Consider the following 54,686-nt stretch of genomic DNA (forward strand, 5'->3'; position numbering starts at 1 on the left):
TTCGCCGAGGCTGCGCGCCAGCTCAACCTGGCGCCGCCTACCATCAGCCTGCACGTGGCCGAGCTCGAGGCGAGGGTCGGTGCGCCGCTGTTGACCCGCAACCGCAACCAGGTGCGCCCCACCGCCATCGGCGAAACCCTGCTGGTACGTGCCCGCCGGCTGTTGGCCGATGCCGACCTTGCCTTGGATGAAGTGCGGCGCCAGGTCGAAGGCCTGACCGGTCGGGTGCGCCTGGGCGCCTCGACCGGCGCCATCGCCCACCTGTTGCCCCAGGCATTGGAGCACTTGCGGGTGGCACATCCAGGCATCGATGTGCAGGTGCAGGTGCTGACCTCCCAGGCTTCCCTGCTGCGGCTGCGCGAAGGCGCCCTGGATATCGGCCTGGTGGCTTTGCCGCAGGTGGCGGGCAAGGGCATCAAGGTCACCGCCTGGCGGCGCGACCCGATCCTGGCCTACGTGCCGGCCGACTGGCAGCCGCCGGCCAGGGTTACACCGGCCTGGCTGGGGCAGCGAGCGCTGATTCTCAATGACAGCAGCACCCAACTGTCGCGGGTGACCGCAGAGTGGTTCGCTGCCGCCGGGTTGTATCCTGAGCCGCGGATCGAGTTGAACTACAACGATGCGATCAAGAGCCTGGTGGGTGCCGGTTATGGCGCAACCTTGCTGCCCCAGGAAGGCGAGATGGCCGAACTGGACCGGCGCATAGCGCGCCGGCCGCTGCGCCCTGGCTTGTGGCGGCAACTGGGGATTGCCTGCCGGGAAGGCGAGATCGAACGGGCGACGAGGTTCGTACTGCAGGCGCTGGAGCGGTTGCGGCAGTAAATGGCGCGGGCGAGCCCGCCGCTCAGGAACCTCGTTCTGGGGCTTATGGAGCCGGCTCGCCGGCGATCAGGCCGGTACTGGCAACCCGTTGCCTGGCCGGACAAGCCTCAGAACCAGCGGTCGTTCTTCTTGCGACCGCGGGTCAGTGCCGGCAGGATCAGCCCCGCCAGCAGGCCCGCGCCGGCAATGCTGCCGCCGTAGACCATGTAACGCATCATTACTTGTTTGTTCTCATCGCCCAGGCGCGCCTGAGCGTCGCGCAGGTTCGACTGGGTCTGATCAAGCTGTTCGTTCAATGCCTGGTTGCGTGCTTGCAGTTCGTCGACCAGCTTTTTGCGCGAGTCGAGGGTTTCCTGCATGCCCTGCACGCGGTTCTTCCAGCTGTCGTCGATGGTTTTCAGCTGCCCGGACAACTGCGCTACCTGTGCGTCAAGTTCAGGCAAGCGCTCACCCTGGCCCGGGACCGATTGCAGGTCGCTGGAGAGGATCCACACCAGGTCACCGTTCTGCCCGCGCACCTGGCTGTAGTTGCCCTGACTGCCGATGAGGGTCAGCTTCTGTCCGGATTTGAGTGTGCCGACGATGCGATGGCCGTCGGTAGGGCCGCTGCGTACATAGGTGCTCAGGCTGTCACTGACCCAGCGCGCATCGCTGGCCGGCTCTTGGGCATGCACGGGGGCGGCGAGAGCCACCAGAGCGGCGATCAGGGTGCCGCGCAGGGCAGGGAGGGCGAGGGAGGCTGGGCGGGATTCAGGCATGTTGGGTCTTCGCTGCATCAGGAAAAATAGGCCCGGTGACGCTGGAACGTTGGCTGGGCCGGCGAACCGGTCGGTGGATTGACCGTCAGCGAAAGACCGCATTTTTGCAAGCAGGTTCACTGCTGGGGGTAGGAATTGTCTGCAGGATGTTGCAAAGGGCGGGCTAGAGCGCCTCGGCGAACAGGCTGCTTCGCCTGTCGGAAGCGGCCTGTTCGCGGGATCGTCAAGGGCCTGGAAAAAACTCTGAAGTGACTGCCGTTATGCGCCACGACAGGGAAGCTGCTCGATGTACTCGGCAATCCTGCGCCGCAGGCCGTGATCCGCCTGTCGCAGGAGTACATCGAACAGCACACGGCTGTAGTGGCTGAGCACTGCGTTGCTGGCGTAGCTGCACGGGCTGAACTGCCACTGCTCCCTCACGGCCCGTTCAGCCGCCGCCAGCATGTTGGCGGGAATGGTGCTGCTGGCATGAAGCGGCGTGACATGGCTGCGTGCCCTGTAGGCAAGCGCGCCGTGCACCGCGCCGTCGACAAGTGACCAGGCAGACGCTACTGGCAGCATACCGAGCAGTTGCGCGACAACCCGCTCGGCCTTTGCGCTAGCTTCGAACGGCAGGCCATGCGCAGCGCAGCGCGAAGCAATGCAGGCAAACACCTCTTCAATCGCCAAGGTTGTGATTGCCTCGCTGAGCTCTTCGCGCCACTCGGGCCGGGGGCCTGCGCCCAGCAGCTCAAGCAGCGCGCGATGCAGCGGCGCCAGGCGCGTACGTTGGTGCCCGTGCAGGCTTACATTGACCACCCAGTACACTTTGTCACGCCATGCCTTGGGCGTTGGGTCATTGCTGAAACATACCGGCGGCGAATCAGGGTCGACCAGCAGGATCAGGTCTTCTTGCAAAGCCTGCAGCAGGTTTGCATCCATGGTCTTGGACGGGCTGAGACATTCATCGCCAGTGGGATGCTCTGCCGGGAGCAGGCGGTCAAGCTGTTTGTCCATTCGCACCTCGAGCAGGGCCAACAGTTGCAGCTTGCGGGTTATCGAAAGGCTGCGCAGAGGTATCGGCCGGCGTCTGGCCAGTGACCAGTGCTCCCTTATGCGTTGGCGCTGTTGTGCTTGCAGCTCCAGCCTGGCCTGTTGGCGCGCCGCCAGGCACGGTTGGCACGCGCAATCGCGGCGCCACTGGGTACGCCCGGGGAAGTAATGGCGATGCTCGCAGGTTTTGCAGAAGGCCATGTTTTCGTGGCTGCTCGAAGCTGTGCGGCTTTTACGCCGTTCATACAGGCTGGTTTTGCAGTAGGGGCAACGCAGGGCGGCGCAGGGCAGGGGCGGGAACGCCTTGATCAGGCTGCTGGGTGCCACGTCAATGGCGTAGCGCTCGAGCAGGTGTGCAATCTTTTCACCGCTGATGTATTCGTTGTACAGCGCCTCGACCTGTTCAGCGGTAAGGTGCTGCAGCTTTGCTTGGAAGTCCGACAAACCTGAATCTCCCTGAAAAAAGTCGGTTATAGGCCGCTTTGGAGATGATCGTGCTTGCCGGATGGATAAGTGAAGCGTGCAAAGACTCGATAATTCTCCGCTGCGTGTAGGGATTTTCTGATTTGGCCAGGCATCGGCAATCACTGCGCTTGACGCACTCCGATCAAGCGTGCGCCCCGCCCATCGTCGTGCCGTGCCCAGGGGCTAGACTGAAAGGTCCCGGCCTATCCCTGGAGCCTTGCCATGACTGCCAAGAACACGATTTGCCTGTGGTTCGATCACGACGCGCAAGACGCTGCGAACTTCTACGCCAGCACTTTCCCCGACAGCAAGGTAATCGCGGTGCATCAGGCACCGAGTGATTACCCCTCAGGCAAGGCGGGTGATGTGATCACGGTCGAATTCACCGTCATGGGCATCCCTTGCGTGGGGCTCAATGGCGGCAAGGCGTTCAGCCACTGCGAGGCATTTTCGTTTCAGGTCAGCACTGAGGACCAGGCCGAGACCGACCGACTGTGGCACGCCATCGTCAGCAATGGCGGACAAGAAAGCGTCTGCGGCTGGTGCAAGGACAAGTGGGGAATATCCTGGCAGATCTGCCCAAGGATCCTGATCGAAGCCATCGGCAACCCGGACCGGGCGGCGGCAAAGCGGGCGTTCGAGGCGATGCTGGACATGGGCAAGATCGATGTGGCCGCAATCGAGGCGGCGTTGCGCGGCTGACCGTCAGCGCAAGGCGCGATCAGGTCATGCCTGTGTCATTCGAATGATCTGCCGAGCACAGAAGGCCCCGGTAAGAATCACGCCAAACAAGCGCAAGGTCTGCATCGCCAGCACCAACCCGACGTCGGCATGCGTCTCGACCGCGATGATCGCCATGGCATCCAGCCCCCCGGGGCTGGTGGCCAGGTACATCGACAGAAAGTCGGTATCCATGGCCATTGCCAGTACCCAGGCACAGGCGGCACACAGGATGATCAAGGCCATGGCGCCGGCAATCATCGTCGGCAAGCGCTTCCACACATAGCGCACGGTCTGCCGGTCAAAGCGCAGGCCTATGTAGCAACCGATGGCGCCATAGGCGAAGGCCAGCAGCGGTGCGGGCAGTGTGATCGTCAGCACGCCGCCCAGTTGCAGCGCACCGCCGAGCAACAGCGGCATCAGCAGGGCGCCGGCCGGCATGCGGCTACCCACCAGCATACCGAACAGCACCACGCCAACGCTGAGTGCCGTGTCGAACAGGGTCGGGCTTTGCATCACCGCCGGTGAACTGGCCACGGCGCCGTTGCCCGGCGTAGCGCCCAGCAGGTGGCTGACCAGCGCACCGATCATCACCACGCACACCACCCGCACATATTGCATGGTCGCCACCACCCGGGCGTCGGCGCCGTTTTCTTCGGCCATCGATACCATGGCCGAGGCCGCACCGGGCGCGGTTCCCCACGCAGCCGTGCTGCCAGGTATGCCACCGAAACGCACGGTACCGAGCCCGACCAGAGCGCTCAGGGCAACGGTGATGAAGGTGGCCACCAGCATCATGTGCCAGGAGTGCGCCATGCAGACCAGCACAGCCCAGGTCACCGAGTGTGCGACCAGCAGGCCAACACAGCCTTGGCCGAAGCGGAACACCTGGCGGTGCATGCTCAAGCGTGCTCCGGATACGCCAAACGCAATGGCTACCAGCATGGGGCCGAGGAACAAGCCGGCCGGTACGGCCATGGCATGCAGCAGCTGGCCGCAGGCACCGGCGCAGGTCAGCAGGGCTAACCACAGGGTGGGGGTTCTGGAAGAGCCTGGGAGGGCAGTCTGCAACGGGGATACTCCTTGCGTAGCGACAACGCGGGCTGGCAACGCCAGCGCAGAAAATTATCGACTGCGTAATCGATCAAGTCTATTTTCTACTTTTGATGAATCCATAACTGAAATTCATGAATCATGGACCTGCGCGATCTCACCTACTTCGAAACCATCGCCGAACTCGGCCATCTGGGCCGAGCCGCAGAAAAGCTCAACCGCAGCCAGCCGGCACTGACCAAGAGCATTCAACGGCTTGAAGAGTCGCTGGGCACCCGGTTGTTTCAGCGCGACGGCCGCCGCATCAAACTCACCGATGTCGGCAAGCTGTTGCTGGCACGGGGCAGGCAACTGCAGCTGAACATCGCCGAAACCGAGCGTGAGGTGCGCGATTTTGCCAATGGGCTGGTGGGTAACATTCGCCTGGGCTGCGCGGCGAGCATGGCCGACCACTTGCTGCCCCACCTGACCGCCGCCTTGCTCGAGCGGGCGCCTGAGGTAACCCTGAAGCTGTCTATCGCGCAGGACGATGTACTCAAGGAGTCGCTACGGGCGGGGCGCCTGGATGTGATCATTTCGCCGCAGCTTGCCGATGACCCGCAGTTCACCACGCATGCCATCCTTGAAGATGAGGCGATCGTGGTGGCCAGCGCCGAGCATCCGGTGTTCTGCGGGCCCATCGAGCTAAAGGACCTCTGCCAGTACCGCTGGGTGCTGGCAGGGCCGACCGTTACAGCGCGGCGCTGGATCGACAATGTATTCATCAGCCACCAGTTGCCGGCGCCGCAAGTGCAGGTGGAAACCAACGCTATTTCACTGTTGCCACGGCTGATCGCCCGAACGCGACTGCTCAGCTTTGTCGCACGGGAAACGCTGGAACACGGGTTGGGGATGACGTGGTTGCGCGAGGTGCCTCTGCAGCAAACCACCATGCGCCGGACCGTGGCGGTGTCCGTGCGCACCGACGGCTACCTGTCGCCGGCAGCCGGGGCGCTGGTAGCGCTGCTGAAGGAAAAGGGCCCAAGCTTCTTCGAGCGGGATTGAACTGCTTGCGCGGCGCAGGTGTTGCCGCGCTGCCAAGCGTGGGCCATGGATGCTGGGTCAGGCCACTGGTATGGTCGGGTCCGCCGCCGCCAATGCTGCCTGACGGTCCGTGGCCGCCGGCGGATAAATCCAGATCGAGTTGATCTGCGACTTCAGCACCTTCGCTTCGGCCTTGTCCGTGGGCGGGGAAACCGTGCGTTCCCAGCCTTCGGTGTATACCGCGCCCCAGGCACCCAGGTCGAGGCAGGTCACATACTTGGGCTGGCTGTAGGGCATGGGCGCCACGCCAATGAGTTCGGCCACAGCGTTGTTGCCCGCGTAACGCCCGAGCGGGATGGCATGCTGGCAGGACATCACCGCGTAGTTGCCCGCCTCATCGCAGGCCGCGTAGGCCACGTCACCGGCGGCATACACCGCCTCATTGCCCTTGACCTTGAGGTTGCCATCCACGTGCAGGCGGCCTTGGCGGTCGCGTTCGCCGCTGATCTGCTCGGTCAACGGGTTGGCCTTGAAGCCCACGGTCCAGATCACTGTACCGGCCTCGATGCGCTGGCCGTTGTCCAGCAGTACGCCTTCGGGGTCGACCGAGGCCACGCTGGCCGCGCAGATCCATTCGATACCCAGTGACTCGCAGGCCTGCTCGATAGAGGGGCGAATGCCGTCGCCCAAAGCTGCACCGATTTTCACGCCGCGGTCGACCACCACCACGCGCAGCCGTGCCTGCTCGCCAAGGATATTGCGCAAGCGCGATGGCAGCTCGGTCGCGGTCTCGATGCCGGTGAAGCCGCCGCCCGCCACTACCACGGTATTGCGTGCAGGGGTGTCGGGCAGGTTGGCCAAGGACTTGAGGTGGGCCTCAAGGCGTGCGGCACTGTCGATCTTGTCGACATCGAAGACATGTTCGATGCCGACCATGTCCGGGCGGTTGAGAACGCTGCCGCAGGCCATGATCAGGCGGTCGTAGGGCAGGCTGCATTCGGTGCCGCTCTGGGTGCGGTAGCTCACACGCTTGCCGGCTTCGTCGATGTGGAACGCCGTGCCCTGCACGAAACGCACACTCACCGCCTCGAACAACGCCTGCAACGGCGCAGCCATGGTGTGCACGTCGGGCTCGTAGAACCGTGGGCGCACATGCAATTCGGGCTGAGGCGCGAGCAGCGTCACCTCGATATCCGTACGGCCATGCAGGTCCAGTTGGCGGACAGCGCTCAGGGCGCTCCACAGGCCGGCGAAACCTGCGCCAATGATCAGGATGTTTTTCATCGTTGTGCTCCTGGAAGGTCCGGATAGAACAAGGTAGCCCTTGTTTGCGATCAACGATGCTACGGGCGACGAAGCGCGGGCCCTAGGCCAAAGAACCCTGAATTTCGGCCAGCGGCACGCTGCGGGCGAAGCGCGCACGGTAGTCGCGCGGGGTGACGGCCAGGTGGCGCTGGAAGGCAAGGCGCATGCGTTCTTCGCTACCGAAGCCGCACAGGCGGGCGACCTGCTCGATGTGGCTGTCGGTGTTTTCCAGCTGGCGCCGGGCCGCCTCCAGGCGGAACACCTCGATCGCCTTGGCCGGTGTGCGGCCGGTCTTCAGTTTGTACACCCGGGTGAAATTGCGCAGGCTCATGTGCGCCTGTTCGGCCAGGCACTCCACGCTCAAGCGTGGGTCGCCCAGGTTCTCATTGAGCCACAGGTGCAGGGCTTCGAACTCCGCGCAGTCCTGGCCTTGCAGCTTGAGCAGTTCGCTGAACTGCGCCTGGCCGCCCGGGCGCTTGAGAAACACCACCAGTTCGCGAGCCACCTGCATCGCGACGTCGCGGCCGCAGTCCAGCTCGACCAGCGCCAGTGCCAGGTCGATCCCTGCACTCACACCCGCCGAGGTCCACAGGGTACCTTGCTGAACGAAGATCGATTCGTGGTCGACCTGCACGGCCGGGAAGTCGCGCCGCAACACCTCGCACATGGCCCAGTGGGTGGCAGCACGACGGCCGTCGAGCAGGCCGGCACTGGCCAGCAGGAACGTGCCGCTGCAGACCGATGCCGTGCGCCTGGCGTGCTGGCTGGCGCGGCGCAGCCAGGCCACCAGCGGACCGTGCTCGGGAAGGCTGCGGATGATGTCCGGCGCGCCGGGTACGATCAACGTGTCGACGGCCTGGGCCATGGCATCATCCAGGCGCTCGGTGGCCACCACCAGGCCTTCGGCGGTTGGCTGCAGGCCACCGTCGAGGCTGGCAGTATGCAGGCGGTAGCCGGGCAGGCCGCGCTCGGCCATGGCCTTGGTGGCTGCCCAGAACACGGTCTGCGCGCCGCTGAGGTCGAGCAGGCCCATGGCGGGGTAGGCAACGAAGACCACCACCCGAGGCTGGTCGACGGGTAACAGGGGAGGGTCGAGTTGCCCTGCGATATCGGTCATGGTGTGGCCTGATTGAAACGAAAAGTGGCGCTTGACTATTGGGTCACCGGGCGCCCCAAGGTATGAGTTGGTCGCGCTGTGCAACGTTACAGGGAGGTTGAGTCAGGGTGAACGCCCGAGCCCGTTCCAGAATATCTGTACTGTTGCGCAAGGCCGAAGCCTAACTGTGCCGGTCCAGCATGTGCAAATGGCTTTATGCTGTAACGAAATATGTCTAGAACGCCTGAAGAAGGAAGCTGCAATGCCGCTCAAGGACCTGCTGATTGCCCTGGTAGTGATCGTCGCCTGGGGAGTCAATTTCGTGGTCATCAAAGTGGGCCTCGATGGCCTGCCGCTGATGCTGTTGGGGGCGTTGCGCTTCTTGCTGGTTGCGTTCCCGGCGATCTTGCTGGTCAAGCGGCCGAAACTGCCGTGGCGCTGGCTGATCGCCTATGGCGCCACGATTTCCCTGGGGCAGTTCGCCTTCCTGTTCCAGGCCATGTATAGCGGCATGCCGCCAGGCCTGGCGTCACTGGTGTTGCAATCCCAGGCTTTCTTCACCCTCGGGTTCGCTGCGCTGTTTCTGGGTGAGCGCTTGCGCTTGGCGAGCCTGCTGGGTTTGCTGGTTGCAGCCAGCGGGCTGGCGCTGATCGGCAGCGAGGACAGTGGCCACGTGCCGATGGTGGCGCTACTGCTGACCTTGTGCGCAGGCGCAATGTGGGGCATGGGCAATATCATCACACGGCGGTTTGGCTCGGTCGACCTGGTGGCGCTGGTGATCTGGGGCGGGCTGATCCCGCCGCTGCCGTTTTTGGCCCTGTCGTGGTGGCTGGAAGGGCCCGAGCGTATCGGCCATGCGCTGGCCAATATCGGCTGGAGCTCGGTGCTGGCGCTGATCTACCTGGCGTTCGTAGCCACCATGCTCGGCTACAGCTTGTGGAGCACGCTGCTGTCGCGGCACCCGGCGGGTAAGGTCGCGCCGTTTTCGTTGCTGGTGCCGGTGATTGGCTTGAGCTCTTCCGCCTGGTTGCTGGGTGAGCGGCTGACGGCAGTGCAGGGGTGGGGGGCGCTGTTGGTGATGCTCGGGCTGCTGGTCAATGTGTTCGGACCCAAGCTTGGCCAGCGGTTACGGGCTGCGAGCGCTCAATAATGGTTGTGTAGAGCCGTTCGGCCCTCTCCCGGGTAAACCCGAAGGGCCGATGCTTTGTTAGACTCGGGCTCTTTTGTCACGCCACCGGAGCCTGCGATGATCATATCCACCACCAGCCAGCTCGAAGGCCGGCCGATTGCTGAATACCTTGGCGTAGTCAGCTCCGAATCGGTGCAAGGCATCAACTTTGTGCGCGATTTCTTTGCACGCTTTCGCGACTTCTTCGGCGGCCGCTCACAGACGCTGGAGGGCGCACTACGCCTCGCCCGCGAGCAGGCAACCGAGGAACTGAAAGCACGGGCACGGCAGTTGCAAGCCGATGCAGTGGTGGGTGTGGATTTCGAAATCAGCATGCCCTCAGTGCAAGGCGGCATGGTTGTAGTGTTCGCCACGGGCACCGCTGTGCGCCTGAAATAACGGCATTGTGCCACTTGTCGGCTCCGGGTGGTTTGCCCGAGCAGTCCGTAAATGACCGGCTAGTCTCACTTTCACAGGCTGCGTTTTTCCAGGCAAAACCCTTCACTTGCCGGCGCGGTCGCCACTGAAATGGAGACAGGGCATGAGTGAGTCCTTTTTCGAAGACATGAATGATGCGTTCCCCATCAACAGCCAGGTGCGCTGCGGTCAGGCAGCGTTTCGCCTGGGCTTTGCCCACATGACGCTGGATGATTCGCAGCAGCTGCAACCGGCACATCTGCAACGCAGCAAAAAGGGCCGCTTCACGCCGAGGGTTGCCCCGAGAAAGTGACCCCGTTCACATAACCCCGCACCCTTCGCGGGGTTTTTTTGTTCCTTGTTTGATCTTGCTCATGGTAACGCTGGGTTGTGCTCGCCGAATCGATGCAGCTGTGGTCTTCTGCCTGGGGATCTCAGTAAAGGAGCACTGTTTGCATGCGGGTCAGGGAAGAAGCTTACTGGCAGTGGGCCGATGCGCAATTGCACTGCCGCAGCCACGATGAAGCACTGAGCGATGGCACCACCATCGATGTACAGGTGCGCCTGTCACGGCTGGGCGCCACGCAACTGTTCCTAGGGCTATACGGCCAGGACGGCAAAGCGTTGCTGGAAGAGTATTACCCGGCACGCCCGGGTGAGACCATGACACGTGCTTTGGTATGGGGCGTCGAGCGGGCCAGGGCGCTGGCGATTGGCGCATTGGCATTGCCGCAGCGACAGCGTCGCCAGGCATGAAAAAGCCCGGCCTATGCGGGCCGGGCTCAGGAAGTGGTGTGGCAGCTCAATGAAGGGTCAGTTGAGCGGCTCGATCACCTTGACTGCCTGCCGCTCACGGGCGGCGGGCCATTCTTGTTGCAGGGTCTGCAGCACGCGGCCAACGAACTCGGTGTCGGCGGCGGCCTTCTTGCCGACGTAGCCCTGGCCACGGCGGTAGACCTTGAAGCGGGCACGCATGCTGGGCAGGTGCTCTTCGAATTCATCTTCGATGGTGTTCGGCGGCAGGCGGTCGAGGCGCACTTCGCCGGTTTGGCTGACCCACAGCAGGTGGTCGTCGAGGCTGTCCTTGCGCATGGCAAACAGCTGGGCCAGTTGGTCAATTGTGGGATTGTTGTTCAAGTTCATCATAAAGCCCCCATTACCCATTTTTGTTGGTGATTTTCACAGTTGGCGCTACAGCATGTAGCGCACTACCAAGGCTGCTACAGCAGCATCGCAACAGGGGCTTTCTCACGCTGCCTTTTGGACAGTTCCCTCTCCACGGACGGCCTGCGTTACCGCGCAGGCCATCTGGAACACCCTTGCCACCGCTCCCGATCAGGGAGACGGCTTCATCATGCCCAAGCGCGATGAATGGCGTCAACCGTTTTGTAGTGAATATTTTTTTCCACTACATCTTGTCGGACAATCCTGCTCGGGGTGCCTTTCAGCGGTCAATGCCGGAGAGGATCCGGTAGGCCGCACGCACGCGTTCTTCGTTGGGATAATTGCGGTTTGCCAGAAGAACGATGGCCTTGCCTTCGGCCGGAATGAACGCGGCATAGGCGCCAAAGCCGCCCGTGGCGCCGGTCTTGTTGTACCAGGCCTGGGGCAGGGCGGGGCGTGTCGGGTTCAGACGCTGGGTGGCCTGAGGCTCCCGAACCATCCGTGAACCGTTGCCATCGACCAGCGTATCGAGCGCTGCGGGGTAGGGGTAGCGTTCCCATCCCAGGCCTTGGGTCATTGCACCGACCTGGAAATAGCCCGCCTGGGTAATGGCGGCCGCATTTCTCAACGCAGGCGACAACTCGGCTGGCTGCATGTGCAGGCGCACGTAGCGCAGCAGGTCGCTGGCGCTGGTCTTGATTGCGTAGGCCTCATCGGCATATGGGCCCGGGCTGACGTGCACCGGCCGGTTTTGTGCGTCATACCCTTGGGCATAGAGGCCCTGCGCGCTGGCAGGTACCTGCAGGTAGGTGTGTTTCAGGCCCATTTGTGGCAACAGGCTTTTGGTCATCAGTTCTGCGAATGGCTGCTGCTGCGCGCGTGCTGCCAAGTCGCCGAACAGCCCCAGGCTTGGGTTCGAATAGCAGCGCTGGGTACCATGTTCAGCACGGGGCTTCCAGGTTCGGAAGAACTCCAGCGCTTGCTCGTCAGTCTGGACAGCGTCAGGGAACTGCAGGGGCAGGCAGTCGGCGCTGTACGCCCCCAGTTCGAGCACACTGGCTTTACCCAGCGACGTGCCGGCAAGGGCTGGCTGGTAGCGTTGGGCCGGTGCGTCGAGATCAAGCTTGCCTTCGGCGCTGGCCAGCGCGGCAAGGGTAGCGGTGTAGGTTTTGCTCAATGAACCGATCTCGAACAGCGTATCGGCGGTGACGGGTTTGTTGTCGGCCTTGCTGGCCACGCCGTAGCTGAAGTAGTGCGCCTGGCCGTTTACGTACAGGCCTACGGCCATGCCGGCGATGTCCTGGTCATGCATCAGTGGACGGATGATCTCGTCCACCTGGGCCTGCAGGGGATCGGCTGCGTTTGCCGTGGCGGCGATCAACGCCAGCGCGGTAGCTGCAATGAGGGGAGCGAAGTGCATGCAAAGATCCTTTTCAGTCTGTGTCCGTTGAGCGACACCGGTGGGGGTTCCAGCGTTAGCGGGAAAAAGCCCAAGACCTTATCGTCTGTCATTGCACAACGACAAGACGGAAACTGTTATGAAGTATTTGCGCATGTTGTTCGACAACTTCACCCTGGCCTTGCTCGGGGTAGTGCTGATCGCCACCGTGTTGCCCTGCTCTGGTAATGGCGCGGTGTATTTCGGCTGGTTGACCAACCTGGCCATCGGTCTGCTGTTCTTCCTGCACGGTGCCAAGCTGTCGCGCGAGGCGATTATCGCCGGTGCCGGGCACTGGCGCCTGCACTTGCTGGTGTTCTCCTGCACCTTCGTGCTGTTCCCGTTGCTCGGCCTTGCCTTCAAGCCACTGTTCGTGCCGCTGGTGGGCAACGAGTTGTATCTGGGCGTGCTCTACCTGTGCGCCTTGCCCGCCACTGTGCAGTCGGCCATCGCCTTCACATCGTTGGCCCGCGGCAACGTGCCAGCTGCCATTTGCAGTGCAGCGGCGTCCAGCCTGATCGGGATCTTCCTGACGCCGCTGCTGGTGATGCTGCTGTTGGGGGCTGGGGGCGATACCGGGTCGGGCCTGGATGCAGTGCTGAAAATCACCCTGCAGCTGTTGGTGCCCTTCATCGCCGGGCAGATTGCGCGGCGCTGGATTGGCGCATGGGTCAAACGCAATGCGCGCTGGCTCAAAGTGGTGGATCAGGGCTCGATCCTGCTGGTGGTCTACACCGCGTTCAGCGAGGCGGTAGTGACGGGCTTGTGGCACACGGTATCGCCGCAGCACCTGGCGGGCTTGTTCGCCGTATGCGGGATTCTGCTGGCGGTAGTGCTGTACGGTACCCGCTTGCTGGGCAAGGTGTTGGGCTTCAGCCTGGAAGACCGCATCACCATCCTGTTTGCCGGCTCCAAGAAGAGCCTGGCCACAGGTGTGCCAATGGCGCAAGTGTTGTTCGTGGGCAGTGGCATCGGCGCCATGATCTTGCCGCTCATGCTGTTCCATCAAATCCAGTTGATGGTGTGTGCGGTGCTGGCGCAGCGGTATGCCAGCAGGGTGGAAGAGGGTGAGGGGGCTACTGCTTCCTCCTGATGAGACCGGTGAAGGCTAACGAGCCTGCCCCGAACTGCGCTGGCGCAAGGCCTTGCCGACCTCGGCCTCGATCTTGTAGGCCGGCTCTTCGAGCGCCTCGTAATTGCGCGTATAGCGACGGGCGAATTCCTCTACCCCCAGTTCCTGATACTGCTGCACATGCTTGAGCTCATGCGCCCACAGTGCCACGTTGTCCTCTGCATCACTGGCATGGCGGAAGATGATCGTGTCGATCAGCGTCACCGCATTCACATCCGGGTTCTGCAGCAGGGCATTGGCGGCGCTGATCTGCTGCTCGTCCCCAACCCGATAGCGCGCTGCATCGAGCACGGCAAAGTCATACCAGCCCTCAAGCTGGGCTCGGATGTGCAAGGGGATCGGTTCACTGCCGTTGGCGGTAGCTTCATCGCGGGCCTGGCGCAAGGCGAAGGCCAGGCTGCTGGAGGCCATGACCTCGACGTCCTTGAGCACCTGGCCGGCCTGGCCAAGGTCGATCGGCGCGCAGAAGCAACCCATCAGGCAGACCTGATACTGCCCTGGTGGGCAGGCCTGCTCGGCCGAGGCCGTAGTGCTCAGCAACATTGCACACAGCAGGCTAGCAGCTCTCATTCAGAGCCCTTTCGACGCAACTTCGATTGGCTTGCAGAAGCTGGGTCTGGACCGACTCGCTGGCCAGCATGCGCCCGACCACCAGCGCCCCGACACACTGGCTGATCAGCACCCAGGCCAGGGCTTCATCCTCCAGCGTCTGGCTCCACGCACTGTGCAGGCTCACCAGCCAGTGCTCGGCTTCTTCACGCACCGGCCGTTCGGCGCGGGCAATCTCCACGCCCAGTGGCGGCAGCGGGCAACCGCCTTCGGGATTGTGCAGGTGCGCCAGGCTCAGGTACTGCTGCAGGCAGCGCACCAGGCGTTCGCGGCTGGCGCCCTGATTGGCCAGGCGTGCCAGCGGGCTGTTGCAAAGCTCTTGGCGGACCACTTCGGTAAACAGGTCGTCCTTGGACGGGAAGTGGTTGTAGAAGGCGCCGCCGGTCAGGCCGATGGCTTTCATCAGCCCGGCCACGCCGGTGCTGGCAAAACCGCCGCGCTTGGCCAGCGCACCGCTGCTGGCTAGCAGCTTGTCACGGGTTTGTTGCTTGTGTTCAGTTGAGTAGCGCACCTGAAAAACCTCGCGGGCGGGCTTGACGATGCCGGTGATCGTAACATAGCGTTCGTTTACTAAACGATCGTTCATCAATTGAGGTGCGCATGACAGAACAACAAAAAGTGGTGCTGGTGATCGGTGCGGGAGATGCCACTGGCGGCGAAATCGCCAAGCGCTTTGCCCGTGAGGGGTACATCGCCTGCGTCACACGGCGTCAGGTCGACAAACTGCAACCCTTGGTGGAAGAGATCCGTGCTGCCGGCGGGCAGGCACACGGTTTCGCCTCCGATGCACGCAAGGAAGATGAAGTCGCCGAGCTTGTCGAAACCATCGAGCGCGATATCGGGCCGATCGAAGCCTTCGTTTTCAATATTGGCGCCAATGTCCCCTGTAGCATCCTTGAGGAAACCCCGCGCAAGTACTTCAAGATCTGGGAAATGGCCTGCTTCGCAGGCTTTCTCACCGCCCAGGCGGTGGCACGGCGCATGGTCGTGCGTGAGCGCGGCACAATCCTGTTTACCGGTGCCACCGCGGGCACCCGTGGCGCAGCCGGGTTTGCGGCCTTCGCCGGAGCCAAGCATGGCCTGCGGGCTTTGGCGCAAAGCATGGCGCGTGAGTTGGGGCCGCGCAATATCCACGTTGCCCATGTGGTGGTGGATGGCGCCATCGACACCGCATTCATCCGTGACAGTTTCCCCGAACGCTACGCCCTCAAGGATCAGGACGGCATTCTGGATCCGGCGCACATCGCCGACAGCTACTGGTTCCTGCACGCACAGCCACGCGACGCCTGGACCTTCGAACTCTACCTGCGCCCGTGGATGGAGCGCTGGTAAGCCCTACCCTTAAAGGAGTGCGTTGCATGAGCAAGACCGTGGAGTTCTTCTTCGACCTGGGTAGCCCCGCCAGCTATCTGGCCTGGACCCAGCTACCGGCGCTGTGCGCCCGCCATGGCGCAGCGTTGCGTTACCGGCCGATGTTGCTTGGCGGCGTGTTTCAGGCCACAGGCAACGCGTCGCCAGTGATGATCCCCGCCAAGGGGCGCTACATGCTCACCGACCTGGCGCGGTTTGCCGCGCGCTATGGCGTGCCGTTCGGGCTGCCGCCTGGCTTTCCCATCAACACCTTGGCCTTGATGCGTGGCCTGGTGGGCACGCAGTTGCGCGCGCCGGAACGCTTCGACGCTTTGCTCGCGGCGCTGTTCAACGGGTTATGGGTACAACGGCGCAACCTTGGTGATGTCACCGTATTGGAGCAGGTGCTCGCTGAAGCCGGTTTTACCGCCGCTGAATTTCAGGTGCTGACTGGCGACGAAGAGGTGAAGGCGGCATTGAAACAGGCGACAGAAGAGGCTGTGGAGCGCGGGGTGTTTGGTGCGCCGACCTGTTTTGTCGATGGCCAGATGTACTTTGGCCAGGATCGTCTGGACTTCGTGGCCGATGCACTGAAGCTTTGAGCGCTGCGGGCTGTTCGCGGTGCTGGCCGCGATCAGCCCGGCCCATTGGGCCTTGAATCAGAAATTGGCCGGCGTGTTGGCGCTGATGATCTCCGCCTCGTCCTGACCAATGTTCTTGAAGCTGTGCGGCAGGGTAGTGGGGATGTAGTAACCATCGCCGGAGTTCAGAACGCTGACCTGGCCATCGACCCACAGTTCCACGGTGCCCCGTGTGACCAGTCCGCATTCTTCGCCTTCGGCATGCACGATCGGCTCACCCGAATCGGCACCCGGTGCATACAGTTCACGCAGCATGCGCATCTGCCGTGCCTCGACGCTGGCACCGACCAGCAGCATGCGCAGGCCATTGCGGCCCAGGTCGGGCTGCTCGCTGGCGCGGAACACGAAGCGCTCTTCCCGTACCGGCTCGTCGAAGCTGAAGAACTCTGCCAAGGTCATCGGGATGCCTTCGAGCAGTTTTTTCAGGGAGCTTACCGATGGGCTGACGCGGTTCTGCTCGATTTGCGAAATGGTCGAGTTGGTGAGCCCGCTGCGGCGGGCCAGTTCGCGTTGGGAAAGGTTGTTGCGTTCACGCACCAGTTTGAGTCGTGTCCCCGTGTCCATAGCCGCCTTGTAATCAGAGGTGTTAAAAATAATGGGCGCATTAAAACACACTCTGCACGCTCGCGCGCTGTGCTTGTCAGGCGCGTGAGCGCGGCATAGGCCACAGCCCGACCAGCAGCAACAGCACAGCCACCACCAGGAATGGCAGGCGTGGGTCGAGGGCGTAGATCAGTGTCCCGGCCAGCGGGCCGATCACCGCGCCCATACCTTGAGCTGCGCCGATGGAGCCGGCGGTGGCGCCCTGTTCTGAAGCGTGCATGGCATTGGCGGCGAGTGCCGAGAACGCCGGGAAGACAAAGCCCATGCCGGCGGCAGCGACAAAATAGCACCCCCACAGCCACGGCGCGCTGGTAGCCAGCGAACCGGCGGCAAAGCCCAGTGCCGAAACGCTGGCGCCAACGCGGATCATCTTCAGCGGTGGCCATTCCAGCTGGCGCAGGATGACTTGTGACAGGATCAGTGCCACCCCGACGGTGGTCAGGGCGATGCCGGCAGCCTGGGCGGCCTCTGCCGGCCCCAGCTGCAGGCGGTCAAGGGCGAAGAAGCCGACGATGATCTGCGACACCGTCACGCTGAGCATCGCGCTGAATGCCACCAGCAGCGGCCGGCGCAGGCGCGGGTCGCTCAAGTGCACCGGGCTGGGCGCATGGCGATGGGCCAGGGGTTGTGGCTTGAGTTTGAACAGCAGGACCAGAAACGCGCTGGCAGGCAGCAGCGACATCACATGGAAGGGCAGGCTCAAGCTGTACCGTGCCAGCAATGCCGCCAGCGCCGGCCCGAGTACCAGGCCCACGGCATTCGCTGCACCCAGCGATGCCATGGCACGGGCGCGCTGTTGTGGCCCGACATGATCGGCGATCAGCGCATTGCAGCCCACCGGGATGGCCGCGTAGAAGGCACCGATGCAGCCGCGCGCGAGCATCAGGCCGACGAACGCCAAGGTAGCCCCGGGCAGCCAGCGCAATGCGCCTTCGACGAACAGGCACAGCAGCCAATACGCCACCGTGAAGCCGGCACTGCCCAGCAACAGGATGCGTCGGCGGCCCAGGCGGTCGGCTGCGCGGCCCCAGGGGCGGGCCAGCAGCACCCAGACCACACCTGACACAGTCACCGCAGCGCCAGCTTGCCAGGTGGCCATGCCGAGCAGTCGGGCGATGGGCCCGATCAAGGCGACGAATGCCATCATCGCCATGGTGCAGGCCATGTTGGCCAGCAGCAACGGGCGCGTGTCCAGTGTACTGGCGGTGGTCAAGGGGGCAGGGTCCTTTGCGACATTCATTGGGCAGTCCAGGGCAGTTGAACAGACGGCGTGCAGATCGATGAGACATTCAGCGTTGCGGGCCAGCCCATGCACCGCATGCCGTCAGTCACTGCGGCGCAGCGGCCCTGGCCACATGCTACGCAATACCCCGTCCCGGCGCACCAGTGCATGCATCAGCGCCGCGCCCAGGTGCACCAGTACCGTAGCGAACAACAGGTAGCCGGCCCAGCCATGCGCCTGGCGCAACATTGCGTACAGTTGCAGGTCGTGCGGGGCGATCGCGGGCAGTTGCAGCGGGCGCGGATACCCGCCTGCCGACAGCATGGCCCAGCCCAATAGCGGCATTGCCAGCATCAACGCGTAGAGCAACAGGTGCGATGCGCCTGCGGCGAGCCGCTGCAGCGGGGGCAGGTCTTGTGGCAGAGGGGGGTGAGGAAGGCTCAGGCGCAGACCGATACGCACGATCACCAGAAGCAGCAGCGCCAGGCCCGTGGCCTTGTGCAACTCTACCAGCACCGGGTGGCGCAGCGACAGGTCGCCAACCATGCTCACGCCAATGAACAGCATGGCGATGATCAGAATCGCCATCAGCCAATGCACCAAGCGGGCAAGGGGGTGGAAGGCTTCGGGTTTCATGGGCGGGCTCCTGCGCCGAGGGATTCGCGGCTGCGGCGGTTGAAGGACTCCGAGTAGGCCGCCGAACGGGCAGCGAGAATCGGGTCATTGGAAGGCTGGATGCCGCTGGGCAGGATCAACGGGTCGAAATTCAGGTCACGGCAAGCGCCTTGCTCCGGTGCATCCACCTGTTCGATGACCAGGGTGCCGGCATCTACGCTGCGCCGTTCGGCGGGCCAGGGCTGGGCCGGGTTGTCCTGTGCATCGCCGGGGTTGGCCAGTACAAGCCGCAAGGTCCAGCGCAACGGCCCCTGGGTCAGGCGTTGCTGCAGGTCATGCTGCAGGAACTGTTTGTCGTCGACCTTGCCGGGCAGGGCAGCGAAAGGCGTTTGTGGCTCGAGCTGCCAACGCACCGGGTGCGCAGTGCCACTGGCGTCGATCAGGCGGAAGGCATTGATGCTGTGGTACTGGGTGTTGGCGAAACTGTCGCTGGGTTTGTAGCTTGCGGCCCATTGGCGGAAGGCAGCGCTTTCCGGGTGGGCGGCAAAGAAGGCCTGCTGCTTTGCCGGGTCCGGCTTGCCGGTGGCAGGGTCTGGCGCGTTGGCCAGCACCTGGTCGTAAAACCCTTGTGGTGTGCTGATCGCCAGCACAGGGGGGTTGTTCATCCCGGTGCGCCAGACTTGGCCGTCGTCGGTGCTCAGCTCAATTGCCAGGCTGCGCACCGGTATGCCCGTATCGGGGGCGAACGGGTTGGCGCCACCGATGGCGAAGCGGCCGATTACCGGTACCCGATCCTGGGTGAACGCGCGTGCTGTCGACAGCGTGGCGGCCTGGCCGCTGGGCTGGAAGTAGCCGCTGACGCACAGGCCTTTCGCGTGGTTCTTGCGATAGCCCGGGTAGTGGCCGGCCTGGGCTTCGAAGGTGTCGATGATGCGTTGCGGAGTCAGCTGCGGCCCGCCGATCCAGCCTGCGGCGTAGGCAAAGCCTGCGCCCAAAGCCAGCATCACGGCGCCAATGCCGGCCAGGCGCAGGGCCTTGTCCGGGCCGTGCAAGGGTGAGTTCATGGTGTTCATCCGGTTCAGTGAAGATGCCGGTACGACGGGGCAGGGAACTATTTATTCCATCGATGGGAATAAATTTTGTGGCGGCGCGTCTGCCCCCTACACTGACAACCCCCGAGCCGGTACCTTGCCATGCACGACCTGGACGAACAGCAGTGGCGCGAGTTGCTGCAGCGCCTGCGCCGCTTTGCCTTGTGGCTGAGCCGCGAACCGGGCAGCGCCGACGACCTGGTGCAGGGCACTGTAGAACGTGCCCTCAGCCGCAGCAGCCAGCAACGTGATGCCGATGCGCTGCGTGCCTGGTTGTTCACCATTCTTTACCGGCTGTTTCTCGACGGTAAACGCCGTGAGCGCCTGCATAACCGCTGGCTATCGTGGTTCGGCCGCGCGGAGCAGGAAAGCGAAGCGCTCGGCGGTAACATCGAGAGCATCGTTCTGGCCCAGGCCGACCTGCAGGCCTTTGCCCGGCTATCGACCGAACAGCGTGCCTTGTTGCTGTTGGTGAGTGTCGAAGGGCTGAGCTACAAGGAGGCGGCCCAGGCACTGGGCATCCCCATCGGCACAGTGATGTCGCGCCTGTCACGTGCCCGTGCCGCCTTGCGTGAACTGACTGAGGGCAACCCCCAGCCCCCGGCCTTGCGGAGACTGAAATGACGCGCCTGATACCCAGCGAAGACGAACTGCATGCCTATGTTGACGATCGACTCGAGCCGACGCGGCGTGCCGAGGTGCAGGCCTGGCTGACGGCCAACCCTGAGCAAGCTGCACGTATCGAGGCCTGGCGCAACGATGCTCGACGCTTGCGCACGGCCCTGGCCGGGTTTGGCGATCAACCTAGGGCGGCGCAGTTGGATCGGGGCCAGTTGCAGCGGCGTGTGCGTCAACGGCGCCAACGCCGCCTGGCTTCGGCTGCGGTTTTGCTGCTGGCACTGGGCATAGGCGGGGTGGGTGGTTGGCAGGCCCGGCAGGTCACGCTGGCAGGGAACGAGTTGCCCATGGCTGATGCCGTTCAGGCGCATCGCTTGTTCGCCGGCAGTGAGGCGCTGGATATTCAGGCCAGTGACCCGACGCAACTGCGCGACTGGCTGGGCAGGCATTTCAGCAGGGTGGGGCAGCTGCCTGACCTCACCGGCTACGGGTTCCAGCCTGTGGGCGCACGATTGTTGAGCAATGAGCAAGGGCCAGCGGCGTTGCTGGTGTTCCAGGACCGCCAAGGGCAGCGCATCAGCCTGTTCCTGCGCTCACCTGGGGAGCGTTTCGAGCGCATGCCGCAAGGGCAGCGTGTCGATGGCCAGCTGGAGGCGAGGTATTGGTCGCATGGGGCCTATAACTTTGCCTTGGTCAGTGCGGCGGATGATGTGCGCGGGGCGGGTGTGGGGGAGGCCTTGCGGTTGGGCCTTTAGTGTCGGTCAGCCCCCCCGTCGCGACGCGTCCGCTGTGGGGGCCGGCTTGCCGGCGATCACCGGCAAAGCCGGTGCCATGCACCGCAGTGCCTGCATCGCTGCGAGCCGGTTCACACGACAAGCGTTGGGCTGCCTCACTCGTGAAGGCGCCGGAGCCTGTCAGCTCAATTCAAGCCAGATCGGCGCGTGGTCCGAGGGTTTTTCCATTGCGCGCAGCTCATAGTCCACACCTGCGGCCTTGATCCGCGGCACCAGGTGCTGCGAAGCCATGATCAGGTCGATGCGCAGGCCACGCTTGGGCTCGTCCTCGAAGCCGCGGCTGCGGTAGTCGAACCAACTGAAGCGGTCCGTTACTTCTGGATGCAGGTGGCGGAAACTGTCCACCAGCCCCCAGCCCTTGAGGCGCTCCATCCACTCGCGTTCCTCGGGGAGGAAGCTGCATTTGCCTGTCCTCAGCCAGCGTTTGGCGTTGTCCGGACCGATACCGATGTCGCAGTCCTGGGGCGAGATGTTCATGTCGCCCATTACCAGCACCGGTTGGTCCTGCTTGAACTGCCCCTCCAGCAACGCCTGCAGGTCGCTGTAGAAACGCTGCTTGGCCGGAAACTTGGTGGGGTGGTCGCGGCTTTCGCCCTGCGGGAAGTAACCATTCATGATGGTGATCGGCGTGCCATTGGCATCAGCGAACGTGCCCCAGATGAAACGGCGCTGGGCGTCTTCTTCGTCTGTGGCAAAGCCTTTGAACAGGCTCAGCGGCGCCTGGCGCGAGAGCAGGGCGACGCCGTAGTGGCCTTTCTGGCCATGGTAGTGCACGTGGTAGCCCAGGGCCTGAACGTCGGCCAAGGGGAACTGATCGTCGCTGACCTTGGTTTCCTGCAGGCCGATCACGTCCGGCTGGTGCTTTTCGATCAGCGCCGCCAGCTGGTGCGGGCGGGCCCGCAGGCCATTGATGTTGAAACAGACGATCTTCATGGAAAGACAATCCCGGTAAAAGGCCGGATGCTAGCCGACATCGTCCCTGATCACCAGCGTGGCGGCTTCGCGAAGGCGCTGCTAACGTGCACTCAAGGGGGGAACGATGCGCCGTGGGGCTCCTCCAAGGCACTGTATGCCCATTCCAGGAGGACTGCCCGCAATGCCCGAAGCCACTGCCGCCCAGGCTCGCATCTGCACACTCGATGATGGCTACAGCCGTGAGGCACGCTCACTGCTGTACAACGCCTACCTGAAAGAGCCCACCTTTGCCTACATCTTCGAGGCCCAGCGCCCTGGCTATGAACGACGCTTGCGCGTGATGGTGCGCGAGTGGGTACGACAGCATTTCTACCTGCAGTTGCCGGCCATTGGCCTGTTGCTGGATGACCGCCTGATAGCGTTGGCGCTGATCGTACCGCCGCAGCGCCGGTTGGGCGTGGCCGACAGTTGGGCCTGGCGCCTGCGCATGCTGCTGGGCACCGGGCAACGCTGCACCCGACGCTACATGGATTATCAGGCGGCGCTGGTCGGTTGCCTGCCGACAGAACAGGTCCACATGTTGCCGCTCCTGGGTGTGCACCCAGCATTTCGCGGTCAGCACTATGGCGAACAATTGTTACAGGCCGTGCACGACTGGTGCGCAGAAGACCCCAACACACAAGGCGTGGTGCTGGATTCGGGCAACGAGCATTACCTCCCGTTCTATGAGCGCCAGGGGTATGAGGAGATTGGCGAGGTGGCTGTAGGGCCAATCCGAGAAAGAGTGTTTTTTCATCCCTGTCCGGTATCTTCAATTCCCCCGACAGCATGAAAGCCCGCCAGGCGGCTCCCTTGAGCGCCTGGCTCTGGTAGCATGCGCCGCATGACGTATTCAGGAAGACTGACTTGGGGCCTGGTTTTCTGGGCCGCCAGTTTCACAGCATGGGGGCAGAGCGAATTGCTTGTGCAGGTAAACCCTGCCAACAAAGCGCTCAAAGCCAATGTCGAAGGCTACATAGGTACCCTGGGTGACCGCGATGAAGAGGCGCTTTTGCGCTTCAGCCGCGGGGCGCAGGAGCAGGCGCGAAAAGCGGCGCAAGCGCTTGGCTACTATCAGGCGCAGATCGATAGCGAGGTCAGGCCGCCTGCCAAGGCCGACCAACCGGCGAAGCTGATCCTTCATATCGACCCGGGTGAGCCTGTGCGCTTGCGCAACGTAACCGTGCGCATCGAAGGGCCTGCCAGCGAGATGAAAGCGTTTCGCGTACCCGACAGCAAAGCCCTGCGCGCCGGTGAGCAACTCAACCATGGGCTGTACGAGGACGCCAAACGGTTGATCCAGAACCAGGCGTCGCGCTACGGCTTCTTCAGTGGGCATTTCAGCCGCCAGCGCCTTGCCGTCGACCCGCAGGCCGGGGTGGCCGATATCGAACTGGTGTATCAGAGCGGCCCACGCTATCGCTTGGGTGCGGTCAGGTTCAGTGGCGACACGCCGCTGGACGAAGAACTGCTGCAGCGCATGGTCTCGTTCGAACCGGGCACGCCATACGACTCCGAACTGATCGCTGAGCTGAACAACGACCTGCAGTCCAGCGGCTATTTCGAGGGTGTGCGGGTCGATGCTGCGCCCACTGCCGCAGTGGCTGAGCAAATCCCCGTGGACGTGCGCCTCGATACCCGCAAACCGCGGACAATAGGCCTGGGCCTGGGTTACTCGACGGATGTCGGGCCGCGCGGCAAAGCCAATTGGACACTCCACTGGGTCAACCCCCAAGGTCACAGCTACGGCTGGGAAACAGAACTTTCAGCCCCCCGGCAAAACGTGGGGCTGTGGTACGACGTGCCCCTTGACCCGCCCCTGACCGACAAGTTGCGTTTCGCTGGCGGCTATCAGAATGAAGAGATCGCCGGTACAGACACACTCAGCAAGCTGCTGACCGTGGGGCCGGAATGGCACAGCAAGCTGCCCAGTGGCTGGCAACGGGTGATCTCGCTCAAGTACCAGCGTGAAGAGTATCGCCTTGGCGACGATTCGGGCCTGAGCAACCTGCTTATGCCGGGCGTAAGTTTCTCCTACCTGCGCAGCGACAACCGCATCGACCCGCACAATGGCTACCGCCTGCAGTTCGATACCCAGGTGGCCAAGGAAGGGCTGGTGTCCGACACCAACCTGTTGCATGGCAACGTGCTGCTCAAGGGCCTGACCACGCTCGGGCACAACCACCGCTTGCTCGGCAGGGTGCAGTTCGGTGGCAGCGCCACCAACGGTTACAAGAACAACATCCCGCCATCGCTGCGTTTCTTCGCCGGTGGTGACCAGAGCGTGCGCGGCTACGACTATCAGACGCTGTCGCCAAAGAACAGCGACGGCGACCGTATCGGTGGCCGCTACTTGGTGGCAGGCAGCGTCGAATACCAGTATTCGCTGACCGAGAAGTGGCGTGTGGCGACATTCGTCGACCAGGGCAATTCGTTCAACACGCTGGAGCTGCCGAGCCTCAAGACCGGGGTCGGTATCGGCGTGCGCTGGGTTTCGCCGGTCGGGCCATTGCGCCTTGACCTGGCCAAGGCCCTTGATGACGACGGTGGTATCCGCCTGCACTTCTCCATGGGGCCTGAGCTGTGATGCGTGTGTTCAAATTCATTTTGCTGGGCCTGCTTGGCAGTGTGTTACTGGTTGTTCTGGCGCTGGCAGCGATACTTGGTACCGAAGGCGGCAGCCGTTGGGTACTTGGGCGCGTGCCAGGCCTGCAGGTCGATAACTTTCAAGGGCGCCTTGCGGGCAGGTGGCAGGCGAGCCAATTGACCTGGGCTGACGGCGGCAACCGCGTCGAAGTGCTGGCTCCGCTGCTGAACTGGACACCTGGCTGTTTATTGCGGGCAACGCTGTGCATCGATCAACTGCATGCCCAGCGTATCGACATGGTGTTCGCACCGAGCGAGCAACCTGCCGACAGCGGGCCGCTGCAGTTACCGATTTTGCGGCTGCCGGTGGCCATCGAGCTGGGTGACGTCAAGGTTAGTCAGGTGCGCCTCGATGGTAGCGACCTGCTCGGCGATCTTCACCTGGCGGCGCACTGGACTGCCACAGGGCTGCAGATCGACAGCCTGCAACTGCAGCGCGATGACCTGCAATTGAATGTGCAGGGCGATCTGCAACCCGAGGGTGACTGGCCGGTGCAACTGCAGGGGCAGGTGCACCTGCCTGCGGTGCAAGGGCAGGCCTGGCAACTGGCACTGACCGCCAAAGGCGAGTTGCAGAAAACCCTTGAACTGGATGCGACCAGCAGCGGTTATCTCAACGCGCGTCTGACCGGTGAGTTGCAGGCACTGGCCGAGCACTTGCCAGCCAGGTTGCAGCTGCGCTCCGATGCCTTCAAACCCGCGCAAACGCTGCCGGACACGCTGCAGCTCAATCAGCTCAAGCTCGACGCCGAGGGCGATTTGCTCAAAGGTTATCAGTTGTCTGGTAGCGCCAGCCTGCCGGCAGAACAGGCACCGATCGCCCTGCTGCTCAAGGGCAAGGTAGATGCCAAAGGGGCGAACGTTCAGGCGTTGGACCTTTCTGCCAGCGACGCTCAGCACGTGAAGCTGCAGGCCAGCGCCGACTGGCAGCAAGGCCTGGTGGCCGATGCTCAGCTCGACTGGCAGGATTTCCCGTGGCTACGTCTGTACCCGTTGGACGCGCCGCCAGATGTCACGCTCAAGCGCTTCAACGCGCAGGTGCAATACCGCGATGGCAGTTACCAGGGTACTTTCAATGGCGACCTCGACGGCCCAGCCGGAGCCTTTACGTTGGCCAGCCCTTTCGAGGGTGACCTTGGCCAGGTGCGCCTGCCGCAATTGGCCCTGACCGCCGGGCAAGGCAAGGCAGCCGGCAGTGTCGCGGTGCGCTTTGCCGATACCCTGGCCTGGGATGTCGACCTGCAGTTGTCGGCACTCGACCCCGCCTACTGGCTCGCCGAACTGCCCGGTACCCTGGCCGGTCCGTTGCGCAGCAAAGGTGAAATGAAGGGTGAGCAGCTCACCCTCGATGCCCAGCTTGATCTAAAGGGCCGCCTGCGCGGCCAGCCTGCGATGCTCAAGGTACAGGCCGAAGGCGCCGGGCAGAACTGGACCCTCGGTGCGCTGGCCGTGCAGTTGGGTGACAACCGCATCAACGGCAGTGGCAGCCTGCAGCAGCGCCTGGCCGGGCGTGTCGACCTCGACCTGCCCCGGCTAGGGCAACTGTGGCCCGGGCTGCGAGGCCAGGCAAACGGGCGGCTGGATGTCAGCGGCACGCTGAGCGCTCCCCAGGGTACCCTCACCCTGCAAGGCCAGCAGTTGGCGCAGGAGCAGAACCGTATCCAGCGGCTTGACCTCAATGCACGCCTGGACAACGCCCAGCGTGGCGTGATCAACCTCAAGGCCAATGGTATTCGCCTGGGCGATACGGCGTTGGGCACCTTGCAGGCCAACGGCAAGGGCGATATCCGCCAGCAAGCCCTGACCCTGGGTCTCGATGGCCCGCAGTTGAAGCTTGACCTGGGGCTCGACGGCCAGTTGAACAAGGGGGATTGGCGTGGCCGGCTGGCCAGCGGCAGAGTCCAGGCCGGTGGCCAGGACTGGCAGTTGCAGGCGCCGGCCCGCCTGCAGCGCCTGGCCAGCGGCCAACTGGACTTCGGTGCCCACTGCTGGCGCTCCGGTCAGGCCAGCCTGTGTGGCGAGGATCAACGCCTGGCACCAGAGCCACGCCTGCGTTATCACCTCAAACAGTTCCCGCTGGACAGCCTGGCCCAATGGCTGCCGAAGGATTTCGCCTGGCAGGGGCTGCTCAATGCTGACGTCAATCTGGACATTCCAGCCAGCGGCCCCAAGGGTGTCGTGCGTATCGATGCCAGTGGCGGCACCCTGAGGGTGCGGGACAATGGGCGCTGGATCGATTTCCCTTACCAGGCGCTGCGCCTGGACAGCACCCTGGCGCCTCGCCGCATCGATACACGGCTGAATTTCCGTGGCGAGCGCCTCGGCGAGTTGAGCCTGAACGCCCGTCTCGACCCGCTGGGGAAAGACAAGCCGCTGTCGGGTGACTTCCGCCTCGCCGGTCTGGACCTGTCGGTTGCCCGGCCTTTCGTACCGATGGTCGAGCGCCTGGCAGGCCAATTGAATGGCAGTGGCCGATTGTCCGGCACCTTGCTGGCGCCAAAGGTCAACGGCAACCTGATGCTCAGGGGTGGCGAGGTCAGTGGTGCTGAGCTGCCCGTCAGTTTGCAGGACCTGTCGCTGCAGGCCTTGATCGCTGGCGAGCAGGTTCAGCTCAACGGTGGTTGGCGCAGTGGCGAGGCGGGCCGTGGCCGGCTGAGCGGAGACCTGACCTGGGGCCAGGCCCTGGGCATGAACCTGCGCCTGCAGGGCCAGCAGTTGCCGGTTACCGTCGAACCCTACGCAACACTTGAGGTTGCGCCGGACCTGAGCCTGCGCCTGATCGACGACAAACTGGCGGTGACCGGCAAGGTGCTGGTGCCCAAAGGCAAGATCACGGTGCGCGAACTGCCGCCATCGACCGTGAAAGTATCGGACGACACCGTCATCGTCGGCCACCAGACCGAGGAAGGCAAAACGCCCATGGCGATGGCCATGGACATTGATGTAGAGGTTGGGCAAGACAAACTGTCGTTCAGCGGTTTTGGGCTTACCGCCAACTTGCTCGGCCATGTACACATCGGCGACAACATGGACACCCGTGGTGAGTTGAGCCTGGCTGACGGACGCTATCGCGCCTACGGTCAGCGCCTGACCATTCGCCGTGCGCGCTTGCTGTTCGCCGGGCCCATCGACCAGCCCTACCTGGACATCGAAGCCATTCGGCAGGTTGATGACGTGATCGCCGGTATTCGCCTGAGCGGCAGTGCCGAGCAGCCTACTACCAAGGTGTTTTCGGAGCCGGCGATGAGCCAGGAACAGGCGCTGTCCTACCTGGTGCTGGGCCGACCGCTGGGCACTTCGGGCGAGGACAACAACATGCTTGCCGAGGCGGCCCTGGGCCTGGGCCTGGCTGGCAGCGCAGGAATCACCGGCAGCCTCGCGTCAAGCCTGGGTATTGACGATTTCCAGTTGGACACTGAGGGCTCGGGCAACTCCACCAGTGTGGTGGCTAGCGGTAACCTGACCGAGAAACTGAGCTTGCGATATGGGGTAGGGGTGTTCGAGCCGGCCAATACCATTGCGTTGCGCTACAAGCTGAGCAAGAAGGTCTACCTTGAGGCGGCGAGTGGCCTGGCCAGTTCGCTGGATATTTTCTACAAGCGCGACTTCTGAAGGGGCGCCATCACCGCACGGTGGCGGCCTCGATGAACTCATTGGTTTCAGGGGCAGGCGCAGTGGGCGGCTTGCGGGTGGGGTTGATCAGCTTGGTATATTCCTCGATCAGCCGGTTGAGCGCCTCGGGTGGCTCGCTGGCTTGAAACTGCATGCGGATCTGTACCTCGTCCGGGTCTCGCGTTTCCCCCTGGCGGCCCTGGGCGCCAATGGTGACCTTGAAGGCCGCAGCGCCGCCGGCCTCCTCATTCGCCTGCATCGCACGCAGCGCCTCCGTGCCATTGACCCGCACAGAGAGGTCGACCTGCATGCGCTCCAGAGCCAGCCCCTTGGGTGAAACCAGGGCGAACAACGGCACGCGTATCACATGCTTGTCGTCCATGGCGACCTCGACCATCTTGGCTTTCATAGGAGCCCCGAGCGCCTGCGGATCGATGTCGAAAAAGTGATCGAACAGATTGATGTACTGCTGGGCAATCAGGCTATTGGTTGCCGCAGCGGCTTCCTGCAGGCCACGGGTGATATCCCGCAGGTCAATCGCGGTCATGGGGGCAGGGTGGTTGTCCACTCACTTGTCTCCTTGGTACACGGGGAGCCCCGCTGTGTTCAGCGAGGCGGACATTTTGAGACAGGGCGAAGGATCAGGGAGTGGTGGCACCTGCAGAGGCGGTGCTCGCTGTATCGTCCTTCAGTACGTCAGCATCGGAAATCGCATCCGTGCTTATCAGGGTCGAGTTGGGTACCACCGTCGGTTTGGTGGCAGCATCGGTGAGGAAATCGATGACCCTCATCACCGCCTCTGGTGGATCCTGGCGGCGCAAGGTGGTGTTGAATGCATAGCGGGCACGGGTATCGGACTTGCGGGTCTGCGTGGACTTGTGGCTGATACTGCCCTTCATGTCCAGCTTGAAAGGGCCCCAGCCCAGCGAGGCGGCCATGTCACCACCTTTGCTGGACTCACTGAAATCCTCGGCCGCTTGGCTGATGGTCAGTTCGAACTCGACCTTGCCTTCTTCAATGACAATGTTCGGGTGGGTAATGGCCGCCAGCAGCGGGACCTTCATGGACTTGCTGACGACGCCTTTGTATTCGCCCTGTTCGTTGACGATGGTCTCGTCATAGTCGAACTGGATGGCAACCGCTTTGCCATCCTGTACGCAGACCTGCATGAGGAAGTCCGCATAGGATTTGCTCGCAGTGACCTGAGCCTGAACCATGGCTTGTAGCGGCCCGGCGATCATACGGTCCATGGGCAAGGCGTTGATGACCGATCCGATAAGGCTGTTGTCTAGGGACATTGCTGGATTCTCTTTCTCTGTTGGATGATGCAAATACGGCCGTCAATGCGGCCGGGTGGGGGTCGTCAGCGCGTGCAAGGCTCCTGGCGACGGATATTGCCGATCTGGCGCAGGCTCAGGCCGTACTTGTCGGCCAGCAGGCTGCGTGACAGCCCTTCAGCGCTTTCTTTCTGGATTTGCAGGTTGCGCAACTGCCGCAGGAAGTGGTCTGGCTTGGGGATTTCCAGTGCTACACCGGCAAACCGCTTGATCAGGGCGTCCAGAGCTTCGCCAGGGAGCACGTCGGCGAGCTTGGTGCGCTCACGATGCTTGGGGATGTATTTGGGCCTTCCGCCGAAGGCGCAGGTCAGTTGGTAGGCGTTTTCTATGCCGATACATTCGATCAGTGACTGCAACGAGTGCGGCAGAAGGCTGATGTCGATGGCTGTGAGATCTGGCAATTCCATGTGGTGCTCCCTCGCGGTAGATGGGGCGCGATGCTTTGATGAGCCGCAATGGCGGGTCAGCGATTACCATCGGCGTTCTGTCGTTGGCGTGAGAGGATTGTCAGTGAGTGACGAATAACGTCGCTAGGCGCCAAGTGGTCCAGCTGTTGTAGCCTCGGGGAGCAAGATTTGAAGGCAACGATTTCGCGTGTTGTAGGACATCGCTCTGGCGTTGCCCTACAGCCGTTGATACTCAGGGGGGCACTTTTCCGTGAGGCAACTGGGTGCCAGTACCCTCAACCGCAGGGGTAAACATGCATCAAGCTCACGTTGCGCAGGTAGGCGTGGGGCCAATCGGCCATTGTTTGAGGCAGACTGCGCCAGTCGACCACGAGGCAGAGAGCACTGAGAGATTGCTTATCGTGCCGGCCCAGCACTTTACCGGGGAAGGATCGGCGATAGAGCGCAAGGGTCTTGCCCACTGCTTCGACTTGTCCGGCGTTGGCCAAGGTTTCGTAGGCGAGCCTTGGCAACTGCGGCTGCTCGATTGTGAAATGGGCGTGGCCGGGCCTTGCGAGCAGGTGCCCGGCTGCCCTTGTTCGATGCCATAACTGTTGCCATTGGTTGCTGCCGGCGTAGTCCGCCAGTTCGCGGCCCATTTTGAGCAATTGCTCAGGTGGTATCTGGCGGATATCCAGGGCGTGGGTGGGGAGAGAGGGCAGTAACAACAGAATGAGCAGGGCGGGCTTGAGCATGGAGCCTCCAGCATGGGCGGTAGGGAGGCCAATGCTTTCAGGCTTGAGGTGCCACGCTAAGCAGGAAATGCAGCGCCGAAAGCCATGGGCGTTGTATCATTGCCCCGGCTCGTTGCGAGCCATTTGCCCCCGATGTTGCAAGGAACTATCGATGACACACGTGCAGCGCCTCAAATATTCGATTCTTATCATCCTGGTGGTGCTGGGCCTCATGCTGGGCCTGTCACATCTGCAAAAACAGGGCACCATCAGTGAACAGACTTTCCAGCTGCTGGCCATCGCCATTGCGGTAGTGGTGGTCGTGATCAACGGGATCCTGCGGCGCAAGGTCAAGCCCTGACCCGTACCGGCCGGCCAGGTATGGCCGGCCATGCGCTCAGCGTGCAGAGGGTTGCTCGAGCACGGCGCGCGCTTGCGGGTTGAGGCTGTAGCACTTGTCGTTGCCCAGGTTGATCACGCCCTCTGCGCACAGCCGCTTGAGCACCTCCCGCACACTGAGAAACGACAGCGGAATATCCAGTTGTTCCAGATGCGCGTGCACACCGCGCACGCCAATGCTGCGGCCGGAGCGGCCGGCGCTGTGCAGGGCGTCGATCACTTTGAGACGAATCAGGCTGGTACGCAGCCCATAGGTGCGCAGCAACTCGCGGATCTGTTCGTTGCCGACACGCTCTTCCCCGCAGGCGTCCTGTCCATTGGCCGCTTTGGCCGGGGTTCGCCCGGTCTGAAGTGAGGATTGCGGGTTGTACATGTGAATGCTCCTTTTCGTGGACTTTCCCGAAATATGGGTGCCTCACTTACTAGGACGAATGAGAACGGAGAATCTGCAGCCTTTGCGCAAAAAAAAGATTCTCTGCCGGTCTCATGAAGACGAATCTGTTTCTCCTTGTGCGTAAAATTTTCATGTGGGCGTTCGTCTGATTGGGAATGATCCCAGAAGCCGAGGAGTGCCCGTGCTCTCAATTTCACGTCCCATGACCTGCGCTGGCCTTGCGGCCGCGCTGGTTGTCTCCAGCATGGCCGCGCAGGCGTTGGAACCCAAGTCTGATGCCACTGCGCAAATTCGCCGTACCAGTTTCGGCGTGCCGCATATCGTGGCCAAGGATGAGCGCGGCCTGGGTTACGGCATCGGTTATGCCTATGGCCAAGACAATCTGTGCCTGCTGGCCAATGAAGTGCTGACGGTCAACGGTGAACGTTCGCGCTTTTTTGGCGCGCAGGGCAAAACCCTCGAGCAGCGCGATAACCTGACCAGCGACCTGTTCTTCACCTGGTTCAATACGCCGACTGCGGTCAACAGCTTCCTGCAGGCCCAACCTGCTCAGGTGCGTGATTTGCTGGAGGGCTATGCCAGTGGTTTCAACCGCGCCTTGGCCGAGCGTCGTAGCCAAGGGCTGCCGGCAGAGTGCGGGGATGGTCAGTGGTTGCGGCCGATCACCAGCCTGGACCTGGTCAAGCTGACCCGCCGTCTGCTGGCTGAGGGTGGGTTGGGCCAGTTCGCCGAAGCGCTGGCGGCTGCCCGGCCGCCGCAGTTGGCGAGCCAGCAGGCAGCGCCCACGTTTGGCGAGGCACTTGCCCAGCAGCAGCGCTTCGCTTCGGAGCGCGGCAGCAACGCCGTTGCAGTGGGTGCGGAGCGTTCGGCCAACGGCCGCGGGCTGTTGCTGGCCAACCCGCATTTCCCCTGGATGGGCGGGATGCGCTTCTACCAGATGCAACTGACCATCCCTGGCCGACTGGACGTCATGGGCGCCGCACTGCCTGGCTTGCCGGTAGTGAACATCGGTTTCAACCGTCACCTGGCCTGGACCCACACGGTCGATACGTCCAAACACTTCACCCTCTATCGACTGCAACTGGACCCCAAGGATCCGACCCGCTACCTGCTCGATGGCAAGTCCCTGCCGCTGACGCGCCAGGCTGTGAGTGTCACGGTCAAGGCTGAGGATGGCACGCTGAGCCAGGTGCAGCGCCAGGTCTATAGTTCGAGCTTCGGGCCCGTGGTGCAGTGGCCAGGGCGCCTGGACTGGGACAGCAAAGCGGCCTACAGCCTGCGCGACGCCAATCTGGAAAATACCCGCGTGCTGCAGCAGTGGTATCGCATCAACCGGGCCGATAGCCTGGCGGCACTGAAGGGCTCGGTCGAGCAGTTGCAGGGCATCCCCTGGGTCAATACCTTGGCCGTCGATGCCGGTGGCCAAGCGTTGTACCTTAACCAGTCGGTGGTGCCTTATGTGGACCAGCAGATGCTGAGCCAGTGCAGCAACCCGGCGGCGCAAGGGCCGCTGGTGGTGCTCGGCGGTTCGCGCAGCGCCTGCCAGTGGAAGGTCGATGCACAGGCAGCGCAGCCTGGCATCTTCCCGGCGCATCTGTTGCCCAGCCTTGCGCGCAACGATTTCGTGCAAAGCTCCAACGATCCGGCATGGATGACCAACCCCGCCCAGCCTTTGACGGGGTACTCGCCGCTGATCAGCCGCAGCGACCAGCCCTTGGGCATGCGCGGGCGCTTCGCGCTGGAGCGCCTGCAAGGCAAGGCCAAGCTGGGCATGGAGGACCTGCAGCGTATGGTGATGGATGACGAGGTCTACCTGGCCAGCCTGGTGCTTCCAGACTTGTTGCAATGGTGCAAAGGCGCTGAGGCCGATTTGCAGGCACTGTGTACGAGCCTGGCGAGCTGGGATGGCAAGGCTGACCTGAACAGCGGCATTGGCCTGGTGCACTTCCAGAACATCGTCGACGCCTTGGCCAGGTATCCGCAAAGCTGGCGTGTGGCCTTCGACCCGGCAGACCCGCAACACACGCCGCGTGGGTTGGCAGTGGAGCAGGCGGCGGTGCGCAAGTTGCTGCGCGAAGCGGCGCTGGCCTCACTGCAGCAGGTAGCCAAAGCCGGCGTTGCTGAAGACAGCCGTTGGGGGCAGATCCAGCAGGCGGCCGATGGCACACCGGTGCCGGGCGGCCCGCAGGGCTTGGGGGTGTATAACGCGATCTACAGCGTCCCGCATGGGCCGGGCAAGCGGCTGGTGGTCAGTGGCACCAGTTACTTGCAACTGGTCAGCTTCACCGATAAGGGGCCCCAGGCGCGCGGGTTGTTGGCCTTCTCGCAGTCCAGCGAAGCCGCATCGGCGCATGCGAGCGACCAGACCAAAGCGTTCTCGGCCAAGCAGTTGGCGCACATCCCGTTCACCGAGGCGCAAATCAAGGCTGACCCCGAGTATCGGCAGTATGTGATCAGTGAGCGGGACAAGGGGGCAGTGGCGAGCCAGCCTTAAGTTACAAACCTGTACCGGCCTCATCGCCGGCAAACCGGCCCACAGGTATCAAGGATAGTGGCGTACCTGTAGGCGCCGGCTTGCCGGCGATGAGGCCGGTATGGCGAAGCTATCAGTTTCAGGAAAACTCGAACGGCTCCAGCTGAAAGCCCTGCGCATCCACCTGCAGGGTCCAGCCGCGACGGTCCCAATCGCCCAGCACGATGCGCCGGGCAGGCTCCCCGTTCACCACCAGCTTGTGGATCGCCGGCCGGTGAGTGTGGCCATGCACCAGCGTTTTCACGCCATGTGCCGCCATCACCGCTGGTACTTCTTCTGGTGTGACATCGACAATTTCGGTGGCCTTCATGCGCGTTTGTGCACGGCTTTCGTTACGCAGCTTGCGCGCCAGCTTTTGCCGGGTGGCAAGCGGCAAGTGCCGCAGAATCCACAGGCTCAACGGGTTGCGCAGATAACGGCGCATTTTCATGTAACCGATGTCGCGGGTGCACAGGGTGTCGCCATGCATCAGCAAAACCTGCTCGCCGCCCAGGCTGATCACGCTGGGGTCGGCCAGCAGGGTGCAGCCGGCGGCCTTGCAGAAAGCCTCGCCAATCAGGAAGTCACGGTTGCCGTGCATCAGGTACACGGCGGTGCCGCTGTCGCTCAGCTGGCGCACGGCCTGGCAGATCGACTGCTGGAACGGCGTCATGGCATCGTCGCCGATCCAGGCTTCGAAGAAGTCGCCGAGGATGTACAGCGCCTTGGCATGGCGTGCGCGGCCGTCGAGCAGATCAAGAAACGCCCGGGTAATGTCCGGGCGTTCTTCTTGCAGATGCAGATCAGAGATCAGCAGTATCACTCAACGATCTCGGCTTTCTCGATGATCACGTCGTCTTTTGGTACGTCCTGGTGGCCAGCCTTGGAACCGGTGGCGACCTTTTCGATGGCGTCGACGATTTCACGGCCTTCGGTCACTTCGCCGAATACCGCGTAGCCCCAGCCCTGGGTGTTCTTGCCGCTGTGGTTGAGGAAGTCGTTGTCGGAGGCGTTGATGAAGAACTGGGCCGAGGCGGAGTGCGGCTCCATGGTGCGGGCCATGGCGATGCTGTACTTGGTGTTCTTCAGGCCGTTGTCAGCTTCGTTCTGGATGCTGGCGCGGGTTTTCTTCTGGCTCATGCCCGGCTCGAAGCCGCCGCCCTGGATCATGAAACCCTTGATCACACGGTGGAACACGGTGCCATCGTAGTGACCGTCCTTGACGTACTGAACGAAGTTTTCCGTGGTGAGCGGCGCTTTCTCGGCGTCCAGTTGCAGGACGATAACGCCGTGGTTGGTGGTCAGTTTGACTTTGGACATGCTGGAATTCGCTCTTTCAAGGCATTCGGGAATTAGGGTGCGCAGTGCGCCTGTAGTCACCTGACGCAGGATCGGGCGACCGCGACACATGGCGCGCACTGGCCATTTTGCCAGGCCGCGACAAAAAGCTGCGATAAAATCACGGCAGTTTGTCCGAGCCTGGCTGTCAGCAGCTTGACTGCTTCGGCTATGATAGGCCCTTTGATTCAATCGGCCTACCCAGGCCGGACACGTGCATTCAAGGATCCTATGAGCAAGCCCACTGCCGACAACGCGCCCAACGCCGCTGCCAAAGGCGCCCCCGCCGTCCCTGCGAACTTCCTGCGGCCGATCATCCAGGCCGACCTGGACTCGGGCAAGCACAGCAGCATCGTCACTCGTTTTCCGCCGGAGCCCAATGGCTACCTGCACATCGGCCATGCCAAGTCGATCTGCGTCAACTTCGGCCTGGCCAAGGAGTTCGGCGGCGTCTGTCACCTGCGCTTCGACGACACCAACCCGGCCAAGGAAGACCAGGAGTACATCGATGCCATTCAGCGCGACGTCAAATGGCTGGGCTTCGACTGGGCCGGCGACGTGCGTTATGCCTCGAACTACTTCGACCAGTTGCACGACTGGGCCGTTGAACTGATCAAGCGTGGCAAGGCCTATGTCTGTGACCTGACCCCAGATCAGGCCAAGGCCTACCGTGGCAGCCTGACCGAGCCAGGCCAGAACAGCCCGTTCCGTGAGCGCAGCGTTGAAGAGAACCTCGACCTGTTCGCACGCATGAAGGCCGGCGAGTTCAAGGATGGCGAGCGCGTGCTGCGTGCCAAGATCGACATGGCCTCGCCGAACATGAACCTGCGCGACCCGATCCTGTACCGCATCCGTCATGCCCACCACCACCAGACCGGTGACAAGTGGTGCATCTACCCCAACTACGACTTCACCCATGGTCAGTCCGATGCCATCGAAGGCATCACCCACTCGATCTGCACCCTGGAGTTCGAAGGCCATCGGCCGCTGTACGACTGGTTCCTCGACAACCTGCCGGTACCGGCGCACCCGCGTCAGTACGAGTTCAGCCGCCTGAACCTGAACTACACCATCACCTCCAAGCGCAAGCTCAAGCAGCTGGTCGACGAGAAGCACGTCAGCGCCTGGGACGATCCGCGCATGTCGACCCTGTCGGGCTTCCGTCGTCGCGGTTACACCCCGGCCTCGATCCGCAACTTCTGCGAGATGGTCGGTACCAACCGCTCCGACGGTGTTGTCGACATGTCGATGCTCGAATTCAGCATCCGTGACGACCTCGACCGCACCGCGCCTCGGGCCATGTGCGTACTGCGCCCGCTGAAAGTGGTCATCACCAACTACCCTGAAGGCCAGGTCGAGCAGCTCGAACTGCCGCGCCATCCCAAGGAAGACATGGGCGTACGCGTACTGCCCTTCGCCCGCGAACTGTACATCGACCGCGACGACTTCATGGAAGAACCGCCAAAGGGCTACAAGCGCCTGGAACCGGCCGGTGAGGTGCGCCTGCGCGGCAGCTACGTGATCCGCGCCGACGAAGCGGTAAAGGACGCCGAGGGCAACATCGTCGAGCTGCGCTGCTCCTACGACCCGGACACACTGGGCAAGAACCCCGAGGGCCGCAAGGTCAAGGGCGTGATCCACTGGGTGCCGGCAGACGCCAGTGTCGAATGCGAAGTGCGCCTGTACGATCGCCTGTTCCGCTCGCCGAACCCGGAAAAGGCCGAGGAGGGCGCCAGCTTCCTCGACAACATCAACCCGGACTCGCTGCAAGTGCTGACCGGCTGCCGTGCCGAGCCGTCGCTGGGCCAGGCGCAGCCTGAAGACCGCTTCCAGTTCGAGCGCGAAGGCTACTTCTGCGCCGACCTCAAGGACAGCCAGCCGGGCCGCCCGGTGTTCAACCGCACCGTCACCCTGCGTGACTCCTGGGGCAGCTAAGGAACCACCGTGCTTACCATTTACAACACGCTGAGCAAAACCAAGGAAGTCTTCAAGCCGCTCGATGGCAACAAGGTGCGCATGTATGTGTGCGGCATGACCGTGTACGACTATTGCCACCTGGGCCATGGCCGCAGCATGGTGGCCTTCGACCTGGTCACCCGCTGGCTGCGCAAGAGCGGCTATGAGCTGACCTACGTGCGCAATATCACCGACATCGACGACAAGATCATCAACCGGGCCAACGAGAACGGCGAAACGTTCGACGCGCTGACGGCCCGCATGATCGATGCGATGCATGAGGACGAACGGCGCCTGAACATCCTCAAACCGGACCAGGAACCGCGTGCCACCGACCATATCGCCGGCATGCACGCGATGATCCAGACCCTGATCGACAAGGGCTACGCCTACGCGCCGGGCAATGGCGACGTGTACTACCGGGTCGGCAAGTTCGTCGGCTACGGCAAGCTGTCGCGCAAGAAGATCGAGGACCTGCGCATCGGTGCCCGCATCGAGGTCGACGAGGCCAAGCAGGACCCGCTCGACTTCGTGCTGTGGAAGGGCGTCAAGCCGGGCGAACCGTACTGGGATTCGCCCTGGGGCCCAGGCCGTCCGGGCTGGCACATCGAGTGCTCGGTGATGTCCACCTGCTGCCTGGGCGAGAGCTTCGACATCCACGGTGGCGGCAGCGACCTGGAGTTCCCGCACCACGAGAACGAAATCGCCCAGAGCGAAGCGGCGACCGGCAAGCAGTACGCCAACGCCTGGATGCACTGCGGCATGATCCGCATCAATGGCGAGAAGATGTCCAAGTCATTGAACAACTTCTTCACCATCCGTGACGTGCTCGATGTGTATCACCCGGAGGTGGTGCGCTACCTGCTGGTGGCCAGCCACTACCGCAGTGCCATCAACTACTCCGAAGACAGCCTGCGTGATGCCAAGGGTGCCCTGGAGCGCTTCTATCACGCGCTGCGTGGCTTGCCACGTGTGGCGGCCAAGGGTGGTGAGGCATTCGTCGAGCGCTTCAGCGTGGCGATGAACGACGACTTCGGCACCCCCGAAGCCTGCGCCGTGCTGTTCGACCTGGTGCGCGAAATCAACCGCCTGCGCGACAGCGACCCGGATGCGGCTGCCGGCCTGGCCGGTCGCCTGCGTGAGCTGGGTGATGTGCTGGGTGTACTGCAGCTGGAGGCCGATGACTTCCTGCGTGCAGGGGCCGAGGGCAAGGTCGATGCGGCTGAAGTGGAAGCACTGATCCAGGCGCGCCTGCAGGCGCGTGCCGATAAGAACTGGGCAGAATCCGACCGTATCCGCGACCAGCTGACCGCCATGGGCGTGGTGCTGGAGGATAGCAAGGGCGCGACCACCTGGCGTCTGGCTGACTGATGATGTGAAGGGGCCGCTTTGCGGCCCCATCGCCGGCAAGCCGGCTCCCACAGGTATTGCGCAGGGCTTGAAGGTTGTGCTGTCGTAGTGAGAGCCGGCAAGCCGGCGACAGGTATTGCGCAGGGCTTGAAGGTTGCACTGTCGTAGTGAGAGCCGGCAAGCCGGCGACAGGTATTGCGCAGGGCTTGAAGGTTGTGCTGTCGTGGTGGGAGCCGGCTTGCCGGCGACAGGTATTGCGCAGGGCTTGAAGGTTGTGCTGTCGTAGTGAGAGCCGGCAAGCCGGCGACAGGTATTGCGCAGGGCTTGAAGGTTGCACTGTCGTGGTGAGAGCCGGCAAGCCGGCGACAGGTATTGCGCAGGGCTTGAAGGTTGCACTGTCGTGGTGAGAGCCGGCAAGCCGGCGACAGGTATTGCGCAGGGCTTGAAGGTTGCACTGTCGTGGTGAGAGCCGGCAAGCCGGCGACAGGTATTGCGCAGGGCTTGAAGGTTGCGCGGTCGTAGTGAGAGCCGGCAAGCCGGCGAAAGGTATTGCGCAGGGCTTGAAGGTTGTGCTGTCGTGGTGGGAGCCGGCTTGCCGGCGATGGGCTGCATAGCAGCCCCCGCTTTTACCTGGGCAACCCCGGCAACGGGCAATGCAACACCAGCTTAGCCCCACCCAGCTCACTGTCACCCACCTCCAGCCCAAACCCATGCAGGTCGACGATCGCCGCAACGATCGACAAACCCAGCCCGAACCCGGGGTGGCGGTGGCCTTCCTCGCTGCGATAAAAGCGCTTCAGCACGGCAGTGCGCTCTTCTTCCGCAATCCCAGGCCCACTGTCCTCGATAGCGATATGCACGCCTGCTTCGTCCTGCGTAGCCGTAATGGCCACCTGGCCACCTTCTGGCGTGAACTTGATGGCATTGCCCACCAGGTTGGCCAGCGCTTCGAACAGCAACTCGCGGTCCCCATGCAGCGCCGGCAAGTGCTCAGGCTGTTGCAGCTGCAGGCGAATACCGCCATCTTCGGCCAGGGGCAGGTAGAAATCATGCAACTCCACCAGCAGCTCACGCGGGGCCAGCTGAACGAAGCCAGCGCGGCGCTGGCGATCCTCCAGTTCACTGATGCGCAACAGGCCGCGAAAACGTGCCATCAGGGTATCGGTTTCGCCGATGGCCTGGTCCAGTGCCTCGGCTTGTGCGGAGTCCAGCCCGGTTTGCTGGCGGATGCGGTACAGCTGTGCACGCAGGCGGGTGAGTGGTGTGCGCAGGTCGTGGGCAATGTTGTCGCACACGCCCTTGACCTCATGCATCAGCCGTTCTATCCGGTCAAGCATGGCGTTGACGATGGCGGCCAGCATGTCCAGCTCGTCGCGCCGGGCCGACAGCGGCAGGCGGTGGGTGAGGTCGCCGGCGACAATCAGTTCAGCCTGCGCCTGTATGGCCCGAATGCGTTTCAAAGGCCTGCGGCGCAGCAGGTACCAGCCGGCGAAGCCAGGGATAAGTGTCAGCGATATGCCCCATAGCAAGGCGTGCAGGATGATGCGCGTCACCACGAACAATGAGCCATTGTCGCGCAGCAGTACCAGCCAGCGGCCGTCCTGAACCTTGATTGCCACCGCGTCGCAGCTGTCACGCGGCATGTGCGGGTCATCGGCGTCCAGGCACCGCTCGAGTTCATGCACCTTGCCGTCCAGCCCGAGTTCCGGCGGAATTGCACGGATACGCCCGCCGATCGGGTTGAGCTGGGCGTCGAACAGGCCGTAGGCATCAAAGGCGCGCTCCTCGAACGCCTGGCTGGCGATCAGCGCGTCGTCCAGCTGCTTGCCGCTCATGTGCGCGAACAGGTGCTGGCGCTGCAGCATGGAGTGGCGGGTCAGCTTGTTCAGGTAGCTGGACACCTCGAAGTACAGCACCCCCATGAGGATGCTGCTCCAGGCCACGAAGAGGAAGCTGTACAGCGCCAGCAGGCGGCTGGTCGAGGAGCTCCAGCCCTTAGACGGGTTCAGCAATGGCATAGCCGGAGCCCCGTACGGTACGGATCAGCGGCGACTGCCCGGGGGCATCGATCTTCTTGCGCAGGCGGCCGATATGCACATCGATCAGGTTGGTGCCAGGGTCGAAGTGGTAGCCCCAGACTTCCTCGAAGATCATCATCCGCGTGATCACCTGGCCGCTATGGCGCATCAGGTACTCCAGCAGCTTGTACTCGGTGGGCAGCAGGTTGAGCGTCTGTTCGCCGCGGCGGGCCTCATGGCTGATCAGGTCCAGTTGCAGGTCGGCGACCTGCAGTCGGGTCTGGGTCATCGGCACGCTATTGCGCCGCAACAGCACTTCCACCCGTGCGGCCATCTCGTCGGAGGCGAATGGCTTGGTCAGGTAGTCGTCGCCACCGGCACGCAGGCCTCGCACACGCTCATCGACGTCGGACAGCGCGCTGATCATCAGGATGGGCGTTGCGATTTTCAGGTTGCGCAGGGTGGTGACGATGGTCAGGCCATCGACCTCTGGCAGCATGCGGTCCAGGGTGATCAGGTCGTAGCCGCCGCCGATGGCCTTGGCCAGGCCTTCACGGCCATTGTCAGCCCAATCCACTTCCAGACCGTGGCTGGTGAGTTCGGCGACGATTTCCTGGCCGGTGACGGCGTCGTCTTCGATGGTCAGTACGCGTGGCATGCTGGTTCCTGGGCGTCTAGTGGAGGCTTGATTGTGCCAAAGAATAGACTGCCGGGAATTTAAGAAAAATTCATCTGGCTGCAGTTCGTTTGCTGCGGGGCAAACTGTCTTGCTCAACGTCTAAAGATGACGCAATCCCTGTGGGCCGGCTTGCCGGCGATGGGGCCGGAACGCTCAGCCAAAAAAAGGGGCATGCCAGCGTCTGACATGCCCCGTGGTTCAGCGTGGCGCGATGGCTCAGGCGACCTTGACGATCCAGCCCGCCGGCGCTTCGACGTCGCCACTCTGGATACCTGTCAGCTCGTTGTAGAGCTTCTGGGTGACCGGGCCCACCTTTTCCAGGTCGTGGAACACGTGCAGCTTGCCGTTGTACTCGATGCCACCGATCGGGGTGATCACCGCGGCGGTACCGCAGGCACCGGCTTCGATGAAGCGGTCGAGCTTGTTGATTTCAACGTCGCCTTCGATCACGGTCAGGCCCAGGCGCGAGGACGCCAGTTCCATCAGCGACAGGCGGGTGATGCCTGGCAGTACCGAGGCCGATTTCGGCGTGATGAATTCATTGTTGGCGGTGATGCCGAAGAAGTTGGCCGAACCAACTTCCTCGATCTTGGTGTGGGTCAGCGGATCGAGGTAGATGGCGTCGGCGAAGTTGGCCTTCTTGGCTTCAGCGCCTGGCTGCAGGCTGGCTGCATAGTTGCCGCCGACCTTGGCGGCGCCGGTGCCTTGCGGGGCGGCGCGGTCGAAGCTGGAAATCTGGAAGTTGTGCGGCTTCATGCCGCCTTTGAAGTACGAGCCAACCGGGATGGCGAATACCGAGAAGATGAACTCGGGGGCGGTGCGCACGCCGATGTTGTCGCCGGTGCCGATCACGAATGGGCGCAGGTAAAGGGCACCCTTGCCGTGTGGCGGGACGAATTTCTCGTTGGCCTTGACCACTTGCTTGCAGGCCTCGATGAACACATCGGTCGGCACGTGCGGCATCAGCAGGCGGGCGCAGCTGCGCTGCATGCGGGCGGCGTTCTGGTCAGGGCGGAACAGGTTGATCGAGCCGTCCTTGCAGCGGTAGGCCTTCAGGCCTTCGAAGCATTGCTGGCCATAGTGCAGGGCAGTGGAGCCTTCACTGATGTGCAGCACGTTGTCTTCGGTCAGGGTGCCTTTGTCCCACTCACCATTGCGCCATACGGACAGGTAGCGCTTGTCGGTCTTGATGTAGTCGAAACCCAGCTTGTCCCAGTTAATGCTTTCGTTACTCATGACACCCTCGATTGTCTTGCAAGTGCCCGATCGCTCGGGCTGCTGTTATATGCGCACCTCGTCACGATAATACATCCGCTGCGGATCGGGAACGGCCAGTCACGAATTGGCGGCTATCTGGCTCATGGTGACGCCGATGGCAGGTGCAGGTAAGCGTCCAGCGCCAGTTGCTGGAGAAACACTGGATCATGGGAAGCCACCAGCATCGCCCCCTGAAACTGCCGTAGCATGGCCTCCAGCGCTTCAAGCGACGGCAGGTCCAGATGGTTGCCGGGCTCATCGAGCAACAGCAGGTCCACGCCGCGTTTGCGATAAAGCACACCAGCCAGCGCTGCCTTGAGCCGCTCGCCGCCGCTGAGCAAACTGCTGGGCAGCTCGATGCGTGCGGCATCGAGGCCCAGTTGAGCGAGCCGTATGCGCAGAACGCCGGATGGCAGCGTCGGGTTAGCCTCGCGCAGGTGTGCCAGAACGGTCTGCTGCCCGGGTAGTGAACTGCAGTGCTGGTCGAGCATCGCGACTTCGCCGCTCATCCGAACGCGGCCGGCCTGGAAGGGCAGCCCTTCGCACAGCACCTGAAAGAGTGTTGACTTACCACTACCGTTGGTACCGACCAGTCCGAGCCGTTGGCCCAGGCAAAGGCGCAGGTCGATCGGCTCGGTACTGCCGCGCGGCAGCACAAGCCCCTGCAGTGCCAGCACTTCGCGACCAGGGTGCGATTGAGGTGTCGGCGCATGAAGAATGATCGCGCTGTCCCGCTCTACCTGGCGCGCCGCTTGCTGCACCTGCGTTTGCAGGGCCTGCAGGGCATCGTGGTGATCGCGACGCTGTTTGCCAGCCGTGACCTGGCTACGTTGCTGCTGGCGGTCGATGAGTATCTTGGCCTGGTTGGCGTGCTTGGCGTGGTGGCTGGCACGTGACTGGTGGCGCTCAAGGCGCTCCCGTTGTTCGTGCAACGTTTTGGCGGTGAGCTGGCGCTCATGCTTTGCGCGGACCAGTTGTTGCTGAGCCTGTTCGCGTTGTTCGGCCTTGCGCTTGGCATAGAAGCTGTAAGGACCCCCAAATGCCTGCAAGCCAAGGCTCGACAGTTCGACGATGCGCGACATGTGTTCGAGCAAGCCACGGTCATGGCTGATAACCAGCAAGCCCCGGTCCCAAGCCGTGATCATGGCCATAAGCTGAGCGCGGCCTTCGCTGTCCAGGTGGTTGCTGGGCTCGTCCAGGATCAGGTAATCGCTATCGCTGAGCCAGGCACCGAGCAGGGCGACGCGCATAGCCTGGCCGCCGCTGAGCTCGGCAGCGGGGTAATCGGGGGTGAGGTGACCCAGGCCGTGGCGATCCAGCAGGATGTGCAGCCGCTCACGAATGTCCCATTGATCGCCCACAGTGTCGAAATCGTAAAGGTCGATGCTGCCTTTTTCGATACTTTGCAACGCAGCGATCACCTGCCCGACCTGGGCTAGATCGGCGACGGTGGTACTGTGCCGGATCACTTGCTGGCCCAGGTGATGAACCCTGCCATGGCGCGAGCAACGGCCGCTGCTGGGCAAACGCTGGCCGGCGAGTATCTGCCCGAGCAGGCTTTTGCCCACGCCATTACGCCCGACCATGCCGGTCGGGCGTTGGTCAAAGCACGCGTTGAGGTTGGTAAACAGTGGCTTGCCATTGGGCAAAAACAGGGAGACGCTGTCCAGCGTCAGGAACGACGTATTCGTCATGCACAACTCCACTCATGCCGCGACATCTCCGGAGCAAACCAGAGGCTGAAGGCTGGCCGTCGAAGGGACGGCGGCATCAATGGCGCATTGGACGAATACCTCCTGTAGTGAGATGCAAGAGCCTAGCGCAAAGGCGAGGGGAGGTAAATCACCGCTCGCCTGTTGGCCTCAACGCCCCTGCAAGCGCTTGTTCCAGTCGCCTGCGTGGCTTCGTTCGCAGGCTTCTTCACTGTCGAAGCGCACATGCCATGCCGGGTGATCCAGCCTTATACCTGCCTCGTCGAGCGCCTGGGCTGTCAGTTTGAGCATGTGTGCCTTCGCATCACTCGCCAGCGCTGCGGCCTTGTCCACCTCGCGCTCGAATACCCAGGTAATGCGCAAGCTGGCAGGGAACTGATCAGGGTCCAGGCGATGTGTCAGCCAGCTGAACCCGACGATTTGCGCCTTGGCCGTTTCGCAGGCGTCGGTCAGGCACGCCACCAGTTCACGCTCAAGGCGCGCCAATTCGCGTTTGCCCAATGCTTTCATTGCGCGGCCTCGTCATCGATCTGCTGGCAGAAACGCAACAGGTTACCGAACGGGTCACGTATCTGCATCTGCAGGCCCCAGTCGACACGCTCGGCCTGAGGGCGGGCGTAACCATACTGTTTGTCGAGCAGTTCACGTTCCAGCGCCAGCAGTTCGTCGGTACGGGCAAACACCGTCGAGCCTGGGCACGCGTCGCCGTGATGCTCGCTCAGGTGCAGGACCAGGCCTTCGCGGTGGATTTGCGCATACAAAGGCAGGTCCGGGCTGAAGCGGTGCTCCCAGTCCAGGGTGAAGCCGAGGAAATCGAGGTAGAACTCCTTGGCCTTTTCGACCGAGAAAATGCGCAGGATGGGGATGGCAGGGGCGAGAGGCATGGCTGTTCCTTGGCCGTGGGCGGTACTCAAGTGGATTGCCAGTCTACTGATTGTCACGGCGGACTGTCTTGTTCGCGGCGCAATACCCTGGCTGATTCGAGCACCGAAACAGGGCTGGTGAGTGCCCTCGTGTCGTGCGTCATGACCCGGCATGCCCCACGCCAGAGCCTCGCGCAATATGTTTCATGTGGCTTCACCTGCGTAGTTGGCCCGCAAACTGCTATATCCCAGCCAATCGAATTTGATCGAGTGGGCAAGCCTGCAGCACGTCAGTGCGCGGCGGTGATCCTTTTAACGGCCGCCAGGCCGTGGATATCAGGGGCTATAGGATGTTGCTGGCCGAGCGCGTCGAACAATCTGAACAGGATGCAGGCTGGAGTGCCCACCTGCAGTTGCGCTTTGTCGAGCGTGGTGGTGTGACTCGTCTTGGTGCGCGCCGACATTTCGGCCCGCTTTTGGTGCAGCGACCGTTCTACCCGGAAGGTGCGCCGTGCCACGTCTATGTGCTGCACCCGCCAGGGGGCATCGTTGCCGGTGACCGCCTGGAGCTGGATATTCAGCTAGAGCCTGGCAGCCATGCATTGCTGACCATGCCCGGCGCCAGCAAGTTTTATCGAAGTATCGGCCCAACCGCGTGGCTGACCCAACGTTTCCATCTGCAAGCGGGCAGCACCCTGGAGTGGCTGCCCCAGGACAGCATTTTCTTTTCCGGTGCTCGCGCCAGCCTCGACAGCCGCTTCACCCTTGAGCCCGGTGCCCGCCTGCTGGCTTGGGAAACGCTGTGCCTGGGCCGCCCGGTGATGGGCGAGCGATTCGATCAGGGCGCGCTGGACAGCCGTCTGAGCATCGAGTTGCCCGATGACCCTGGCTTGTGCGAACGCCTGCGCATCACCGGTGGCCAGCTCGACAAGCTCGGCGGCCACCCGTTGCTCGCTACCTTCTGTGCGTCCCCGGCAGACCCATCCGTGCTGGAAAGGGTGCGGCCTCTGCTCGAGGAACTGAAAACGCCCGCCGGCGCCACCTTGCTGGGTTCGCTGCTGGTGATTCGCCTGCTGGACCACGACAACCAACATCTGCAACACACCCTGCAGCGCCTCTGGCACGTGCTGCGGCCGGCCGTTCTCGGCCTGCCGGCGTGCCCGCCGCGCATCTGGGCCACCTGAGAGAGCGCCATGGAGCTGACCCCGAGAGAGAAAGACAAACTGCTGCTGTTCACCGCCGCACTGTTGGCGGAACGGCGCCTGGCCCGTGGCCTGAAGCTCAACTACCCGGAGGCGGTGGCGCTGATCAGTGCCGCCGTGCTCGAAGGCGCCCGTGATGGCCGCACGGTAGCCGAGCTGATGAGCCTGGGCCGCGAAGTGATCGGCCGCGATCAGGTCATGGACGGTGTTCCCGAGATGCTCCATGACGTGCAGGTCGAAGCCACCTTCCCTGACGGTACCAAGCTGGTGACCGTACATGACCCCATCGTCTGACCTGGCCGAGGAGCCCAGCATGATCCCAGGTGAAATCCAGGTCGCCGCCGGCGACATCGAACTCAACGTCGGCCGTGCAACGGTCAGTGTCAAAGTGGCCAATCATGGCGACCGGCCGGTGCAGGTGGGCTCTCATTACCATTTTTACGAGGTCAACGAGGCACTGGTGTTCGACCGCGAGCCTAGCCGCGGCTTTCGCCTCGACATCCCGGCCGGCACTGCCGTGCGCTTCGAGCCGGGCCAGGCGCGTACCGTGCAATTGGTAGCCTACGCCGGCAAGCGCGAGGTGTATGGCTTTCAGGGCAAAGTGATGGGCGCACTGGAGGGCCAGGCATGAGCCGCATTTCGCGTCGGGCCTATGCCGACATGTTCGGCCCTACCGTTGGCGACCGCGTGCGCCTGGCCGACACTGCCCTGTGGGTGGAGGTCGAGAAGGACTTCACGGTTTACGGCGAAGAGGTCAAGTTCGGCGGTGGCAAGGTCATCCGCGACGGCATGGGGCAGGGCCAGATGCTTGCAGCCCAGGCCATGGACCTGGTGCTGACCAACGCCCTGATCATCGACCACTGGGGCATCGTGAAAGCCGATATCGGCGTCAAGCACGGGCGCATCGCTGCCATCGGCAAGGCCGGCAACCCTGACGTGCAACCGGGCGTCACCGTGCCGGTCGGCCCGGGCACCGAAGTGATCGCGGCCGAAGGCAAGATCGTCACCGCCGGGGGCATCGATTCGCACATTCACTTCATCTGCCCGCAACAGGTGGAAGAGGCGCTGACCAGTGGCGTCACCACGTTCATCGGCGGCGGCACCGGGCCGGCCACCGGTACCAACGCCACCACCTGCACCCCGGGGCCCTGGTACCTTGCGCGCATGCTCCAGGCGGCCGACAGCCTGCCGATCAACATCGGCCTGCTGGGCAAGGGCAATGCTTCGCGACCTGAAGCGCTGCGCGAGCAGATCGCTGCAGGCGCGGTGGGCCTGAAGCTGCACGAGGATTGGGGGTCTACCCCGGCAGCCATCGACTGCTGCCTGAGCGTCGCCGAGGAAATGGACATCCAGGTGGCGATCCACACCGATACCCTCAACGAATCCGGTTGCATTGAAGACACCCTGGCCGCCATCGGTGATCGCACCATCCATACCTTCCACACCGAAGGGGCCGGCGGCGGCCATGCACCCGACATCATTCGCGCGGCGGGGCAGGCCAACGTGCTGCCGTCCTCGACCAACCCGACCCTGCCCTATACGGTCAACACCGTTGATGAACACCTCGACATGCTGATGGTCTGCCACCACCTGGACCCGAGCATCGCCGAGGACGTGGCGTTCGCCGAATCACGCATCCGCCGTGAAACCATCGCCGCCGAGGACATCCTGCACGACATGGGCGCATTCGCCATGACCTCGTCCGACTCCCAGGCCATGGGCCGCGTCGGCGAGGTGGTGCTGCGCACCTGGCAAGTCGCCCACCAGATGAAAGTGCGCCGCGGCCCGCTGGCGCCGGACAGCAGCTACAGCGACAACTTCCGGGTCAAGCGCTACATCGCCAAATACACCCTCAACCCTGCGCTCACCCATGGTATCGCCCATGAGGTGGGTTCGGTGGAGGTGGGCAAGCTGGCTGACCTGGTGCTGTGGTCGCCGGCTTTCTTCGCGGTCAAGCCGGCGCTGGTCATCAAGGGCGGGATGATCGTCACAGCGCCCATGGGCGACATCAATGGCTCGATCCCGACGCCACAGCCAGTGCATTACCGGCCCATGTTCGGCGCGCTCGGTGCGGCCCGCCATGCCACGCGCATGACCTTCCTGCCCCAGGCCGCCATGGACCGTGGCCTGGCCCAGGAACTGGGTTTGCAGAGCCTGATCGGTGTGGCCCACGGCTGCCGCCGGGTGCGCAAGGCCGACATGGTCCACAACACCTTGCAACCGGTGATCGAAGTCGATTCGCAGACCTACCAGGTGCGCGCCGACGGCGAACTGCTGGTTTGCGAGCCGGCCAGCGAACTGCCGCTGGCCCAGCGTTATTTCCTGTTCTGAAGGAGCGAAGATGATTGTCCTGAACCGCCGGATCGATGCATCCGACACTATCACCGGCACCGTTACCCTGGACGTCGACAGCCGTATCAAGAGCCGCCTGCGCGTAACCCTCGACGATGGCCGCGAGGCCGGCCTGATGCTCGAACGCGGCCACCTGCTGCGCGGTGGCGAACTGCTGGCCGACGCCGCCGGCAGCCAGGTGGTGCGCGTACTCGCAGCGCCCGAGGCAGTATCGACCGTGCGCTGCAGCGACCCGCACCTGCTGGCGCGTGCCGCGTACCATCTGGGCAACCGCCACGTCCCCCTGCAGATCGAGCCGGGCCTGCTGCGTTACCAGCACGACCACGTACTCGACGACATGCTGCGCGGCCTGGGCCTGACGGTCGAGGCCGAGCAGGCGCCGTTCGAGCCGGAAGCCGGTGCCTACCAGAGCGCACCGCATAGCCACAGCCACAGCCATGCGCATGATCACCCCTTCGTGCGCCTGCCAGCCCACTCCTGAACTGCCCCTTGGAGCCCACAATGAAAAAAACGCTCGCCCTTGCCCTGCTGCTGGTTGCGCTGCCGGCCTTCGCCCACCCGGGCCATGACAGCAACCCGCTGCACGATGGCCTGCTGCATCCGCTGACCGGCCTTGACCACTTGTTGATGCTGTTGGGGACTGGCGTGCTGGCGGCCTTGACCCGGCGCAACCTGGCCTTGCCGCTGGCAACCCTGGCAGCAATGTTCGCTGGTGCGCTATGCGGCCACCTGTTCGGTGATGTGCTGGGTATGGAAACCATGATCGCCGTGTCGGTGCTGGTGGCTGGCGTTGCCGTACTGCTGCCTAGCCGGCAGTTGCTGCTGGCGCTGGCCATGCCGGTGTTTGCCCTGTTCCATGGCTGGGCCCACGGCGTGGAAGCCACACCCAGCGCCTTCTGGCTGTTCAGCGCCGGTTTCGTCACCGTGAGCGGCTTGCTGCTGGTAGTGGGCTTCGCTGTCGGTTGCCTGCTGCGCCGCCATAGCGCCCTGCAGAAAGCCTTTGGCGGCGGCATGCTTGCCGGCGCCGCTGTTGTGCTGGCCGGTTGATGAACAGCGATCTGGCACTGCTGCGCTTGTTGCAGCTGGCCAGCCCCGGCTTGCCGGTGGGTGGCTTTACCTACTCGCAAGGCCTTGAATGGGCCGTCGAGGCGGGCTGGGTGCGTGACATCAAAAGCTTCAGTGCCTGGCAGCGCGAGCAGATGCACGACACCCTCGCTTACCTGGACTGGCCGGTGCTGGCGCGCCTGTACCACGCGTGCAAGGCCGATGATGCCGACGCGTTTGCGCGCTGGAGCCGCTTTCTGCTGGCCAACCGCGAAACCGCCGAGCTGCGCCTGGAAGAGCAGCAGCGTGGCGCGGCCCTGGCACGCTTGCTCGATGGCTGGCAGCTGGGCCAGGCCCCGGCCTGGCGCCCAAGCCTTGAGCTCAGCCAGTTGGGCGGCATGGCCTGGCTGGCCGTGCACTGGTCGATCCCGTTGCGCCAGCTTGCCCTCGGGCATGCCTTCGCCTGGCTGGAGGGCGCGGTCATGGCTGGGGTCAAACTGGTGCCCTTCGGCCAGCAGGCGGCCCAGACCCTGCTGCGCGACCTGGGCGAGATACTGCCCGGCGTCATCGACCAGGCCCTGGCGCTTGGCGACGACCAGCTCGGTGGCGGCCTGCCGCTATTGGCCATTGCATCATCGCGTCACGAAACCCAATACACCCGTTTGTTCCGTTCTTGAGGACTGCCTTAATGCAAAGCTATCAGCAACCCCTGCGCGTCGGCGTCGGCGGCCCGGTCGGCTCCGGCAAGACCGCGCTGCTCGAATGCCTGTGCAAAGCCATGCGTGATCACTACCAGATCGCCGTGGTCACCAACGACATCTACACCAAGGAAGACCAGCGCATCCTCACCGAGGCTGGCGCCCTGGAGCCCGAGCGCATCGTTGGCGTCGAAACCGGTGGCTGCCCGCACACCGCCATTCGCGAGGATGCCTCGATGAACCTTGCAGCAGTGGAAGCGCTGGCACGCAAGTTCGGCAACCTTGAAGTGATCTTCGTGGAGAGCGGTGGCGATAACCTTAGTGCTACCTTCAGCCCAGAGCTGGCCGACCTGACCATCTACGTGATCGATGTCGCCGAAGGCGAGAAGATCCCGCGCAAGGGCGGCCCCGGCATCACCAAGTCCGATTTCCTGGTGATCAACAAGACCGACCTTGCGCCCTACGTCGGCGCCTCGCTGGAGGTGATGGAGCGCGATACACAGCGTATGCGCCCGGAGCGCCCTTGGACTTTCAGCAACCTGAAGAAAGGCGAGGGCCTGCAGGCGGTGATCGATTTCATCGTGGAGCGGGGGATGCTGGGGGTGAGGGGCTGAGGTCAAGCACTTCGACGCGGTTGCGGCCGCTGTGCTTGGCCTTGTATAGCTGCTCGTCGGCTTGCTTGAGCACGCTGTCGGCCTGTTGTGTATCGGGCCGGCGGCAGGCTACGCCAATCGACACGCTAAGCTTGCCCACATGGGGTGAGTCAGCCTGTTCGACTGCGCTGCGGATCCGTTCGGCAATGCGCCGGGCATCGGCCAGGCCAGTGTCCGGCAGCAGCATGGTGAATTCCTCGCCGCCGACCCGGCAGGGCAGGTCATCCTGGCGTGAATTGTGACGCAGCAGCTCGGCGAGGTGCTTGAGCACCTCGTCGCCAGCATCGTGGCCAAAGGTGTCGTTGACCCGTTTGAAGTGGTCGATGTCCAGGGCCAGCACGGCGAATGCTCTAGAGCTTTGCATCAAGGCATCCAGCGCCAGCTGCATGGCACGCCGGTTGGCAAGGCCGGTGAGGGCATCACTCTGAGCCTGCTGGCGCAGCTTGCCGAATTTTTCCTGCAGCAATTGCTCGCCTGTCAGCAAGGCGCGGCGGATGGCTGCGACCTCTACGTACCACGCGTCGATACGGCGCAGCTGTTCGCCGGTCTGGGTGGCGGACAGGTGACTGGCGCTGTGTGCCAGTTGGCGTAACGGCAAGGTCAGGCGGTAGGTCATCCATAGCATCAACAGCAAGCCGATAATGCTGACCGGCAGGATATAAAGCAGCACCTTGCGGGTCATTTCGCCCAGTGGTGCCAAGGCCAGATCCCGCGGTGTCTGGACCACCACTGCCCAGTGCGCTTCAGGCACCGGGGCAAAGCCTGCGAGCATGGGAACGCCGATATAGTTGGGCACTTCAAGGGTGCCTGCCTCGCCACGCAAGGCCGCGCTGATCGTCGGGCTGCTGCTGACCTGGGTGCCAATGCGCGCATGGTCGGGGTGGTGCAGCAGGCGTCGATTGGCGTCGGCGACGAAAGCGAAGGTACCGTCCTGCTGGTAGTGCAGGCCAATCAACGTATGCAGTGCGCTTTCTTTCTTGAGGAACACCGAACCGCCGACAATGCCCAGGTAACGGCCATCGGCGGCAAAGACCGGCTGCGAAACGAATATCACCAGTTCGCCCCCCCGCGAGGTGTAGGCGGAACTGACCCACGGCTGACGGGCTTGCACGGCTTGGCGGATTTCACCGGAGTGCTGGTGGTGGCTGGTGACCTGTTCAATGTTCGGATAAGCCACCAGCACCTGACCTTGGGCGTTGACGATGACGATGGAGTTGAAGTCCTTGTCCTGCACCTGCAGGCGCTTGGCTTCCTTTTTCAGCATGGTCATGTCGTCCAGGCCACCGTCCAGTTGCCCGGCGGTGTAGGACAGGTGGTTGTGTGCCGAGCGCAGGAACTCGTTGATATCCGATGCCAGTTTGCTCGCATAGGCTTGGTTGGCCTTCAGCTCAAGGTCTACCAAGGCGCGGTGCTGCACCCGGTAGGCGACAGCGAGGGTGTTGCACAGGGTTGCCAGGCACGCCAGCACGACAATGCCGACAACCAGGGTTCGTAGGTGGAACATGGGCAAGCGCTTGAGCATGGGGGGCCTGTAATGCAAGGGCGACGGGCTCAAGTATGGCCGTATTCTGCCGAACTGCAGCCATTGTGCCGCCTGGGCTGTTCAGCCATGGCACAGGCGGCACTGTGGCGTGTTCAGTCATGGCAGCAATGAGGTTTGCCGGGCTGGCCTTCGTAGCGATCGTGATGCCGCACCCAATCCATGGTGCCTGCCTCGTTGCGCCCCAATGGCGCGATGTCGAGGAAATTGTAGGTATTGACCAGGATGTCGAGCCCGCGGGCATAGGTGGAGTAGGTATGAAAGATTGTGCCGTCCGGCTCCCGGTAGAAGGCGCTCAACCCAGGCAGCTCGCTTTCGTTGCCGGTATAGGGTTCGTAGTTGTATTGGCTGTTGCCTTCAGTGGCGACACTGACGCCGAAATCTTCATTGAAACTGCTGCCGTTTGACGAGTACCAGGGAAAACGCCAGCCCATGCGCTGGCGAAATGCCTGGAACTCAGCGTGGGGGGCACGCGAAACGGCGACCAGCGAAACATCGTGATGCGCCAGGTGCAGGTTGGCACCGTCGAAATGGTCGGCGAGGAACGAGCAGCCTGGGCAACCTTCGCTCCAGCCTTCGGCGAACATGAAGTGGTAGACCAGCAATTGGCTGCGCCCGGCGAACAGGTCGGCGAGGCTCAGCTGGCCGTCCGGGCCTTGAAAACGGTAGGGCTGTTCCAGCTTGACCCAGGGCAGGGCGCGGCGGGCGGTGGCCAGCTCGTCGCGCTGGTGGGTGAAGGCCTTTTCATGCAGCCATAGCTGACGGCGGGCGGCCAGCCATTGGCTGCGCGAGACGATGTCGGGCTTTTGAGGGTTCATGAGGATGACTCCGCACGGGGGTTCAAGTGTGGTCGAGCGGGGCGGGGTGAGATCGACAGCAGGCCCTGTTGCTGCGACGAATGGTTGTGCGCCGCGCCACCCCAGTCACACCATGAGGCTCAATCGCCACACTGCATCGCTTCAATGACCTCCCACAACCGTGGATCGTCAAAATCATCCACCACCAGCCTGGCCCCCGCAGCCATCAGCCGTTCTGCCGTCTGTGTAGTCGCCACCCCCACGGTGAAGATCCCGGCACCGCTCGCCGCGTTCACGCCCGGCAACGAATCCTCGAACGCCAGCGCTTGCTCGGCCGTTGCCCCCAGGCGCTGCAGGCCGGTCAGGTACGGCAGCGGGTCAGGCTTGGGCCGTTCCAGCTCTTCGGCCACCAGTACATGCTCGAAGTGTGCGCCAAGGCCCATTGCATTGAGCATGTGCTCGGCATTGAGCCGGGGTGCATTGGTCACCACGCACATGTCGATACGGCTCGCCTGGGCATAGTCCAGCAGGCGCAGCAAGCCCGGCATGGGTTCAAGGGCAGGGGCCAGCTCGCGGAACAGTGCTTCCTTGCGATCAGCCAGCGCCAGGCATTCATGCGCGCCGGCGTTTGGAAACAGCTCGGCAAACAATGGCCCATTGGCCCGGCCACTGATCTGCGAATCGAACTGGGCCTGGGTCAGTTCACGGCCGTCATGGTCGCGCAACAACTGACGGAAGGCCTGCAAATGCAGGGTGTCGGTGTCGGTAAGGGTCCCGTCGAGATCGAACAGCAGTGCAGTCAGCATCAGGCATCCAGGCAGTAGAAAACTCATGTCAGGGGATGATAACCAAACCTGGCGACGAAGGGGGCTGTTCAGCCTTCGACGAAAAGAGTACAAATGTGCTCCATGGACAATCTCACCCCCAAACGCCGCGCAATCCTCGACTTCATCCGTGAACGCATCACCGATCATGGCCAGCCGCCGAGCCTTGCCGACATCGCCATCCGCTTCGGCTTTGCCTCACGCAGCGTTGCGCGCAAGCACATCACTGCCCTGTGTCAGGCCGGCTACATCGACGTCACGCCCAACCAGGCACGGGGCATCCGCCTGGCCGC

Annotated in this window: 58 protein-coding genes (2 of these 58 only partly in view); 28 read left to right on the plus strand and 30 right to left on the minus strand. The window is 63.1% G+C overall.

The annotated features are described in order from the left end of the window. On the plus strand, positions 1-822 hold the 3' portion of the coding sequence (locus JOE27_RS02875) for a LysR family transcriptional regulator (protein ID WP_204917813.1). 60 nt of this gene lie to the left of the window's left edge; only the last 822 of its 882 coding nucleotides appear in the window; its start codon lies beyond the left edge, outside the window; its stop codon occupies positions 820-822. Between the two features lie 107 nt (positions 823-929). On the opposite strand, the gene JOE27_RS02880 is transcribed toward JOE27_RS02875, so the two are convergent. Both JOE27_RS02880 and JOE27_RS02885 read right to left on the minus strand, forming a co-directional pair. Then, positions 930-1,580 (minus strand): TIGR04211 family SH3 domain-containing protein, encoded by a 651-nt coding sequence (locus JOE27_RS02880; RefSeq protein WP_115275050.1) that lies wholly within the window; start codon positions 1,578-1,580, stop codon positions 930-932. A 258-nt stretch (positions 1,581-1,838) separates the two neighbouring features. After that, positions 1,839-3,056 (minus strand): hypothetical protein, encoded by a 1,218-nt coding sequence (locus JOE27_RS02885; protein ID WP_204917815.1) that lies wholly within the window; start codon positions 3,054-3,056, stop codon positions 1,839-1,841. A 243-nt stretch (positions 3,057-3,299) separates the two neighbouring features. Here JOE27_RS02885 and JOE27_RS02890 point away from each other — a divergent pair, with 243 nt between their 5' ends. Beyond that, positions 3,300-3,779 (plus strand): VOC family protein, encoded by a 480-nt coding sequence (locus tag JOE27_RS02890; RefSeq protein ID WP_046785456.1) that lies wholly within the window; start codon positions 3,300-3,302, stop codon positions 3,777-3,779. Between the two features lie 24 nt (positions 3,780-3,803). Here the strand turns inward: JOE27_RS02890 and JOE27_RS02895 are convergent, their stop codons facing one another. Continuing rightward, the gene (locus JOE27_RS02895) at positions 3,804-4,868 is read right to left on the minus strand and encodes an AbrB family transcriptional regulator (RefSeq protein ID WP_204917817.1); all 1,065 of its coding nucleotides are present in this window, start codon (positions 4,866-4,868) and stop codon (positions 3,804-3,806) included. A 123-nt stretch (positions 4,869-4,991) separates the two neighbouring features. On the opposite strand from JOE27_RS02895, the gene JOE27_RS02900 reads away from it, so the two are divergent. Further along, positions 4,992-5,894, plus strand: a complete 903-nt coding sequence (locus JOE27_RS02900) for a LysR family transcriptional regulator (protein WP_115275047.1) — start codon at positions 4,992-4,994, stop codon at positions 5,892-5,894. A 57-nt stretch (positions 5,895-5,951) separates the two neighbouring features. Here JOE27_RS02900 and JOE27_RS02905 read toward each other — a convergent pair whose 3' ends face one another. Together JOE27_RS02905 and JOE27_RS02910 are read right to left on the minus strand one after the other, a co-directional pair. Beyond that, a complete protein-coding gene (locus JOE27_RS02905; RefSeq protein ID WP_204917819.1) occupies positions 5,952-7,157 on the minus strand; it encodes an NAD(P)/FAD-dependent oxidoreductase in 1,206 nt (401 codons plus the stop codon). A gap of 82 nt (positions 7,158-7,239) precedes the next feature. Then, positions 7,240-8,295 (minus strand): DJ-1/PfpI family protein, encoded by a 1,056-nt coding sequence (locus JOE27_RS02910; RefSeq protein WP_119688927.1) that lies wholly within the window; start codon positions 8,293-8,295, stop codon positions 7,240-7,242. 241 nt (positions 8,296-8,536) lie between these two features. Between JOE27_RS02910 and JOE27_RS02915 the strand changes: the two genes are divergently transcribed. The 4 genes from JOE27_RS02915 (at position 8,537) to JOE27_RS02930 (ending at position 10,615) form a co-directional block, all read left to right on the plus strand. After that, on the plus strand, positions 8,537-9,424 hold the full coding sequence (locus JOE27_RS02915; protein WP_204917821.1) for an EamA family transporter: 888 nt from the start codon (positions 8,537-8,539) through the stop codon (positions 9,422-9,424). Between the two features lie 96 nt (positions 9,425-9,520). Then, positions 9,521-9,841, plus strand: coding sequence for a YbjQ family protein (locus tag JOE27_RS02920; protein WP_012314237.1), 321 nt, complete (start codon positions 9,521-9,523; stop codon positions 9,839-9,841). Positions 9,842-9,983: 142 nt separating this feature from the next. Further along, positions 9,984-10,172, plus strand: a complete 189-nt coding sequence (locus JOE27_RS02925) for a hypothetical protein (RefSeq protein WP_115275044.1) — start codon at positions 9,984-9,986, stop codon at positions 10,170-10,172. 143 nt (positions 10,173-10,315) lie between these two features. Then, positions 10,316-10,615, plus strand: coding sequence for a hypothetical protein (locus JOE27_RS02930; protein WP_115275043.1), 300 nt, complete (start codon positions 10,316-10,318; stop codon positions 10,613-10,615). 57 nt (positions 10,616-10,672) lie between these two features. Here JOE27_RS02930 and JOE27_RS02935 read toward each other — a convergent pair whose 3' ends face one another. Both JOE27_RS02935 and ampC read right to left on the minus strand, forming a co-directional pair. Beyond that, positions 10,673-11,005, minus strand: coding sequence for a hypothetical protein (locus JOE27_RS02935; RefSeq protein ID WP_012314240.1), 333 nt, complete (start codon positions 11,003-11,005; stop codon positions 10,673-10,675). Positions 11,006-11,303: 298 nt separating this feature from the next. Further along, the gene (gene ampC, locus JOE27_RS02940) at positions 11,304-12,443 is read right to left on the minus strand and encodes a class C beta-lactamase (protein WP_204917823.1); all 1,140 of its coding nucleotides are present in this window, start codon (positions 12,441-12,443) and stop codon (positions 11,304-11,306) included. A gap of 118 nt (positions 12,444-12,561) precedes the next feature. Here ampC and JOE27_RS02945 point away from each other — a divergent pair, with 118 nt between their 5' ends. After that, positions 12,562-13,554, plus strand: coding sequence for a bile acid:sodium symporter family protein (locus tag JOE27_RS02945; RefSeq protein ID WP_115275041.1), 993 nt, complete (start codon positions 12,562-12,564; stop codon positions 13,552-13,554). Positions 13,555-13,569: 15 nt separating this feature from the next. Here the strand turns inward: JOE27_RS02945 and JOE27_RS02950 are convergent, their stop codons facing one another. Together JOE27_RS02950 and JOE27_RS02955 are read right to left on the minus strand one after the other, a co-directional pair. Next, positions 13,570-14,163 (minus strand): DUF4157 domain-containing protein, encoded by a 594-nt coding sequence (locus JOE27_RS02950; RefSeq protein ID WP_115275040.1) that lies wholly within the window; start codon positions 14,161-14,163, stop codon positions 13,570-13,572. Beyond that, positions 14,150-14,713, minus strand: a complete 564-nt coding sequence (locus JOE27_RS02955) for a TetR/AcrR family transcriptional regulator (RefSeq protein WP_046785657.1) — start codon at positions 14,711-14,713, stop codon at positions 14,150-14,152. Before JOE27_RS02955 ends, JOE27_RS02950 begins: the two co-directional genes overlap by 14 nt. An 89-nt stretch (positions 14,714-14,802) precedes the next feature. On the opposite strand from JOE27_RS02955, the gene JOE27_RS02960 reads away from it, so the two are divergent. Continuing rightward, positions 14,803-15,534, plus strand: a complete 732-nt coding sequence (locus JOE27_RS02960) for an SDR family oxidoreductase (protein ID WP_204917825.1) — start codon at positions 14,803-14,805, stop codon at positions 15,532-15,534. Positions 15,535-15,560: 26 nt separating this feature from the next. Next, on the plus strand, positions 15,561-16,154 hold the full coding sequence (locus JOE27_RS02965) for a 2-hydroxychromene-2-carboxylate isomerase (RefSeq protein WP_204917827.1): 594 nt from the start codon (positions 15,561-15,563) through the stop codon (positions 16,152-16,154). Positions 16,155-16,211: 57 nt separating this feature from the next. On the opposite strand, the gene JOE27_RS02970 is transcribed toward JOE27_RS02965, so the two are convergent. From JOE27_RS02970 to JOE27_RS02985, 4 genes are all read right to left on the minus strand, one after another. After that, positions 16,212-16,757 carry a cupin domain-containing protein gene (locus JOE27_RS02970; protein ID WP_012314247.1) on the minus strand — a complete coding sequence of 182 codons (546 nt, stop codon included), beginning with the start codon at positions 16,755-16,757 and terminating at the stop codon, positions 16,212-16,214. Between the two features lie 76 nt (positions 16,758-16,833). Next, positions 16,834-18,036: an MFS transporter gene (locus JOE27_RS02975; protein ID WP_115275037.1), complete on the minus strand. Its 1,203-nt coding sequence runs from the start codon at positions 18,034-18,036 to the stop codon at positions 16,834-16,836. An 84-nt stretch (positions 18,037-18,120) separates the two neighbouring features. Beyond that, entirely contained in the window at positions 18,121-18,654 is a 534-nt protein-coding gene (locus tag JOE27_RS02980) for a cytochrome b/b6 domain-containing protein (RefSeq protein WP_115275036.1), read from the minus strand. Then, positions 18,651-19,697, minus strand: coding sequence for a catalase family peroxidase (locus tag JOE27_RS02985; protein ID WP_115275563.1), 1,047 nt, complete (start codon positions 19,695-19,697; stop codon positions 18,651-18,653). Before JOE27_RS02985 ends, JOE27_RS02980 begins: the two co-directional genes overlap by 4 nt. 129 nt (positions 19,698-19,826) lie before the next feature. On the opposite strand from JOE27_RS02985, the gene JOE27_RS02990 reads away from it, so the two are divergent. After that, a complete protein-coding gene (locus tag JOE27_RS02990) occupies positions 19,827-20,348 on the plus strand; it encodes a sigma-70 family RNA polymerase sigma factor (protein ID WP_046785443.1) in 522 nt (173 codons plus the stop codon). Continuing rightward, positions 20,345-21,097, plus strand: coding sequence for an anti-sigma factor (locus JOE27_RS02995; RefSeq protein WP_046785442.1), 753 nt, complete (start codon positions 20,345-20,347; stop codon positions 21,095-21,097). Before JOE27_RS02990 ends, JOE27_RS02995 begins: the two co-directional genes overlap by 4 nt. A 159-nt stretch (positions 21,098-21,256) precedes the next feature. Here JOE27_RS02995 and xthA read toward each other — a convergent pair whose 3' ends face one another. Then, positions 21,257-22,069 (minus strand): exodeoxyribonuclease III, encoded by an 813-nt coding sequence (gene xthA, locus JOE27_RS03000; protein ID WP_115275035.1) that lies wholly within the window; start codon positions 22,067-22,069, stop codon positions 21,257-21,259. 163 nt (positions 22,070-22,232) lie between these two features. Here xthA and JOE27_RS03005 point away from each other — a divergent pair, with 163 nt between their 5' ends. From JOE27_RS03005 to JOE27_RS03015, 3 genes are read left to right on the plus strand one after another with little or no spacing between them, the layout of a single operon-like run. After that, positions 22,233-22,883, plus strand: coding sequence for a GNAT family N-acetyltransferase (locus JOE27_RS03005; protein ID WP_119688933.1), 651 nt, complete (start codon positions 22,233-22,235; stop codon positions 22,881-22,883). A gap of 51 nt (positions 22,884-22,934) precedes the next feature. Next, a complete protein-coding gene (locus tag JOE27_RS03010) occupies positions 22,935-24,677 on the plus strand; it encodes an autotransporter assembly complex family protein (RefSeq protein WP_204920608.1) in 1,743 nt (580 codons plus the stop codon). Then, the gene (locus JOE27_RS03015; protein ID WP_204917829.1) at positions 24,674-28,348 is read left to right on the plus strand and encodes a translocation/assembly module TamB domain-containing protein; all 3,675 of its coding nucleotides are present in this window, start codon (positions 24,674-24,676) and stop codon (positions 28,346-28,348) included. Before JOE27_RS03010 ends, JOE27_RS03015 begins: the two co-directional genes overlap by 4 nt. Positions 28,349-28,358: 10 nt before the next feature. Here the strand turns inward: JOE27_RS03015 and JOE27_RS03020 are convergent, their stop codons facing one another. From JOE27_RS03020 to JOE27_RS03035, 4 genes are all read right to left on the minus strand, one after another. Next, positions 28,359-28,916: a DUF2589 domain-containing protein gene (locus JOE27_RS03020; protein ID WP_115275033.1), complete on the minus strand. Its 558-nt coding sequence runs from the start codon at positions 28,914-28,916 to the stop codon at positions 28,359-28,361. 73 nt (positions 28,917-28,989) lie between these two features. Further along, on the minus strand, positions 28,990-29,646 hold the full coding sequence (locus tag JOE27_RS03025) for a DUF2589 domain-containing protein (protein ID WP_115275032.1): 657 nt from the start codon (positions 29,644-29,646) through the stop codon (positions 28,990-28,992). 65 nt (positions 29,647-29,711) lie between these two features. Continuing rightward, positions 29,712-30,092 (minus strand): transcriptional regulator, encoded by a 381-nt coding sequence (locus tag JOE27_RS03030; protein WP_115275031.1) that lies wholly within the window; start codon positions 30,090-30,092, stop codon positions 29,712-29,714. A gap of 275 nt (positions 30,093-30,367) precedes the next feature. Next, positions 30,368-30,826 carry a hypothetical protein gene (locus JOE27_RS03035; RefSeq protein WP_046785436.1) on the minus strand — a complete coding sequence of 153 codons (459 nt, stop codon included), beginning with the start codon at positions 30,824-30,826 and terminating at the stop codon, positions 30,368-30,370. A 151-nt stretch (positions 30,827-30,977) separates the two neighbouring features. Here JOE27_RS03035 and JOE27_RS03040 point away from each other — a divergent pair, with 151 nt between their 5' ends. After that, positions 30,978-31,166, plus strand: coding sequence for a hypothetical protein (locus tag JOE27_RS03040; RefSeq protein WP_012314261.1), 189 nt, complete (start codon positions 30,978-30,980; stop codon positions 31,164-31,166). A 36-nt stretch (positions 31,167-31,202) separates the two neighbouring features. Here the strand turns inward: JOE27_RS03040 and JOE27_RS03045 are convergent, their stop codons facing one another. Next, positions 31,203-31,577, minus strand: a complete 375-nt coding sequence (locus tag JOE27_RS03045) for a fe2+ zn2+ uptake regulation protein (RefSeq protein WP_115275028.1) — start codon at positions 31,575-31,577, stop codon at positions 31,203-31,205. Between the two features lie 223 nt (positions 31,578-31,800). Between JOE27_RS03045 and JOE27_RS03050 the strand changes: the two genes are divergently transcribed. Beyond that, positions 31,801-34,092: an acylase gene (locus JOE27_RS03050; RefSeq protein ID WP_204920609.1), complete on the plus strand. Its 2,292-nt coding sequence runs from the start codon at positions 31,801-31,803 to the stop codon at positions 34,090-34,092. Positions 34,093-34,210: 118 nt separating this feature from the next. On the opposite strand, the gene JOE27_RS03055 is transcribed toward JOE27_RS03050, so the two are convergent. Next, complete coding sequence (locus tag JOE27_RS03055; protein ID WP_115275026.1) at positions 34,211-34,933, minus strand: UDP-2,3-diacylglucosamine diphosphatase; 723 nt, start codon at positions 34,931-34,933, stop codon at positions 34,211-34,213. Continuing rightward, positions 34,930-35,430, minus strand: a complete 501-nt coding sequence (locus tag JOE27_RS03060; protein WP_039603152.1) for a peptidylprolyl isomerase — start codon at positions 35,428-35,430, stop codon at positions 34,930-34,932. Before JOE27_RS03060 ends, JOE27_RS03055 begins: the two co-directional genes overlap by 4 nt. A 249-nt stretch (positions 35,431-35,679) precedes the next feature. Here JOE27_RS03060 and JOE27_RS03065 point away from each other — a divergent pair, with 249 nt between their 5' ends. Both JOE27_RS03065 and cysS read left to right on the plus strand, forming a co-directional pair. Further along, positions 35,680-37,383, plus strand: a complete 1,704-nt coding sequence (locus JOE27_RS03065) for a glutamine--tRNA ligase/YqeY domain fusion protein (RefSeq protein ID WP_125923037.1) — start codon at positions 35,680-35,682, stop codon at positions 37,381-37,383. A gap of 9 nt (positions 37,384-37,392) precedes the next feature. After that, positions 37,393-38,775 carry a cysteine--tRNA ligase gene (gene cysS / locus JOE27_RS03070; RefSeq protein WP_039603150.1) on the plus strand — a complete coding sequence of 461 codons (1,383 nt, stop codon included), beginning with the start codon at positions 37,393-37,395 and terminating at the stop codon, positions 38,773-38,775. A 605-nt stretch (positions 38,776-39,380) separates the two neighbouring features. Here cysS and JOE27_RS03075 read toward each other — a convergent pair. The 6 genes from JOE27_RS03075 to JOE27_RS03100 form a co-directional block, all read right to left on the minus strand. After that, positions 39,381-40,772 carry a HAMP domain-containing sensor histidine kinase gene (locus JOE27_RS03075; protein ID WP_204917831.1) on the minus strand — a complete coding sequence of 464 codons (1,392 nt, stop codon included), beginning with the start codon at positions 40,770-40,772 and terminating at the stop codon, positions 39,381-39,383. Next, positions 40,750-41,430, minus strand: coding sequence for a response regulator transcription factor (locus JOE27_RS03080; RefSeq protein ID WP_046787707.1), 681 nt, complete (start codon positions 41,428-41,430; stop codon positions 40,750-40,752). The genes JOE27_RS03075 and JOE27_RS03080 overlap by 23 nt, the downstream gene beginning before the upstream one ends. Positions 41,431-41,667: 237 nt before the next feature. Then, positions 41,668-42,687: a branched-chain amino acid aminotransferase gene (locus JOE27_RS03085; RefSeq protein WP_039602754.1), complete on the minus strand. Its 1,020-nt coding sequence runs from the start codon at positions 42,685-42,687 to the stop codon at positions 41,668-41,670. Between the two features lie 122 nt (positions 42,688-42,809). After that, the gene (locus tag JOE27_RS03090; RefSeq protein ID WP_204917833.1) at positions 42,810-44,402 is read right to left on the minus strand and encodes an ATP-binding cassette domain-containing protein; all 1,593 of its coding nucleotides are present in this window, start codon (positions 44,400-44,402) and stop codon (positions 42,810-42,812) included. Positions 44,403-44,570: 168 nt separating this feature from the next. Continuing rightward, a complete protein-coding gene (locus tag JOE27_RS03095) occupies positions 44,571-44,930 on the minus strand; it encodes a hypothetical protein (RefSeq protein WP_115275021.1) in 360 nt (119 codons plus the stop codon). Further along, positions 44,927-45,304, minus strand: a complete 378-nt coding sequence (locus tag JOE27_RS03100) for a glyoxalase superfamily protein (protein ID WP_161871478.1) — start codon at positions 45,302-45,304, stop codon at positions 44,927-44,929. The genes JOE27_RS03095 and JOE27_RS03100 overlap by 4 nt, the downstream gene beginning before the upstream one ends. Before the next feature lie 329 nt (positions 45,305-45,633). On the opposite strand from JOE27_RS03100, the gene JOE27_RS03105 reads away from it, so the two are divergent. Genes JOE27_RS03105 through ureG form a run of 8 tightly spaced genes read left to right on the plus strand, consistent with a single transcriptional unit; the run spans position 45,634 to position 51,193 of the window. Further along, positions 45,634-46,467 (plus strand): urease accessory protein UreD, encoded by an 834-nt coding sequence (locus JOE27_RS03105; RefSeq protein ID WP_125923039.1) that lies wholly within the window; start codon positions 45,634-45,636, stop codon positions 46,465-46,467. A 9-nt stretch (positions 46,468-46,476) separates the two neighbouring features. After that, entirely contained in the window at positions 46,477-46,779 is a 303-nt protein-coding gene (locus tag JOE27_RS03110; RefSeq protein ID WP_046787702.1) for an urease subunit gamma, read from the plus strand. Positions 46,780-46,798: 19 nt separating this feature from the next. After that, positions 46,799-47,116, plus strand: coding sequence for an urease subunit beta (locus JOE27_RS03115; RefSeq protein ID WP_039602758.1), 318 nt, complete (start codon positions 46,799-46,801; stop codon positions 47,114-47,116). Next, positions 47,113-48,816 carry an urease subunit alpha gene (gene ureC, locus JOE27_RS03120; RefSeq protein ID WP_012314277.1) on the plus strand — a complete coding sequence of 568 codons (1,704 nt, stop codon included), beginning with the start codon at positions 47,113-47,115 and terminating at the stop codon, positions 48,814-48,816. The genes JOE27_RS03115 and ureC overlap by 4 nt, the downstream gene beginning before the upstream one ends. Positions 48,817-48,826: 10 nt before the next feature. Beyond that, positions 48,827-49,318, plus strand: a complete 492-nt coding sequence (gene ureE, locus JOE27_RS03125) for an urease accessory protein UreE (protein ID WP_039602760.1) — start codon at positions 48,827-48,829, stop codon at positions 49,316-49,318. A 20-nt stretch (positions 49,319-49,338) separates the two neighbouring features. Beyond that, positions 49,339-49,884 (plus strand): HupE/UreJ family protein, encoded by a 546-nt coding sequence (locus JOE27_RS03130; RefSeq protein WP_046787700.1) that lies wholly within the window; start codon positions 49,339-49,341, stop codon positions 49,882-49,884. Beyond that, complete coding sequence (locus JOE27_RS03135; RefSeq protein ID WP_046787699.1) at positions 49,884-50,558, plus strand: urease accessory UreF family protein; 675 nt, start codon at positions 49,884-49,886, stop codon at positions 50,556-50,558. The genes JOE27_RS03130 and JOE27_RS03135 overlap by 1 nt, the downstream gene beginning before the upstream one ends. An 11-nt stretch (positions 50,559-50,569) precedes the next feature. After that, on the plus strand, positions 50,570-51,193 hold the full coding sequence (ureG, locus tag JOE27_RS03140; RefSeq protein ID WP_119688944.1) for an urease accessory protein UreG: 624 nt from the start codon (positions 50,570-50,572) through the stop codon (positions 51,191-51,193). On the opposite strand, the gene JOE27_RS03145 is transcribed toward ureG, so the two are convergent. The 3 genes from JOE27_RS03145 to JOE27_RS03155 all read right to left on the minus strand — a co-directional run bounded on the left by JOE27_RS03145 (position 51,156) and on the right by JOE27_RS03155 (position 54,375). Next, positions 51,156-52,736, minus strand: a complete 1,581-nt coding sequence (locus JOE27_RS03145; RefSeq protein WP_237858316.1) for a sensor domain-containing diguanylate cyclase — start codon at positions 52,734-52,736, stop codon at positions 51,156-51,158. The two genes, ureG and JOE27_RS03145, sit on opposite strands and share 38 nt — an antisense overlap. A gap of 131 nt (positions 52,737-52,867) precedes the next feature. Then, the gene (locus JOE27_RS03150; RefSeq protein WP_204917835.1) at positions 52,868-53,590 is read right to left on the minus strand and encodes a DUF899 family protein; all 723 of its coding nucleotides are present in this window, start codon (positions 53,588-53,590) and stop codon (positions 52,868-52,870) included. A 119-nt stretch (positions 53,591-53,709) separates the two neighbouring features. Then, positions 53,710-54,375: an HAD-IA family hydrolase gene (locus JOE27_RS03155; RefSeq protein WP_174141488.1), complete on the minus strand. Its 666-nt coding sequence runs from the start codon at positions 54,373-54,375 to the stop codon at positions 53,710-53,712. Positions 54,376-54,468: 93 nt separating this feature from the next. Here JOE27_RS03155 and lexA point away from each other — a divergent pair, with 93 nt between their 5' ends. Beyond that, positions 54,469-54,686 carry the beginning of a transcriptional repressor LexA gene (lexA, locus tag JOE27_RS03160; RefSeq protein ID WP_174141489.1) on the plus strand. Its footprint extends 400 nt past the window's final position, so the window shows 218 of its 618 coding nt (coding positions 1-218); the start codon lies at positions 54,469-54,471; its stop codon lies beyond the right edge, outside the window.

Source organism: Pseudomonas sp. M5, from assembly GCF_016907075.1.
GTDB classification, from domain to species: Bacteria; Pseudomonadota; Gammaproteobacteria; order Pseudomonadales; family Pseudomonadaceae; genus Aquipseudomonas; species Aquipseudomonas putida_E.

Excerpts from the sequence above, each read along its gene's own strand:
- JOE27_RS02880 (WP_115275050.1), bottom strand. The coding sequence starts at position 1,580 with ATGCCTGAATCCCGCCCAGCCTCCCTCGCCCTCCCTGCCCTGCGCGGC.
- JOE27_RS02890 (WP_046785456.1), top strand. The coding sequence starts at position 3,300 with ATGACTGCCAAGAACACGATTTGCCTGTGGTTCGATCACGACGCGCAA.
- JOE27_RS02900 (WP_115275047.1), top strand. The coding sequence starts at position 4,992 with ATGGACCTGCGCGATCTCACCTACTTCGAAACCATCGCCGAACTCGGC.
- JOE27_RS02905 (WP_204917819.1), bottom strand. The coding sequence starts at position 7,157 with ATGAAAAACATCCTGATCATTGGCGCAGGTTTCGCCGGCCTGTGGAGC.
- JOE27_RS02910 (WP_119688927.1), bottom strand. The coding sequence starts at position 8,295 with ATGACCGATATCGCAGGGCAACTCGACCCTCCCCTGTTACCCGTCGAC.
- JOE27_RS02915 (WP_204917821.1), top strand. The coding sequence starts at position 8,537 with ATGCCGCTCAAGGACCTGCTGATTGCCCTGGTAGTGATCGTCGCCTGG.
- JOE27_RS02920 (WP_012314237.1), top strand. The coding sequence starts at position 9,521 with ATGATCATATCCACCACCAGCCAGCTCGAAGGCCGGCCGATTGCTGAA.
- JOE27_RS02925 (WP_115275044.1), top strand. The coding sequence starts at position 9,984 with ATGAGTGAGTCCTTTTTCGAAGACATGAATGATGCGTTCCCCATCAAC.
- JOE27_RS02930 (WP_115275043.1), top strand. The coding sequence starts at position 10,316 with ATGCGGGTCAGGGAAGAAGCTTACTGGCAGTGGGCCGATGCGCAATTG.
- JOE27_RS02935 (WP_012314240.1), bottom strand. The coding sequence starts at position 11,005 with ATGATGAACTTGAACAACAATCCCACAATTGACCAACTGGCCCAGCTG.
- ampC (WP_204917823.1), bottom strand. The coding sequence starts at position 12,443 with ATGCACTTCGCTCCCCTCATTGCAGCTACCGCGCTGGCGTTGATCGCC.
- JOE27_RS02945 (WP_115275041.1), top strand. The coding sequence starts at position 12,562 with ATGAAGTATTTGCGCATGTTGTTCGACAACTTCACCCTGGCCTTGCTC.
- JOE27_RS02950 (WP_115275040.1), bottom strand. The coding sequence starts at position 14,163 with ATGAGAGCTGCTAGCCTGCTGTGTGCAATGTTGCTGAGCACTACGGCC.
- JOE27_RS02960 (WP_204917825.1), top strand. The coding sequence starts at position 14,803 with ATGACAGAACAACAAAAAGTGGTGCTGGTGATCGGTGCGGGAGATGCC.
- JOE27_RS02965 (WP_204917827.1), top strand. The coding sequence starts at position 15,561 with ATGAGCAAGACCGTGGAGTTCTTCTTCGACCTGGGTAGCCCCGCCAGC.
- JOE27_RS02970 (WP_012314247.1), bottom strand. The coding sequence starts at position 16,757 with ATGGACACGGGGACACGACTCAAACTGGTGCGTGAACGCAACAACCTT.
- JOE27_RS02975 (WP_115275037.1), bottom strand. The coding sequence starts at position 18,036 with ATGAATGTCGCAAAGGACCCTGCCCCCTTGACCACCGCCAGTACACTG.
- JOE27_RS02980 (WP_115275036.1), bottom strand. The coding sequence starts at position 18,654 with ATGAAACCCGAAGCCTTCCACCCCCTTGCCCGCTTGGTGCATTGGCTG.
- JOE27_RS02985 (WP_115275563.1), bottom strand. The coding sequence starts at position 19,697 with ATGAACTCACCCTTGCACGGCCCGGACAAGGCCCTGCGCCTGGCCGGC.
- JOE27_RS02990 (WP_046785443.1), top strand. The coding sequence starts at position 19,827 with ATGCACGACCTGGACGAACAGCAGTGGCGCGAGTTGCTGCAGCGCCTG.
- JOE27_RS02995 (WP_046785442.1), top strand. The coding sequence starts at position 20,345 with ATGACGCGCCTGATACCCAGCGAAGACGAACTGCATGCCTATGTTGAC.
- xthA (WP_115275035.1), bottom strand. The coding sequence starts at position 22,069 with ATGAAGATCGTCTGTTTCAACATCAATGGCCTGCGGGCCCGCCCGCAC.
- JOE27_RS03005 (WP_119688933.1), top strand. The coding sequence starts at position 22,233 with ATGCCCGAAGCCACTGCCGCCCAGGCTCGCATCTGCACACTCGATGAT.
- JOE27_RS03010 (WP_204920608.1), top strand. The coding sequence starts at position 22,935 with ATGACGTATTCAGGAAGACTGACTTGGGGCCTGGTTTTCTGGGCCGCC.
- JOE27_RS03025 (WP_115275032.1), bottom strand. The coding sequence starts at position 29,646 with ATGTCCCTAGACAACAGCCTTATCGGATCGGTCATCAACGCCTTGCCC.
- JOE27_RS03030 (WP_115275031.1), bottom strand. The coding sequence starts at position 30,092 with ATGGAATTGCCAGATCTCACAGCCATCGACATCAGCCTTCTGCCGCAC.
- JOE27_RS03035 (WP_046785436.1), bottom strand. The coding sequence starts at position 30,826 with ATGCTCAAGCCCGCCCTGCTCATTCTGTTGTTACTGCCCTCTCTCCCC.
- JOE27_RS03040 (WP_012314261.1), top strand. The coding sequence starts at position 30,978 with ATGACACACGTGCAGCGCCTCAAATATTCGATTCTTATCATCCTGGTG.
- JOE27_RS03045 (WP_115275028.1), bottom strand. The coding sequence starts at position 31,577 with ATGTACAACCCGCAATCCTCACTTCAGACCGGGCGAACCCCGGCCAAA.
- JOE27_RS03050 (WP_204920609.1), top strand. The coding sequence starts at position 31,801 with ATGACCTGCGCTGGCCTTGCGGCCGCGCTGGTTGTCTCCAGCATGGCC.
- JOE27_RS03060 (WP_039603152.1), bottom strand. The coding sequence starts at position 35,430 with ATGTCCAAAGTCAAACTGACCACCAACCACGGCGTTATCGTCCTGCAA.
- JOE27_RS03065 (WP_125923037.1), top strand. The coding sequence starts at position 35,680 with ATGAGCAAGCCCACTGCCGACAACGCGCCCAACGCCGCTGCCAAAGGC.
- JOE27_RS03075 (WP_204917831.1), bottom strand. The coding sequence starts at position 40,772 with ATGCCATTGCTGAACCCGTCTAAGGGCTGGAGCTCCTCGACCAGCCGC.
- JOE27_RS03080 (WP_046787707.1), bottom strand. The coding sequence starts at position 41,430 with ATGCCACGCGTACTGACCATCGAAGACGACGCCGTCACCGGCCAGGAA.
- JOE27_RS03085 (WP_039602754.1), bottom strand. The coding sequence starts at position 42,687 with ATGAGTAACGAAAGCATTAACTGGGACAAGCTGGGTTTCGACTACATC.
- JOE27_RS03090 (WP_204917833.1), bottom strand. The coding sequence starts at position 44,402 with ATGACGAATACGTCGTTCCTGACGCTGGACAGCGTCTCCCTGTTTTTG.
- JOE27_RS03095 (WP_115275021.1), bottom strand. The coding sequence starts at position 44,930 with ATGAAAGCATTGGGCAAACGCGAATTGGCGCGCCTTGAGCGTGAACTG.
- JOE27_RS03100 (WP_161871478.1), bottom strand. The coding sequence starts at position 45,304 with ATGCCTCTCGCCCCTGCCATCCCCATCCTGCGCATTTTCTCGGTCGAA.
- JOE27_RS03105 (WP_125923039.1), top strand. The coding sequence starts at position 45,634 with ATGTTGCTGGCCGAGCGCGTCGAACAATCTGAACAGGATGCAGGCTGG.
- JOE27_RS03110 (WP_046787702.1), top strand. The coding sequence starts at position 46,477 with ATGGAGCTGACCCCGAGAGAGAAAGACAAACTGCTGCTGTTCACCGCC.
- JOE27_RS03115 (WP_039602758.1), top strand. The coding sequence starts at position 46,799 with ATGATCCCAGGTGAAATCCAGGTCGCCGCCGGCGACATCGAACTCAAC.
- ureC (WP_012314277.1), top strand. The coding sequence starts at position 47,113 with ATGAGCCGCATTTCGCGTCGGGCCTATGCCGACATGTTCGGCCCTACC.
- ureE (WP_039602760.1), top strand. The coding sequence starts at position 48,827 with ATGATTGTCCTGAACCGCCGGATCGATGCATCCGACACTATCACCGGC.
- JOE27_RS03130 (WP_046787700.1), top strand. The coding sequence starts at position 49,339 with ATGAAAAAAACGCTCGCCCTTGCCCTGCTGCTGGTTGCGCTGCCGGCC.
- JOE27_RS03135 (WP_046787699.1), top strand. The coding sequence starts at position 49,884 with ATGAACAGCGATCTGGCACTGCTGCGCTTGTTGCAGCTGGCCAGCCCC.
- ureG (WP_119688944.1), top strand. The coding sequence starts at position 50,570 with ATGCAAAGCTATCAGCAACCCCTGCGCGTCGGCGTCGGCGGCCCGGTC.
- JOE27_RS03145 (WP_237858316.1), bottom strand. The coding sequence starts at position 52,736 with ATGTTCCACCTACGAACCCTGGTTGTCGGCATTGTCGTGCTGGCGTGC.
- JOE27_RS03150 (WP_204917835.1), bottom strand. The coding sequence starts at position 53,590 with ATGAACCCTCAAAAGCCCGACATCGTCTCGCGCAGCCAATGGCTGGCC.
- JOE27_RS03155 (WP_174141488.1), bottom strand. The coding sequence starts at position 54,375 with ATGCTGACTGCACTGCTGTTCGATCTCGACGGGACCCTTACCGACACC.